This is a genomic window from Lacisediminihabitans sp. FW035, assembly GCF_054880895.1.
Genome location: NZ_CM142187.1, coordinates 1,749,212 through 1,806,882, shown reverse-complemented (window position 1 = coordinate 1,806,882; position 57,671 = coordinate 1,749,212). Strand labels below are relative to the sequence as shown.

Below are 57,671 nucleotides of genomic sequence, written 5' to 3'. Positions count from 1 at the left end.
GGATCGCTCGCGGTGCCCACCAGTACGCGCCCCGCCCGCAACTCGAGGAGACCGGCGGTCAGCGGGGGTTCGTCACGAAGGATCACCGCGTCGAGGATTTTGATCCGCACGTCGTCGACCTGTGTGAAGGCCCCGGGTTCCGGGGTGACTCCCCGCAAACGGTTGATGACGGTGGACGCGTGTTCCGAGAAGTCCAGGCGCGCATCCGCGAGCTCGAGCTTCGGGGCGAGGGTCACGTCTCCCTGCTGAGGTTCGGCGCGCGCGATGCCATCCGCGATCGCGTCCACCACCCGCACCAGCAGTTCGGCGCCGCTCAGGGCGAGCGAGTCGAGGAGGTGCCCCGCGGTCTCGTGCGCCCCGATCGCCTGCGTGAACTGGCCGAAGACATCACCGGCGTCGAGCTCGGGCACCAGCTGGAAGACCGACGCGCCGGTCACTTCGTCGCCGGCGATGATGGCGCGCTGCACGGGCGCGGCTCCCCGCCAGCGCGGAAGCAGCGAGAAGTGGAGGTTGATCCAGCCGAGTCTCGGAAGGCTGAGGAGCGGCTGACGCACAAGACCCCCGTAGGCCACGATCACCCCGAGGTCGGGGCGGAGCACTGTGACCGCCTCGGTCGCCGGCCCGGCAAGGCGATTGGCCCGGATGATCGGAAGCCCGAGTTCCATCGCGGAGGTGGCGACCGCCGTCGGGGTGAGCTCTCGCCGACGACCCTGGGCAGAGTCCTCGCGGGTCAACACCGCGGCGATCTCGTGACGACTCGCCGTGAGCGCCTGAAGGCTCGGCACAGCGGCCGCCGGACTTCCGGCGAAGACGATCACAAGGTCGGACATGGAACTACTCGATCATTGGGGGGTGGAAGCGTCACTCGGGGGTGTCGAAGGACAGCGCGTCGTCGAAACGTACTCTCAGTGTAGGCAGCGGCACCCGACCGTTCGCGCCGCCGGCCCGCTTGCGCCGGCTCGTCGCCGCCCGGATCACCTCTGCCCGCAGCCCGGATGCCACTGCAGCGCCCTCGCCGTAGTCGAATCGCACAATCGCCCGAACGCCGCCCTCCGCAGTCTCCACCGGGCCGAGGACGTCGACCCGGTCGACGCCACTGACCGCGTCCACCGCAGCCTGCACCGTCTCCGGTGTGCCGGTGACGGTCGCCACGCGCACCGCGGGCGGAAAACGCAGGGTGCGCCTGTCGGCGAGCTCCGAGCGGAGGTAGTCCGAACGTCGCCAAGTTGCGAGTGCCGAGGCCAGGGCGCCCCCGACGCCCACGAGTACGGTGGTCGCGCCCGGGGCGGCTAGCGCGATCGCGTTCGACCACCAGCGGAGGCAGTCCTCGCCGACGCGCAGGCTCTCCCGGGCGATCATCCGTTCGCCGTCCAGAAGGAGTACCGCACGGTATCCGCCCGCTGCGATAGGTTCGGCGCCGCGGGTGGCGATGACGAGTGCCGGTTCGGCGTCGACGGAGAGGATGGGCCGGTCACCGTCCGCGATGATGATGCGTACGCCCGGAAAGGCCCGCCCCAGGTCCTCTGCGGTGCGCCCGGTGCCCTGGCCGACCAGACGGAAGGTGATGCCCGCGCAGTTCGAGCAGCTCCAGTCGGTCGCGAGCTTGCCGCACCAGGAGCAGGAGGGAGTGGATCGCGCGGTCTTCAGCCGGAGTGGGCCCTCGCACCGCTGGCACCGGGCAGTGTTGCCACAGCTCGCACAGGCGATTCGCGGCGCGTATCCCGGCCGGGCCACCTGTACGAGCACCGGCCCGTGTTCGAGACCGGCCCGGGCTTCCCGCCAGGCGGAGGAGGGGATGCGGGCCTGGGCGGCGAGACGATCCTGAGACTGCTGCTGGGCGGTGGGAAGCACCTTCGGAGCGACGGGGCGCTCGCCGGCGAGCTCATCGAGCCAGCCGACCTCCACGAGTCTCTCCACCTCGGTGCTCCGCGCGTGCGAGACGAAGAAGAGCGCACAGCCCTGCAACTCCTGGCGCACGAGGGCGATGTCGCGAGAATGCACGTAGGGGCTCAGGGGCTCGTTGTGCAGTGGGTCGCCCTCGTCCCATACGGCGATCAGCCCGAGCTTCCCCGCCGGGGCGTAGAGGACAGACCGATTACCGACGATCACGAGGGGGATCCCGCCGAGGCAGGCCAGCAGCGCGCGATAGCGGTCGGGATTGGACTGCCGCGCGTCGAGGTGCACGATCCTTTCCGCCGGCAACACTGCCCGCAGCGCCGCCAACAGCTGCTCCTGGTCGCGATAGTCCGGTACTGCGAGAATCGCGGATCCGCCCGCCGCCAGCGCGCGGGTGGCGCTCGCGGCCATCGTCGTCGCCCAGTGCCCGACCCATTGCCCCGAGTCTGTCGGCCCGCCGGCGACCTCGACGACCCGCGGAACGGCATCCACGGCGAGGCGGCCACCGATAGCGAGGGCGAGATCGATCCGAGCGGTGTCGAATCCGGGCACCGGCACCGGAACAACGGAATTGGCTATCCCCGTGGCCACCTCGAGCAGCCAGGTCTTCTCGACGCGGACCTGTCGCTTGGGCACGGCGAGCCTCACGATGTCGCTCGCCGTTCCGGCGGCCCGGTCGGCGAGGCGCCGAGCGAGAGTCCATACTTCGGGAGCGAGGACCTGTGCGGACGAGACGACCGCCTCGAGCTCGCTCAGGGCTCCCGCGTACTCCCCCGGGCCGGTGACCTCGACGATGAAGCCGTCCGCGACGCGACCGATCGAGCGAAGGGGCACCCGCACCCGCACTCCCGGAAGCGCCTCCGCCGCCATCGCCGCTGGGATGCTGTAGTCGAACAGGCGGTCGAGTTGCGGCAGTGGGGAGTCGATCAGTACCCGCGCGACCGACCGTGTCGCCGGGCCTGGCCCGTCGTTCATGGCGAGGACGGTACCGGCCGTTACAGGCCGGCCAGGCTGCGGAGCGCGTCGACCCGGTCGAGCTTCTCCCAGGTGAACTCCGGCAGCTCTCGCCCGAAGTGTCCGTAGGTCGAGGTCGCCGCATAGATCGGTCGCAGGAGGTCGAGGTCACGGATGATCGCAGCCGGGCGTAGATCGAACACCTGGCGGATGGCGTCGATGATGGACGCCTCGTCGACGTGCGCTGTTCCGAAGGATTCGACGTACAGCCCCACCGGGGCCGCCTTGCCGATGGCGTAGGCGACCTGCACCTCGAGGCGGTCCGCGAGACCCGCTGCGACGGCGTTCTTCGCGACCCAGCGCATCGCGTACGCCGCCGAGCGGTCCACCTTCGACGGGTCCTTGCCGCTGAAGGCTCCGCCCCCGTGGCGGCTCGCTCCGCCGTAGGTGTCGACGATGATCTTGCGCCCGGTGAGTCCGGCATCGCCCTGGGGGCCACCGATCTCGAAGCGACCGGTCGGATTGATGAGGATCCGCGATTCCAGGCTTTCGAGCTCCACCCGCTCAAGCACCGGACGGATCACCAGCTCCTCGATCTCGGCACGGAGCATCTCCGTGCTCACCTGGGGCGAGTGCTGGGTCGAGAGCACGACGGTCTCCACCGTGCGCGGCACGATCCCGTCATACCCGACGGTCACCTGGGTCTTGCCATCCGGGCGGAGGTAATCGACCATTCCGGTCTTGCGTACCTCGGCGAGGCGTTCCGCGAGCCGGTGCGCGAGCCAGATCGGCACCGGCATGTACTCGGGGGTCTCGGTCGTCGCGTAGCCGAACATGATGCCCTGGTCTCCCGCGCCCTGGCGGTCGAGGTCGTCGATGCTCGACTCCTCGCGGCTCTCGAACGCGTCATCGACGCCCTGGGCGATGTCGGGAGATTGGCCACCGATCGAGACCGAGACCCCGCAGGACCGCCCGTCGAACCAGACGTCTGACGAGTTGTAGCCGATGTTCCAGATGCGGTCCCGCACGATCGTAGGGATGTCGACGTAGCCCGAGGTCGTCACCTCGCCCGCGACGTGCACAAGGCCCGTGGTGACCAGCGTCTCCACAGCGACCCGGCTGTGCGGATCGACGGTGAGGAGGGCATCGAGGATACTGTCGGAAATCTGATCGCAGATCTTGTCGGGATGACCCTCGGTCACCGACTCCGACGTGAAAAGGCGGAGGGGGGTGGATGCAGCGCTCATGGTGTTCCCAGCGTCAATGTGGATCGAGGGGCGTGGTGGATCGGGGGCGTGGTGGATCGGATGCGAGGCGGATGAGGACGCGAGCGCCCACGTCCACCGGAGTCAGGCGAGACGCGTGACCACAGCATCGAGGATGCGGTCGGCCACCGAATGCTTGCTCCCGGAAGCCTCCATCACTATAGCTCCGAGCCTATCCACGACTACGACGGTGTTACCGTCTGTGCCGAAACCCTCTGTCCATCCCACCCTGTTGAGGACGAGAAGGTCGCTGCCCTTGCGCGCGATCTTGGCGCGGCCGAGTGCGAGGAGGGCATCCGTATCCGACTCGGTCTCCGCGGCGAACCCGACGATCAACTGGCCCGGTGCGCGGTTCTCTGCAAGACCCGCGAGGATATCCGGATTCTTCACGAGCTCCAGTGTGAGTCGGTCCCCCGCGATCTCCTTCTTGATCTTCGAGTCCGCGACGACCTCTGGACGATAGTCGGCCACCGCCGCGGCCATGATCACCACATCGGCGTCGGGAGCGGCCTGTCGGACAGCCTCGGCCAATTCGAGCGTCGACCCGACGTGCGACACACGGATCACTGCGGGAACGTCGACCTCGAGGTTCGCGCCGATCAGAGTGACCTCTGCACCTCGAGCGGCGGCGGCGAGGGCCAGAGCGGTGCCCTGCTTCCCGCTCGATCGGTTGCCGAGATAGCGCACCGGATCCAGTGCCTCGCGGGTACCCCCAGCAGTGACAAGGATGCGGCGACCGGCCAGATCCTTGGGGTGCAGCACGGCGAGGGCGGCGCGAACGATCTCGTCTGGTTCCTCGAGTCTGCCGGGTCCGGAATCGGCCCCGGTGAGCTGGCCGACGGCGGGTCCCACGATCGTGACACCGCGTGAACGCAGCACGGCGATGTTGTGAACCGTCGCCGGATGCTGCCACATCTCCGTATGCATCGCGGGCGCGATCACCAGCGGGGCGCGACTCGCCAGCACCGTGTTGCCGAGGAGGTCGTCCGCGAGCCCCGTTGCCAGTTTCGCGATCGTGTTCGCCGTCGCCGGCGCGACCACGATGAGGTCGGCCGCCTGGCCGATCGCGACGTGGCGCACTTCTGCGACCCCCTCATACAGGTCGGTGTGCACGATGTTGCGGCTGATCGCCTCGAGAGTCGGCTTGCCGACGAATCTCAGCGCAGCATCCGTCGCGACAACGTGGACGTCGTGGCCGGCGAGTACGAGCCCGCGGATCACGTTCACCGCCTTGTAGGCGGCGATCCCGCCGGTGACGCCGACGACGATGTTCAACTGGCCACTCATACGAGTGAGCCTAAGGGGTTATCGAGGCTACTCGACCGGTTCGGCGAGGGCCTTGACCACGAGCTTGTCTTCGTTGATCTCGTGCATCGCGACGGAGAGCGGCTTGTCGTCGATGGTCGAGTCGACGAGCGGTCCGACGTTGTCGAACAGGCTGCCCTCGTGGAGGTCGGCGTAGTAGTCGTTGATCTGGCGAGCACGCTTGGAAGCGAAGATCACCAGGGCGTACTTCGAGTCGACCTTCGACAGCAGTTCGTCGATGGGCGGATCGATGATGCCTTTGGCGCGTTCAACCATGCGTAAAACTCCTGTTGTTTTTGGGGATTGCCATCAAGTCTACGACCTCGCGCGCGGCCGCGCTCACTTCGGAGTTGACGACGCGATGATCGAACTCGTCCTGAGCGGCCAACTCGACCTTCGCCGTCTCGAGTCGGCGCTGCTGTTCCGCAGTGTCTTCGGTGCCGCGACCGATGAGACGCCGCACCAATTCCTCCCAGGTGGGCGGAAGCAGGAACACCAGCACCGCTTCCGGCATGACCTCCCGCACCGAGCGCGCTCCCTGAAGGTCGATCTCGAGTAGCACACTCTTTCCGGCCGCCAGCGCCTCGTCGATGGGAGCGCGCGGTGTGCCGTAGCGGAAGGCATTGTGCACGGTCGCGGTCTCGAGCATCTGACCGGTCTCGATCAGCCGGTCGAAGTCCGCGTCGCTCACGAAGTAGTAGTTGACGCCGTGCACCTCACCGGGCCGCGGGGCGCGCGTCGTCGCCGAGACGGAGAGATGCACGTCGGGATAGTTCTCGCGGATATAGGTCGAGACCGTGCCCTTGCCGACGGCGGTGGGCCCGGCGAGAACGACGAGCCGCGCCTGTCCGGGGATGTCGCGGTGCTCACGGTGGGCGAGCCACTCCACGAGCTTGCGGCGCTGACGCACTCCGAGTCCGCCGACACGTTTGGACTCCGCGATGCCGAGTTGCTCCATCGCCTTGGCTGCGCGGGTCGGACCGAGGGTCGGGATGCTCGTCAGCAGCTCCCGAACGCGAAGGCTCGCTTCGGCGGCGGCGGGCGGATCGGCCCAGGCAGCTTCGACGACATCGACGGCACTTCGTACCCGGTCGTGAACCGCAAGCTTGACGGTCGCCCGTGCGCGCCGGGCGGCCACGGCCGCGTGGGCGGCGGCGACACGATCGACCTCCGGCGGGGCTACGCGCGGCATGCGAACACCTCGGCTGCCTGCATCCGGATCGCGTCGGAGATGCCGTCGGGGCCGGCTTCGAGAATGCTGCGGGACGCGCTCACCACGGTGACCGGCGCCGCCGAGCCGTAGAGGCGCTCGAGATCGGTGAATTGGGCTCCCTGGTGCCCGAATCCGGGAGCGAGGATGGGTGAGGCCGGAACCGCGGCGATCGCCGCGAGGTCCAGTTCGAACGCACCGAAGTCCACGGTCGCTCCGAGCACCAGGCCGATGGAGCCGACGCCGCGCCCCGCTGCGCCCGATCCCCCAGAACTATTCCACTCACCCACCCCTGTGACGATACTGGACGCGACCGTGCGACCGGCATGCGATCCGGAAGAAATCCGGGCGGTTTGAAGGGAAAACGCCTCGGGGTTCGACGTCGCGGCGAGCACGAAGAGACCCTTTCCGCGCTCCTCGGCGAGCCGTATCGGAGCCTCGATCGAGCCGAGACCCATATAGGCGCTGATGGTGAGCGCGTCCGCCTCGAGCGCCCCGCCCGCGGTGAACCAGGCCTGCGCGTAAGCTTCGACGCTGGTTCCGAGGTCGCCGCGTTTCGCATCCGCGATCACGAGGAGCCCGGCCCGGCGAGCCGATTCGAGCACATCCTCGAGCGCAGCGTACCCCGCCGATCCATGCCGCTCGAAGAACGCGACCTGCGGCTTGACGATGCCGACCCGGCCCGCCGCCGCCTCGACCACCCGCAATCCAAACTCGCGAAGTCCCGGGGCATCATCCGAGAGACCCCACAGTTCGAGCAGGTAGGGGTGCGGATCGATGCCGACGCACAGTTGGCCGTAGGCATCGAAGGCGGCCACGAGCCGATCACCGAACGACGGTGTCGCGGCTGGCCGGCTCGGCTCAGACAAGGGCGGCCAGTCGCTCTGCCCGTTCGCTCGCGTAGTCCTGGAGGGACTTCACTTCGAATCCGTCGCGGATCGACTCGATCGACGCCACGGCGGCACCGAGCTGCGCGATCGTCGTGAAGAGCGGCAGGTCGGCTGCCACGGCGGCCGCCCGGATCTCGTAGCCGTCCACGCGGGCGCTCCGGCCGCTCGGGGTGTTGATCACGATATCGACCTGCGAGAGGTTGATGAGCTCGACGATCGAGGGCTCTCCCTCCACCGACACATCCCCCTGGTCGTATTTGCGCACGACTCGGGCGGAGATGCCGTTTCGTGCCAGGATCTCGGCGGTACCGATCGTGGCGAGGATCGTGAAGCCGAGTTGCTGCAGACGCAGCACCGGGAGGATGATCGCGCGTTTGTCCCGGTCCGCGACCGATACGAAGACGCTTCCGCTGGTCGGCAATCCGCCGTACGCCGCCTCCTGACTCTTGGCGAAGGCCTTGGGGAAGTTGGAATCGATCCCCATCACCTCTCCGGTGGAGCGCATCTCCGGTCCGAGCACGGAGTCGACGATGAGTCCCTCTGTGGTGCGGAAGCGCTTGAATGGAAGCACGGCCTCTTTCACCGCGACCGGCGAGTCCATCGGCACGACCGATCCGTCCGCCGGAGGCAGCATTCCCGATTCGACGAGGGAGCGGATGCTCCGACCCACCATGATGAGCGACGCGGCCTTTGCGATGGGCAGGCCGAGCGCCTTCGCGACGAAGGGCACCGTGCGGCTGGCCCGCGGGTTCGCCTCGAGTACATAGAGCACTCCGGCCCCGATCGCGAATTGCACGTTGATGAGTCCGCGTACCCCGATCCCGCGGGCGATGGCGTGCGTCGCCTCGACGACGCGCTCGATCTGGTCGCGCCCGAGCGTGACCGGCGGAAGGGTGCAGCTCGAGTCGCCGGAATGGATGCCCGCCTCTTCGATGTGCTCCATGACTCCGCCGACGTAGAGTTCCTCCCCGTCGTAGAGAGCGTCGATGTCGATCTCGACCGCATCATCGAGGAACCTGTCGACGAGCAGCGGATGATCTGGCCCGACGATGCCCTGGCCGGCGACCCTCTCGAAGTAGTCCTCGAGCGAGGGGCTGTCGTAGACGATCTCCATTCCGCGGCCGCCGAGCACGTACGACGGGCGGACGAGCACCGGGTAACCGATCTCCTCGGCCACCGCCACCGCGCCACGGTAGTCGTAAGCAGTGCCGTTGCGGGGAGAGACGAGCCCCGCGGCATCCAGGATCCCCTGGAACAGGCCGCGCTCCTCCGCGAGGTCGATCGCCTCGGGCGTTGTGCCGAGGATGGTGACACCGTTGGCCTTCAGGCCCTTGGCGAGCCCGAGGGCGGTCTGGCCGCCGAGTTGGACGACCACTCCGACGAGTTCGCCGCTCTGGCTCTCGGCGTGGATCACCTCGAGCACGTCCTCGAGCGTGAGCGGCTCGAAGTAGAGCCGGTCGCTCGTGTCGTAATCGGTCGAGACAGTCTCCGGGTTGCAGTTGATCATGATGGTCTCGTAGCCCGCATCAGACAGTGCGAAAGAGGCGTGCACACAGGAGTAGTCGAACTCGACACCCTGGCCGATGCGGTTGGGGCCGGATCCGAGGATCACGACCTTGCGGCGTCCGCTCGGGCGCACCTCCGTCTCCTGGTCGTAGCTCGAGTAGTGGTACGGGGTGAGGGCGGGGAATTCCCCGGCGCAGGTATCCACGGTCTTGAAAACCGGTCGCACTCCGAAGGCGTGGCGAATCGAACGCACCTCGTCCTCAGTCATGCCGCGGAGGGCCGCGATCTGGATGTCGCTGAAACCGTGGTCCTTCGCCAGGCGGAAGAGCGACGCATCCAGCGCCCGGAAGGAGCCGATCTCATCGGCGACCTCGTTGATGAGCACGATCTGGTCGATGAACCACGGGTCGATCTTCGTCGACTCGAAGACCTCCTCGATGGTGGCGCCGGCCCGCAGCGCCTGCTGCACGGTGACGATCCGGCCGTCGGTGGGTACCGAGGCGATCGCGAGCAGTGCCTGCTTGTCGCCGGGCTCGTCGTCCCAGTGAAAGCTCGATCCGCGCTTCTCGAGTGAGCGAAGGGCCTTCTGCAGCGCGGTCGAGTAGTTGCGGCCGATCGCCATGGCCTCGCCGACGGACTTCATCGTGGTCGTGAGCGTCGCATCCGCCGCCGGGAACTTCTCGAACGCGAACCTCGGCACCTTGACGACCACGTAGTCGAGAGTCGGCTCGAAGGAGGCCGGGGTGACCTTCGTGATGTCATTGGGGATCTCGTCGAGACGGTAGCCGATCGCGAGCTTCGCCGCGATCTTCGCGATCGGGAAGCCGGTGGCCTTCGAGGCGAGAGCACTCGACCGGGACACCCGCGGGTTCATCTCGATGACGATCACCCGGCCGTTCGATGGGTCGATGGCGAACTGGATGTTGCAGCCACCGGTGTCGACGCCGACGGCACGGATGATGTCGATTCCGATGTCGCGCAGATTCTGGTACTCGCGGTCGGTGAGGGTGAGAGCGGGCGCCACGGTGATCGAGTCTCCGGTGTGCACACCGACCGGGTCGACGTTCTCGATGGAGCAGACGACTACCGTGTTGTCGGCGGTATCGCGCATCAGCTCGAGCTCGTATTCCTTCCAGCCGAGGATGGACTCCTCGAGCAGCACCTCGGTGGTGGGACTCTGGTGCAGGCCGTCGCCGACGATTCGCACTAACTCAGCCTCCGTGTATGCGAATCCGGAGCCGAGTCCCCCCATGGTGAACGACGGGCGCACGACGAGCGGATAACCGAGATCCTTCGCGAACTCGATAGCCTCGCCGACGGTGTGAGCGATGTACGAGCGCGCGACATCGGCACCGCACTCCAACACCAGCTGCTTGAAGATCTGGCGGTCCTCGCCCTTGTTGATGGCCTCGAAGTTCGCACCGATCAACTCGACGTCGTACTTCTCGAGGATGCCGTGGTGGTGCAGGTCGATCGCGGCATTCAGCGCCGTCTGGCCGCCGAGGGTCGGAAGTATCGCATCCGGGCGCTCCTTGGCGATGATCGTCTCGATCACCTGCCAGGTGATGGGCTCGACGTAGGTGGCATCGGCGAAGTCCGGATCGGTCATGATGGTGGCCGGGTTGGAGTTGATGAGGATGACCCGTACCCCCTCCTCGCGCAGCACGCGGCAGGCCTGGGTGCCGGAGTAGTCGAACTCACAGGCCTGGCCGATCACGATCGGGCCGGAGCCGATCACGAGCACCGAATTGATGTCGTCGCGCTTGGGCATTAGTTGCTTTCCGTCTGGTCGGTGGCCGGGTTTGTGGTCTCGTGCAAGTGATCGACGACCAGGTCGCGGAACCTGTCGAAGAGGTAGTTGGCATCGTGCGGCCCGGCCGCGGCCTCGGGGTGGTATTGCACCGAGAAGGCGGGGATGTCGAGGGCGTTGAGTCCCTCGACCACGTTGTCGTTGAGGTTGACGTGACTCACCTCGACCCGGCCGAAGCCGGCGGGTGACTCGAACGGTCCGTCGAGGGGCGCCTCGACGGCGAACCCGTGATTGTGCGAGGTGATCTCGACGCGACCGGTGGCCCGGTCGACGACGGGCTGGTTGATGCCACGATGCCCGAACGGCAGCTTGTAGGTGCCGAGGCCGAGGGCGCGGCCGAGCAGCTGGTTGCCGAAGCAGATGCCGAAGAACGGCAGCCCCGCGCGCAACACAGCCTGGAGCAGGGCGACATGGGTCTCGGATGCCGCCGGGTCGCCGGGTCCGTTTGAGTAGAACACGGCGTTCGGCTCGAGGGCGAGGAGCTCGTCGATGGTCACGTCCTGGGGGAGGACGTGCACCTCGAGACCACGCGCGGAGAGGTATCCGAGGGTCGCATTCTTGACTCCGAGGTCGAGGACGGCGACTGACCCGATCCGCATCCCCTCGGCGGGGATGGTCAGCCGCTCGGTGACCGAGACCTGCGCGGAGAGGTTCTGCCCGGACATTCCGGCTCCCCCGCGCACTATCGCCAGCTGTTCCGCATCGTCGAGCGCGGCATCCGCACCGGAGAAGATGCCGGAGCGCATGGCGCCGGAATCGCGAAGGTGCAGGGTCGCGGCCCGGGTGTCGATGCCGCTGATGCCCACGATCCCCTCGGAGACGAGCTGGTCGTCGAGGCTGCCGTCGGCGCGGTAGTTGGACACGATTCGGGAGGGATCGCGCACGGCGAACCCGGCGACCCAGATGCGGCGCGACTCGGGATCCTCGTCGTTCACACCGGTGTTGCCGATGTGTGGCGCGGTCATCAGCACGATCTGCCCGGCGTAGGAAGGATCGGTGATCGTCTCCTGGTAGCCGGTCATCCCGGTCGCGAAGACAGCCTCGCCGAGGGTGGTTCCGCGGGCGCCGTAGGCGTGTCCCGCATAGCGGGTGCCGTCTTCGAGTACGAGTACGGCGGGGTCGAAACGCTTCACGGGGCGTCGCCTTCCTGGGAATTGAGGGTGGGGAGTAGTGAGTCGACGACCTCGATCAGCTCGAGAGCGTCGGCCGGATCGGTGGGCCGGAGATAGCTGTCGACCGGGGTGTCCCCGAGCGTCCAGCCGAGCCGCACGAGCCCGCCCTTCTCTACGACGCGGTCGATCGTGAAGGTGGCGCGGTCGATGCTGCGCAGCGCGATGCGGGAGATGAAGACCTCCGGCGTTCCGGCGAGCGAGAGAATGATGCCCGCCTCGGTCACCGTGACCGTGGCCCGGGCGCGGAATCCGAGCTCAGCCATTGCGACGCGGTTGAGCTCGTCGTCGGCGAGGGTCGTGGCGACGTAGAACGCCTCGGCGCCGAACAACACTTCACCGGTATCCGCCGGCACGGCATCCGGTCGAGGAAGGTGCGCCTGGCGCTTCCGGCGCGCTCGCCAGCCGAGCACCATTCCGAGAAGGGCGAGAACAATGACGGCGATCACGATCGTCGTCGAGGTGGTCCTATCCACGGTCGACTCCCGCCTGGTCGTAGGCCCGGGCCGCGCTCGCGACCGTATCGGCATCCACCAGTTCGCCGTCGAGCACCGTGGCATAGCCGCGGTGCACGGTGGTGACGACGCGTCCCGGGAGGGTCGTCGACAGGTAAGGCGAGTTCAGCCCCTTGCCGCGCAGTCGAGTCGTCTCGAACACCCGGCTGACACTCGGGTCATAGAGGGTGAAAGATGCCGGGGCGCCGACCGCTATCCCCCGGTCGTAGCCGTCGAGCTGTCCGATCGCGGCTGGGGTCGCGGAGAACACCCTGGCAACATCGGACCAGTCGAGCATCCCGGTGTCGACGACGGATGCCTGCACGACGCTGAGGGCGGACTCGAGTCCGACCATCCCGAAGGCCGCAGCCTCCCACTCGCAGTCCTTCGCCTCGACCGGATGCGGCGCATGATCGGTCGCGATGATGTCGATGGTGCCGTCGGCAAGGCCCTCGCGAACCGCTCGCACATCCTCCTCGCGCCGCAATGGGGGGTTCACCTTGAAGCGCGAATCGTAGCTCGCCGCCAGCTGCTCGGTGAGGAGCAGGTGGTGCGGGGTGACCTCCGCCGTCACATCGATGCCGCGGGCCTTCGCCCAGCGCACGACCTCGACGGAGCCGGCGGTCGACAGGTGGCACACATGCAGCCGCGCCCCGACATGCTGCGCGAGCAGCACATCGCGCGCGATGATCGCCTCCTCGGCCACGGCCGGCCACCCGACGAGACCGAGTTCACCGGAGAGCGTGCCCTCGTTCATCTGGGCGCCCTCGGTGAGGCGCGGCTCCTGGGCGTGCTGGGCGATGACTCCCCCGAAGGTCTTCACGTATTCGAGCGCTCGCCGCATCAGCAGCGGGTCGGAGACGCACTTGCCGTCGTCGGAGAACACCCGCACCCGGGCGCGGCTGTTGGCCATTGCCCCGATCTCGCTGAGGTGCTGGCCCTCCAGCCCGCGCGTGACCGCGCCGATCGGACGCACCGTCACATAGCCGTGGCGGTCACCGAGCGACATCACCTGTTCGACGACTCCCGCAGTGTCGGCGACCGGCGAGGTATTCGCCATGGCGTGCACCGCGGTGAATCCCCCGATCGCGGCGGCGCGGGAGCCGCTCAGCACTGTCTCGCTCTGCTCGAAGCCGGGCTCTCGCAAGTGGGTGTGAAGGTCGACGAGGCCGGGGAGGGCGATCAGTCCGGCGCCGTCGATGAGGCGATCGGCGGAGGCGAAAATCGCCCGGCCCAGCTCGGCGATCCGGCCATCGCGAACCAGGATGTCGGTGCTGGTGCCGTCGGCGAGGGTCGCCGCCCTCACCAGGATGGTCTCGGTCATAGCTTTCCTCCCTCGCCGGACAGCGTGAGGTAGAGCACGGCCATCCGGATCGACACCCCGTTTGCGACCTGTTCGAGCACGGTCGAGCGTGGCGAGTCGGCGGCGGCCGCCGAGATCTCGAGACCGCGATTCATCGGTCCGGGGTGCATCACCATGCTATCGGCGGCGAGCAGCGCCACCCGTTCCTCGTCGAGTCCCCAGATGCGGGAATACTCCCGCGCACTGGGGAAGTAGGCGGCGTGCATCCGCTCCCCCTGGATGCGCAGCATCATCACCACGTCTGGCTGCTCCGCCAGTGCCCGGTCGAGGTCGTACAGCACCGTGACCGGCCAGTTCTCGACGCCGATGGGCAGGAGTGTCGCCGGCGCCACGAACGCGACCCGCGCGCCGAGGGTGGTGAGCAGCCAGGCGTTCGAGCGCGCGACCCGGGAGTGCAGGATGTCGCCGACGATCGTCACCGAGACGCCCTCGAGATCGTGTCCCCGGGATCCGGTGCCATGAAGGCGGCGACGGATCGTGAACGCGTCGAGCAGAGCCTGGGTCGGATGCTCATGGGTGCCGTCGCCGGCGTTGATCACCGGGGCATCGATCCAGCCGGAATCCGCGAGCACTCGCGGCGCCCCGGACGACCCGTGCCTGATGACGACGACGTCGGCACCGATCGCCGCGAGCGTCTGAGCTGTGTCTTTCAGGCTCTCGCCCTTCGACACGCTGGATCCCTTTGCGCTGAAGTTGATGACGTCGGCGGACAGTCGCTTCGCCGCCGCCTCGAACGAGATGCGGGTGCGGGTGGAATCTTCGAAGAAGAGGTTCACGACGGTCTTGCCACGAAGGGCCGGGAGTTTGCGCACCTCGCGGTCGGCGACATCCGCCATGTCTTCCGCGACATCGAGGATGGCGATCGCCTCGTCGCGGGAGAGATCCCGTGTGCTCAGCAGGTGCCTCATGCGGTGGCCTCTTCGATGCTCACGAATTCGTCCCCGTCGATCTCCCGGAGATGCACGTTGATGCGCTCGTTCTGCGCCGATGGCAGGTTCTTGCCTACGAAGTCGGGGCGGATCGGCAGCTCGCGGTGGCCGCGGTCGATGAGCGTCGCGAGGCGCACTATCGCCGGTCGACCGATGCCGCCGATGGCGTCGAGAGCGGCGCGGATGGTTCGGCCGGAGTAGAGCACGTCATCCACGAGAACCACGGTCCTGCCGTCGATCCCGCCAGCGGGCACCTGGGTGGGCGATGGTACCCGGATGGGGTTTCGACCGAGGTCGTCACGGAACATCGTCACGTCGAGGGCGCCGGTCGGCACTTCAGTGCCGGAGATCCCGGCCAGCAGCCCGCCGATCCTGGTCGCGAGCACGACACCGCGGGTCGGGATGCCGAGGATGACGAGGTTGTCCGGACCCCGATTGGACTCGAGGATCTCGTGGGAGATCCGAGTCAACGCGCGGGTGATATCGGCGTGCTGCAGCACGGTGCGTGCGGGCAATCCGACCTCCTTCCCCGCCTCTCTGGACGGAATTTAAGGGTGTCTGTCGGTGACGACTATACCGGGCGCCGAGATGGTCGGCGCCCGGTGCGGCAGCCACTTTCGTTCAGCCTCCCGGGATCTGACCTGACACACCGACCACGCTCCCCGTGCGAAATGCAGGACTGGGTGTTACCTGTGGGGCGGATGAGGCTGTCCAGTAGACATCCGTCACAGGTAGTCCTGCATTTCGAACGGGTTGAGCGGGCAGAAGAGGCAGAGCGGGCGGAAGAGGCAGAGCGGGCGGAGCGGGCGGAGGGCAGTGGCAGCGAAGGGGACGCCCCGCCAGCCTCAGCCGCGAGTTTGGGCGATGCGCCCGAGAAGCCCGTTCACGAATCCGGCCGAGTCCTCGGTACTGAGCGACTTCGCCGCCTCGACGGCTTCGGAGATGGCCACGCTGTCGGGGATCTCGTCGTTGAAGAGCAGCTCCCAGATGCCGATCCGTACGATCGCGCGGTCGGTGACGGGCATCCGGTTGATGGTCCAGCCCTGCGCGTAGGTCTCGATGAGCTCGTCGATCTCGTCGCCGTGCTCGCCGATCCCTTCGACGATGGTGCGGGCATAGACCCAGGAGTTCCAGCGGTCGGGTTCGCTCTTCGCTCGATCGGCTTCGAGGGCGATCGCCGCGTTCAGTGAGATCTCGCGCAGGTCGGCACCGTACAACAGGTCGATCGCGCGCTTACGGGCCTTGGTTCGCGCACCCAATTTATTCGACTCCCACTAGTTGACGCGACCGAGGTAGCTGCCGTCGCGAGTGTCGACCTTGACCTTCGTGCCCTGCTCGAGGAACAGCGGGACCTGGATCTGGTAGCCGGTCTCGACGGTGGCGGGCTTCGTGCCGCCGGTCGAGCGGTCGCCCTGGAGGCCGGGCTCGGTGTAGGTGATCTCGAGGGTGACGGATGCCGGAAGCTCCACATACAGCGGGTCGCCGTTGTGCAGGGCGATGGTCACGTTCTGGTTCTCGAGCATGAAGTTGGCGGCATCCCCGACCTGCGGTGCCGTGAGGGTGATTTGGTCGTAGTTTCCGACGTCCATGAACACATAGTTCTCGCCATCGGCGTACAGGTACTGGAACTCGGAGCGGTCGACGGTCTCGGTCTCGATCTTCGCGCCGGCGTTGAACGTGCGGTCCACGACCTTGCCGCTCATGACGTTCTTGACCTTGGTGCGCACGAACGCGCCGCCCTTGCCCGGCTTCACGTGCTGGAAGTCGATCACGGTCCAGAGCTGGCCGTCCATGTTGAGAACGACGCCGTTCCTGATGTCAGCGGTAGAGGCCATGACTGTAAATCCGTTCTGAGAGAGTCGTCCGTCGAGTAGCGACCGAGGAACGAGGCCGCGTGTCGAGGCGACCGCGTTACGAAACCAGCTAGTCAGTCTATCGTCTACCCGAGTTTGCGGTTGATCGCGTCGAGGGCGAGGAGGTAGGAGTCGAATCCGAACCCGGCGATCACCCCGGTCGCCACGGCCGAGATCACGCTGGTGTGACGGAATTCCTCGCGGGCATGGGGATTCGAGAGGTGGACCTCCACGAGGATCAGGCCAGCCTTCGTGACGAGGGCGGCAGCATCCCGCAAGGCGTAGGAATAGTGCGTGAACGCGGCCGGATTGAGGATGACGGGACTCGCTGTGTCCACCGCCTCATAGAGCCATCCGATCAGCTCGGCTTCGTCGTTCGTCTGGCGCAGGTCGATGGCGTGGCCGGGAGGCGCTTCTCGGTCCAGCGCGGCACGGAGGTCATCGAGGGTGCCGCTGCCGTAGACATCCGGCTCCCGGCTTCCGAGTCGTCCGAGATTCGGACCGTTGAGAACGAGGATGCTGACCATGGCGTCGAGCCTAGCGGTCACCCTTCAGTGCTCGGGCGGCCCCGGCAGTCGCGCCGGCGACGCCTGGTGAGGCCAGAGCGGAGATCCCTCGGCGGATGCAGCGTGTCGGGAGCCTGTAGCGGCGTGTCTTCCCCGGCATCCGCCGTCAGCCGCACGCCCGCAGGACAGAATGAGGCCATGGGATTTGAAGCAGACGGTTTCTCGACTTCTTTCGGAGTCATCTTCGGGATCGTCACGGCGGTGGTGGTCATCGGGATCGTCATCAGCATCGCCGTGGCCATCCGCAATGCAGCGCGTGTGCGCAATTCGGGCCACGATCCCCTGACGCTGCAGAGCGACCTCGCGGTGAAGCTGCTCGACAGTGAGGCGCTCGCCCCGGCGAAGTCACTCGAGAGTCGCCTGCTCGAATTGGATGCGCTGCTCGCGAAAGGCACGATCTCGAAAGAAGAGCATGCCGCGGCCCGCGCGCGCCTGCTGGGCAGCTGACCGCGACGTCGAGCTGGCCGAGGGCCGGTTGCTCTCGCCGGGCCATCGCGGACAATCCGGGCCGGCACGCCTGCCCGGGCAGTCCGCAATCGCCCGTAGTGTGTGCGGCCGCTCGCTGCGACCTACGAGCCGATCTCCTGGTACGCCGCGAAGAGCAGGCTCTCGTCGGGTCCGGTGAGCACGGTCGGCTTGCCGATGTCGTCGAGCACGATGAAGCGCAGCAGTGCTCCCCGGGCCTTCTTGTCGCGCTTCATCACCGAGAGCAGCGTCTGCCAGCGGCCGGCGGGGTACGAGATCGGAAGTTGCAGCGAGGTGAGGATGCTGCGGTGCCGATCGACGACGGCATCCGGCAGTCGCCCGGTGAGCCGAGCAAGCTCCGCGGCGTAGACCATGCCGATCGCGACGGCGGCCCCGTGGCGCCACTGGAATCGCTCCGCGTATTCCACCGCGTGGCCGAGGGTGTGCCCGTAGTTGAGGATCTCCCGCAGGCCGTTCTCCTTGAAGTCCTCTCCCACGACACGCGCCTTGAGGCCGACCGAGAGCTCCACCATCCGACGGAACTCGTCGGAGGAGGAGTTGGTGGCGACATCCACGTCCCGTTCGATGATGTCGAGGATCTCGGGTTCACCGATGAAGCCGCACTTCACCACCTCGCCGAATCCGGCGAGGATCTCCATCTGGCTGAGGCCTTCGAGCGTATCGAGGTCCACAACGACGCCGGCCGGGGCGTGGAACGCGCCGACGAGATTCTTGCCCTCGTTGGTGTTGATGCCGGTCTTGCCGCCGATCGACGCATCCACCATTCCGAGCAGAGTCGTCGGCACATTGATCAGACGGATGCCGCGCAGCCAGGTCGCCGCGACGAAGCCCGCGAGGTCGGTGACCGCTCCCCCGCCGAAGCCGATCACCACGTCGGTACGGGTGAAGTCGGACTGGCCCATCACCTGCCAGCAGAAGGCCGCGACCTCCACGCGCTTGCCGGTCTCCGCATCCGGGATCTCGGCGAGGAGCACCTCGAAGTCGGCGCTCAGCGCCTCGCGCAGGCGTTCAGCGCGCGCGCCGAGAGTGGCAGGGTGCACGATGAGCACCTTCCGCGCATTCTGTCCGATCAATGCCGGCAGGGCGGAGAGGATGTCGCGACCGATGGTGATCTCGTAGGAGTCGACCCCCGGCACGACGATGGTGGTCACACTCATGGTGATTTCTCTTCGCTCTCTTCGGGGCTGTCGCCGGTGATCCAGCTCGCGATCTCGGCCGCGATCTGGTCGATCGGGCGGTGGGAGGTGTCCCAGGTGCGGGTGGCGAGGCGCTCGTAGATCTCCCGGCGGGAGGCGACGAGTTCCGACCAGGTGTCGATGCCGGTGATGAGGGGACGTCCCGTGCCGAGGATGCGGGCGGCGACCGCATCCGGGCTCACCGTGATGAGCGCGACGCGATGGTCGAGCAGATCGCCCTGGGTCACCGGATCGATGATGGCTCCGCCGCCGAGCGCGACGACCGCCCGCTCGCCGAGGGCCTTCGCCACCTCGGCGCGCTCGAGGGCACGGTAGTGCTTCTCCCCGTGTTCGCTGAAGATCTGGGCGATCGGCCCGTGGCCGGCGACGATCCGACGGTCGGTGTCCACGAACGGGGCCCCGAGGATGCGGGCGATCCTCTTGCCGAGACGTGTCTTGCCTGCCGCGGGCGGGCCGATCAATACCAGGTACGGTCGGCCGGGTTCGGGGGTGCGATCGATCACGAGCCGAGCAGGAGGTCGGATTCCGGGGCGGTCGCGAGATTCTGCGGAATCGCGGTGAGGTAACCGTCCAGATTGCGTTTCGTCTCCGTGACCGAGTCTCCGCCGAACTTTTCGAGCACCGCATTCGCGAGCACGAGTGCGACCATGGCTTCCGCGACGACACCGGCGGCGGGCACCGCGCAGACATCCGAACGCTGGTGGTGCGCCTCGCCGGCCGCAGAGGTGGCGATGTCGACGGTGCGGAGGGCATGCGGCACTGTGGAGATCGGCTTCATCGCCGCCCTCACGCGCAGCACCGTTCCCGTGCTCATGCCGCCCTCCGTGCCTCCGGCACGGTCGCTCGAGCGCGTGATGCCGTCGGCTGTCTGAAAGAGTTCGTCGTGAGCCTGGGACCCGCGCCGGGCAGCGGTGAGGAAACCGTCGCCGAGTTCGACCCCCTTGATGGCCTGGATGCCCATGAGCGCGGCCGCGAGCTGCGAGTCGAGCCGCCGGTCCCAGTGAGTGTACGAACCGAGCCCCGGAGGCAAACCGTAGGCGAGCACCTCGACTACTCCCCCCAGCGTGTCCCCATCTTCGTGGGCGGCATCCACCTCGGCCACCATGAGGACGGAGGTCGCCGCGTCGAAGCAGCGAAGCGGGTCGGCATCGAGCGCTGCGACATCCGCGATTCCGGGCAGCGCGGATCCCTCGGGGACCCGCGTCGCTCCGATCGAGAGCGTGTGGGACACGAGCTGGATGCCCAGCTCAGCAAGGAAGGACCGGGCGACGGCGCCCAGCGCGACCCGTGCCGCGGTCTCCCGGGCACTCGCGCGCTCGAGCACGTTACGGGATTCATCGAAACCGTACTTCTGCATGCCGACGAGGTCGGCGTGACCCGGTCGAGGGCGGGTGAGCGGGGCTCCACGACCCTTGGGCAGCGACTCGAGATCCACCGGTTCCGCACTCATCACGTCGACCCAGCGCGGCCACTCCGTGTTGCCGATGCGAAGTGCGACCGGGCTGCCCATCGACAGGCCGAAGCGGACCCCGCCACTGATCGTGAGAGCGTCCTGCTCGAACTTCTGGCGCGCCCCGCGGCCGTAGCCGAGCGTACGACGGTGCAGGTCTTCCTGGATGGCCGCCATCGAGATAGGGACTCCCGCCGGGAGACCCTCGAGGATCGCGATCAGTTCGGGACCGTGCGATTCCCCTGCGGTCAACCATCGAAGCATAAGAGAATTCTCCCACAGCGGCGAAGGCGCCCCGTCGCCCGCGACGGCGAGGTCACAACCCGACGGACTCCCGCATCGCCGCGAGTACGATCTCTTCGCGCGGGAGGATGCGATCCGCCCGGCCGCCCACGAAGATCCGCACCTGCAGAAGCGCCTGGTTCACGAGCATCTCGATGCCCGGGATCACCCGGCCACCGGCCTCGAGCCAGCTCTCCGCGAGGGGGGAGGGCCAGGGATCGTAGGCCACATCGAAGAGCACCGCGGATGCCCGGGTCGAGCTCTCGAAGCGGTAGCTATGGTCCGCGCCCCCCGGCAACGTGCTGATCACGGCCTCGGGAACGATGCCGTCGTCGATGCCGTCCGGTCGCGCCGCGTGCACATCGATACCGAGTTGCTCGCCGAGGTCGAACAGCGCCACCAGTTTTGGCGCGGAGCGGGCGGAGACCACGACCCGCCGTGCCCCGAGCTGGGCGACAGCGACGAGCGCGGATGCCGCGGTCGCGCCCGCTCCCAGCATCCGCACGCTATCGAGGCGATCGACTCCCGCGCCACGGAACGCTTCGACGATGCCGAAGACATCGGTGTTGAAGCCGTGAAGTCCCGGGCCGTCGGCCGCTTCCGGGAACAGGACGGTGTTCGCTCCCCCGGTGAGGGTGGCCAAGGGGTCCGCGACAGCGAGGAGCGGCATCACGTCGCGCTTGAGCGGCATCGTGAGCGACAGTCCGCGCCATTCCGGCCCCCGCGAAGCGATGTACGCGGCGAGGCCCGACGATTTCATCTCGACGGCCTCGTACTGCCAGTCCAGTCCGAGCACGCCGTACGCGGCGCGGTGAAGCGCCGGAGACTGGGAGTGTGCGATCGGGGACCCGAGCACGGCGAGCCTCGTCAATCGCATCCACCGGGGTTGGCCTTCAGCCACGCGCCGAGTTGCGCATTGGCGGCCTGATGCTGCGCGAAGGTATCGGAGAAGGCGGTCTCCCCGGTGGAGCAGTTCACGACCACGAAGTACAACCAGCTGCCGTCGGTGGGATGCAGGGTGGCATCGATCGCCTTGTCGCCGGGGTTGGAGATGGGGCCGACGGGAAGCCCCGGGTTGGCGTAGGTGTTGTACGGGTTGCTCTTGTCGGCGCGCTGGGCCGGTGTGGTCTCGATACTCGTCGATCCGGCACCGTACGCCACCGTGGCATCCGACTGCAGGTTCATGCCCTTCGCGATGCGGTTGTCCCAGACTCTCGCGACCTTCGGGAAGTCGGCGACGGGACCGCCCTCTTTCTGGGTGAGCGCGGCCAGGGTGAGCACCCGGTGTCGATCCGCCGGCGCGACGCCCGCGGCATCCAGTCGCTTGAACATCTCGGTCACGAAGACCTGCAGTATCTGGTGGGCTGTCTGACCGGGCTCCAGAATGTACGTCGCCGGGAACAGGTAGCCCTCGAGGCTCGGGGCCTCGGCGGGAAGCCCGAAGGACTTGTAGTCCGCGGCGGCGGCCTCCAGTTGCGCCTGGGTGACGCCGGTGCTCTCACTGAGATTCGCGAGTCTGGAGATGACGCCCTTGACCGTGATGCCCTCGGGGAACGAGACCCGGGTCGACACCTTGTTTGCCGGATCCGCGAGGGCGGCGAGTGCGGCCTTCGCGCTCATGTGGCTCTTGAGCTGGTAGCTGCCGGGGATGAACGTCACCGGTGGCTGCTGCACGAGCAGCAGTTTGTAGAACGCGGTCGAGGTCTTGGTGACCCCCTTCGCGGCGAGGGTCTTCGCGACGTCCTCGCCGATCTGCCCGTTTTCGATCGTCACTACGACCTTCCCGGTGCCGGCGCCGGTGTAGTCGATGGGCGGCTCGATTCCGAGCACCTTCTGGATCTGGGGCTGGAAGTTGAACCACACGGCCGTCGATACGACGCCAAGCACCACCACTATCGAAAGGAGCACCCAGAGCCAGGCCAGGCTGCGGCGAGGCTTCTTGCGGCGAGGGAGGCCGTTTTCATCGACCCGGTCCGATCGGGCGATCTTCGAGCGCTCCGGGCGCGAAGGGCGCTCGGCTAGCGTCCGCTCACGGCTCGCGCGACGACTCGGTGTCGCCTGCTCACGAGCCTCACGGCGACTGCGCGGCGCGGAGGTGGCGGGGGTCGATTCGGGCGTCTCCGCACCGGTGGGGGGTTGCGACGAAAAGATGTCGTCCCAGCTTGGCTCATCGGCCACGGTTATCGTCCTTCGTGCGGGACGACGACCGCTCCCGGCAGGCGTCCGCCGGTGCGCTCGGCGTCGAGGGCATGTTGCAAAATTATCACGGCCGCCACCTGGTCGATCACGGGCCGGGATTTGCGCGAGTTTCTGCCGGCAGACTGCAGGGCGCGGGTCGCAGACACCGTCGAGAGCCGCTCGTCCACCATCCGCACGGGGATGTCGCCCGCCTCGGCCACCCGCCGGGCGAAGTCCCGAGCGTCCTCGGTCGAGGCCGAATCGCCTCCGGACAGTGCGAGGGGCAGCCCGATCACAATCTCGACCGCAGCCCGATCGACGGCCTCGACCATGATGGCAGCGACGTCACCCTCCCCCCTCGGCACCGTGCTCACGGGAGTCGCGAGCATGCCGTGTGGGTCGCTCGAGGCGAGGCCGATGCGCACTTTGCCCACATCGATGCCGAGGCGCACGCCCGGTCGCACCGCTACCTCGGGAGCCCGGCCGAAATGGCATCGAGGGCGGTCGGGATCGCTGCCAAATTCGAGCCGCCACCCTGCGCGAGATCGTCCTTGCCACCTCCGCCGCCCCCGAGGATGCCCGCCGCGATCTTCGCCAGCGCACCCGCCTTTGCGCCGAGCGCGCGTGACGCCTCGTTGGTCGCGACGATGACCGCGGGCTTGCCAGCGACATCCGCGGCGAGGGCGACAACGGCCGCCTCGCTGCCGAGCCGACCGCGCACGGTGGTGACGAGAAGGCGGAGGTCGTCGGAGGACGACAGAGCGCCGACGTTCGCGACGAGGGCCAGGACTGCTCCGACGCGCGTCGCGTCGGCGACCAGAGAAGGCACACGCTCGGTGAGCGCGGCCTGCTCGAACTCGGCGATCCGCTTCTCCGCGGTCTTGAGGCTGGACAGCAGCTCGGAGATACGAGTGGACACCTGGTCGCGAGGCGTCTTGAGAGTCGATGTCAGCTCGTTGACGATTGCACGCTCCGTCGCGAGATCGCGGAACGCCTCGCGCCCGACCAGGGACTCTATACGGCGGTTGCTCGACCCGACAGAGGCCTCGCTGATCACGTTGATGAGCCCGATCTCTGCGCTGCGACCGACGTGGGTACCGGCACACAGTTCGAGGGACCACGGTCCACCGATTTCCACGACGCGCACCTCCTCGCCGTACTTCTCGCCGAAGAGGGCCATGGCCCCGAGTGCACGAGCTTCGTCGAGAGGCAGGATACGCGTCGTCACCTCGAGATTCTGGCGCACGGCATCATTCGCGATGTCCTCGATCTCGCTGCGCGTCTCGAGTGAGAGCGGTTTACTCCAGTTGAAGTCGAGGCGCATGTAGCCCGCGCGGTTGTCCGACCCGGCCTGGTGGGCATCCGGGCCGAGAACCTCGCGGAGGGCAGCGTGGATCAGATGAGTGGCGGAATGCGCCTGGGTCGCGCCGCGGCGGTAGTCGCGGTCGACGACGCTGGTGGCCGCCGCTCCGACGCCGACCTCCCCGCTGCGCACCTGCACCCGGTGGCTCACGAGCCCCTTCACGGGGCGCTGGACATCGAGTACCTCGAGGTCGAAACCGTTGCCGACGATGCTGCCGGCATCCGCTTCCTGGCCGCCGGACTCCGGGTAGAGGGAGGTCTCGGCGAGGATCACCTCTGCGATGTCCCCGGCCACAGCCTTGGTCACCGAGATGCCGTCGACGATGAGACCGAGGATGCTCGTCTCGGTGTCGAGGTGGTCATAGCCGGTGAAGACGGTCTCGCCCTGCGCGCGGAAGGCGCTGTAGACGGAGAGGTCTGCGAGCAGGGTCTTCTTGGCCTTGGCATCCGCCTTCGCCATCGTGCGCTGCTCGAGCATGAGCGCGTCGAAGGCATCGCGGTCCACGCTGAGGCCGGCCTCCTCCGCCATCTCCAGCGTGAGGTCGATCGGGAATCCGAAGGTGTCGTGGAGGAGGAATGCGGTGTCGCCGGCGAGCTGCTTCGATCCGGAGCCCTGCGTCTTCGTGACCGCGAGATCGAGGATGCTCGTGCCGCTGGCCAGGGTGCGCAGGAAGGTCTCTTCCTCAGCGGTCGCGAGGTTGCGGATGCGGTCGTAGTCGGTCTCGACCTCCGGGTACGCCGCTTTCATCGCATCCCGCGACGCCGAGAAGAGCTCCGTGAAGGTGGGGGCATCGACGCCGAGCAGTCGCATCGACCGCACCGTACGGCGAAGCAGGCGTCGCAGGATGTAGCCGCGACCCTCGTTCGACGGCGTGATGCCGTCGGACATCAGCATGAGAGCCGAACGCACGTGATCCGCAACGATTCGCATGCGCACATCGTCGTCGTGCACCGCGCCGTAGCGCCGACCCGAAAGCGCCGATGCGAGGTCGAGCACCGGGCGCACCTGGTCGATCTCGTACATGTTCTCGACGCCCTGCTTGAGGAAGGCGACGCGCTCGAGGCCCATACCGGTGTCGATGTTCTTCTTGGGGAGGTCGCCGAGGATCTCGAAGTTCTTTCCCGATCCCGGCCCGCGCAGGTACTGCATGAAGACGAGATTCCAGATCTCCACATAGCGGTCGTCGTCCGTGGCCGGACCGCCGTCGGCGCCATAGGCGGGACCGCGGTCGAAGAAGATCTCCGAGCAGGGTCCTGCCGGCCCCGGTTGGCCGGTCGACCAGTAGTTCGTATCCATGTCGAGGCGCTGGATGCGCTCCTCGGGTAGACCGGCGATCTTCCGCCAGAGGTCGAACGCCTCGTCGTCGTCTTTGTAGACCGTGACCCAGAGGTCCTTCTCCTGGAAGCCGTAGCCGCCGTCCGATTCAGAACTGGTCAGGAGGTCCCAGGCGTAGGTGATCGCCTGTTCCTTGAAGTAGTCGCCGAAGGAGAAGTTGCCGTTCATCTGGAAGAAGGTGCCGTGACGGGGGGTCTTGCCCACCTCTTCTATGTCGAGGGTTCGGATGCACTTCTGCACGCTCGTCGCCCGCGGATACGGCGCCGGAACTAGGCCGGTGAGATAGGGCACGAAGGGCACCATGCCCGCGACCGTGAACAGCAGGGTGGGGTCGTCGCTCACGAGGGAGGCGGAGGGAACTACGGTGTGGCCGCGCTCGGCGAAGAAGTCGAGCCAGCGGCCACGGATGTCAGCGGTCTGCATGGTGTCCTGAGGTCATGGCGCACCGATCCGGCCCGCCGAGGGTGGTAAGAGGAGGTGGTCAGCGCGTGGTCAGGTCGGAGAGCGCGTCTCCGGCTTCGCCGACCGCGGCACGGAGCTCTGCTTCGCGTTCCTTGTACCCGTCGACGACCGCACTCGAGAACTCGTGGGCCCGGCTGTCGACGTCTTCGAAGAACCGCTTGCCCTCGGGGGTCTTATTGATCTGGTGGGCGGCGACGAATCCGAGTCCGACGCCGACGATGAGCCAGAGGATGTTCTTCATGGGTGCTCCCTAAGGTGATGTCGGATGGTGCGGCGCTGCAACTGGGTCAAGTTTACTTCGCGCGGGATTTGGGCTTCAGTGCACCGAGCGCGACCTTCACGGCAGCCGAGAAACCGGCGAGCTTGATCAGTGGTCCGCCGACCGTCGCTGCCGTCAGTGCGATCAGGGAACTCACGTTGCCGGTCGCCTCCGCGACACCCTTGGTGATGGTGTCCACGCGGGCGAGTTGCTTGTTGGTCTCGGAAATGGTCGTGGTCGCCTCCTCGAGCAGGGGCGTGACGTTGTTTCCGAGCTCGCGGATGGCGGTTCCGGCCTCGTCGAATACCCGTCCGAGTTTGATCAAAGGAAGAGCAAGGAAGCCGACGAGTACCGCGAAGACTCCTGCGGCGATCAGTCCGGCGATGTCACCACCAGTCATGAATTGCACCAATCGATCGGGGTTAAGCAGAAGGAGCGGACCATCCGAAGATGATCCGCTCCCACAATACCGGTGGTCGAGTAGGGCGCTCAGCGCCCGTATCGAGACTAGCGAGCCGCGTAGTACTCCACGACGAGCTGGACTTCACAGGTCACGGGGACCTCGGCGCGCTTCGGGCGACGCACGAGGCGGGCCTGCAGCTTGTCGATTTCGACCTCGAGGTACGGCGGCGTCTTCGGAAGCACATCGACGTGTCCGCCGGCAGCGGCGACCTGGAACGGCTCCATGCCCTCGCTCTTGGCGTGCACGTGGATGAGCTGTCCCGGCTTGACGCGGAACGACGGGCGGTCGACACGCTGGCCGTCGACCAGGATGTGACGGTGCACGATCATCTGGCGGGCCTGGGCCGTCGTGCGAGCGATGGCCGCACGCACGATGAGCGCGTCGAGACGCATCTCGAGCTGCTCGACCAGGTTCTCACCGGTCAGGCCGGCTGCACGACGTGCCTCTTCGAACTGGATCTTGAGCTGGGCCTCGCGGATGCCGTACTGGGCACGCAGGCGCTGCTTCTCGCGGAGACGGACGGCGTAGTCGCTGTCGGTCTTGCGCTTGGTGCGACCGTGCTCCCCCGGAGGGTACGGGCGCTTCTCGAGGTACTTGGCGGCCTTCGGCGTGAGCGGGATGCCCAACGCACGCGACAGGCGCGTCTTGCTGCGGGTACGTGACTGGGTAGACACGGATTCCTTTCGATTCTCTTCGCCCCCACGAGGCGGACATGCGCCGTGAAGGCCCGTGCGTGAGCGCGGACAGATTGGGAAGAGGGGTTCGGCCCGGGATTACTCCCCAGGGCCACAGAGCATCCTAACAGAAGGCCGGATGCTGGTCGAGTAGGGCGCGCAGCCCCCGTGTCGAGACCCCGGCCGTCACTCCCCGCGGATGATGCGGCGCAACTTCTCGAGGCGCGCCTTCACATCCCGCTCGTTGCCGTGGTCCGTCGGCCGGTAGTACTGCGTCGAGAGCAGTTCGTCGGGCAGGTACTGCTGCTCGACCACCCCGAGATCGGAGTCGTGCGAGTACTTGTAGCCCTTGCCGTGACCGAGCTTCTTGGCGCCGGCGTAGTGCGCGTCCCGCAGGTGCTTGGGTACCCGGCCGATCTTGCCGGCGCGCACGTCGGCGATCGCGGCATCCAGGGCCATGTACGCGGCGTTGGACTTGGGCGCGGTCGCGAGGTAGACCACGGCTTCGGCCAGTGGGATGCGCCCCTCGGGCATTCCGACGTACTGCACCGCATCGGCTGCCGCCACTGCGATGAGCAGGGCCTGCGGGTCGGCGATACCGATGTCCTCCGCGGCGCTGATCATCACCCGCCGGGAGATGAATCGCGGATCTTCCCCCGCCTCGATCATGCGGGCGAGATAGTGCAGGGCGGCATCGACATCAGAGCCACGGATCGACTTGATGAAGGCACTGATCACGTCGTAGTGCTCGTCGCCATTGCGGTCGTATCGAAGAAGAGCCCGGTCGACGGCCATGGCCACGATGTCGGCTGTCACGACCGGCTTCTCGTCGTCCTCCGCCGTCGACGATGCCGAGAGGGCTGCTGCCTCGAGGGCGGTGAGGGCGCGACGGGCGTCTCCCGACGCAAGGCGGATGATCAGTGCCCGCGCTTCGTCCTCCAGCACGACCTTGTCGGCGAGACCGCGTGGATCGACCACTGCCCGGTCGACAAGAGTCGCGAGGTCCTCGTCGCTGAGCACCTCGAGGGTCAGCAACAGCGAACGGGACAGCAATGGGGAGATCACCGAGAAGGAGGGATTCTCTGTGGTGGCCGCGACGAGGATCACCCACCCGTTCTCGACGCCGGGCAGAAGGGCATCCTGCTGGGCCTTCGTGAATCGATGGATCTCGTCGAGGAACAGCACCGTTGAGACCCCGTACAGGTCCCGCGAAGACATGGCCTGCTCCATGACCTCGCGTACGTCCTTCACTCCAGCGTTGACGGCGGAGAGCTCGACGAACTTGCGCCCCGAGGAGTGGGCGATGGCCTGGGCAAGGGTGGTCTTGCCCGTGCCGGGCGGCCCCCAGAGGATCACGGAGGTCGCGCCCTGCTCCCCCGTCTTGTCGGACGCGAGGCTCACGAGCGGCGAGCCGGGGGTGAGCAGATGGCGCTGGCCGGCGACCTCGTCGAGGCTGCGCGGTCGCATTCGCACGGCGAGGGGGGTCGCGCCCGCGCGCAGTCCGATCCGAGCATCCACCATGAACGCAATGGTAGTTCGCCCGACCGACCGCGATCGCTGGTGATGCTTCCCGGGCGCGAGGCACTCGTCATATACAGTGCAGGAGGACATTCCCTGCCGTCATCGCGGCACCGACCCCGAAGGACCAGCCGTGGCAGCCAGCAAGAACGCCGAGCGAGACGCGCGGGAGGCCCGCGACCGACTCCGCCGGTACAACGCCCGGCAGTCGGTTCACAGCCTTCAGGTGAAAAGGCGGCGGCGAGACAACATCATCGCGATCGCGGGCGTCGTCGTGATCGCCGCGCTCGCCACTGTCACGCAGGTCTTCTATTTCACCGCCGGTCCCGGGATGCCCGCGCCGTCGGCATCCCCGTCCCCGTCGAGCAGCGCGGCGGCGGGCACGAATGTGGGCGATGTTCCGGCCAAGACCATCGCGGAGGGGCGCACCTGGACCGGCGACCTCACCCTCAACTCGGTGAAGATGGGGATCTCCCTCGACGGCGCGAAGGCCCCTCAGGCTACATCGGTCTTCATCGATCTCGCGAAGAAGAATTTCTACACGACGACGGGCGCCACCTGTCATCGCCTCACGAACAGCGACAGCGCGAAGCTCATCCAGTGCGGATCGGTCGACGGCAAGGGCGCAGGCGATGTCGGATTCAGCTTCGGACCGCTCGAGAACGTGCCGGCCGACGGTGTCTATCCCGCGGGCACGATAGCCATGGCGCGAGGAACGGGTGCCTACACGCAGAGCAGCCAGTTCTTCATCACCTATGCAGCGACGACACTCGACTCCTCGACCGGCGGATACACGGTCTTCGGCTCCGTCACCAGTGGCCTCGCTGACTTCGTGAGCCAGATCGCCGACGCCGGCGTCACCCCCTCCGCCTCGAGTACGACTGACGGTACTCCGGTCGTCCCGACGAAGATCACACAACTGACCGTGCAATAGGCTGGTGTCCGGCCATTCCACAGCATGGCCGACAAGCAAAGGTGAGACTTTTGGCGACAGACGAACAGGCTCCATGGGGCCGCGTTGACGAGACCGGCACCGTCTTCGTGCGCGACGGCGAAGGCGAGCGCGCCGTCGGACAGTACCCCGACGGCACTCCCGAAGAGGCGATGGGCTACTTCCAGCGCAAGTACGTCGAACTCGCCGGCCAGGTGACGCTCCTCGAGCAGCGCATCAAGCGCGGAACTGCCGCAGCGGATGTCGCGAAGACCATCGCCGCCCTCAAGGTCACCGTCGCCTCGGCGAACGCCGTCGGCGACCTGCCCTCGCTGACCAAACGTCTCGATGCCCTCGACGGAGCGGTCGGGGAGCTCACCGAGAAGCAGACCGCAGAGACGAAAGCGGCAACGGAAGCGGCCCTCGCGGAGCGTGAGGCACTGGTGGTCGAGGCCGAGACGCTCGCGGCGCAGGATCCGGCGAAGGCCCAGTGGAAGCAGGTCAGCGCTACCCTCGACGACATCTTCGCGCGCTGGCAGAAGCACCAGGCCGACGGTCCTCGCCTGCCCAAGAACGAGAGCAACGAGCTCTGGAAGCGATTCCGGGCCGCTCGCACCATCATCGAGACGCACCGCAAGGCTTTCTTCGCAGAACTCGACTCGGTGCACAAGGACGCTCGCAACAAGAAGCAGGAACTCGCCGAGAAGGCCGAGGCGCTCATCCCGAAGGGGCTCGACGGAATCCCGGTGTATCGCACCCTCCTCGACGACTGGAAGGCAGCGGGCCGCGCGGGTAAGAAGTTCGACGACGCACTCTGGCTTCGTTTCAAGGCCGCGGGAGACGCGCTGTATTCTGCGAAGTCCGAGGTGGACGCCAAGGACAACGAGGAGTTCAGCGCCAATCTCGTGCTGAAGCTCGCCCTGCTCGACGAGGCCGAGCCGCTGATCACTGAGACGGATCGAGTGAAGGCCAAGGACGGCCTCCTCTCGATCCAGCGTCGCTGGGACGCCATCGGCAAGGTGCCGCGAGACAAGGTCAAGCCCATCGAGGACCGCCTGCGCAAGGTCGAGACGGCCGTGCGCAAGCTCGACGAGGACCACTGGCAGAAGAGCAACCCGGAGCGCATCGCGCGGGCCGAGGGGCTCGCCGGCCAGCTGCAGGATGCGATCGCCAAGCTCGAAGCAGAACTCGCCGAGGCGAAGGCCGGCGGCAACGCGAAGAAGGTCGCCGACGCCGAAGAGGCCCTCGAGGCGCGAAAGGCCTGGCTGAAAGCGATCGGCTGACACCACCCGTCTCCGGGCACCGTTCGCCGGGGTTCTCCACAGATCGCTGTCGACAGCCGGTGGCATCCGATGACGTCCGGAACCATGGACGCATGTCTCGACTTCCCCCCGTGCTCTATCACGCCGATCTTCCGGAAGCCGAATTGCACGCCGCGAAGCTCGACGGCGAGGTCTACCCGGTCGGCCAGTGCTTCAGCCCCATCGACGAGATCGAAGGCCGTGTCAGCCGAGCCCGGTCCCTCGCGCTCAGTGTGCCGGGGAGCCTCATCGCCGAACAGCGCACTGCCGCCTGGATCCATGGCGCGCTCAGTCGCCCGCCCCGCCGGCATCAGTTCTGTGCCGATATCGCCGCCAGGACCCGTCCGTCCGCGCTCATCGCCATCTCCGTCCGCGAGGTCGTCATCGAGGAACGGGACCTTCTCACACTCGCCGGCCTGAGGCTCACGACCCCACTCCGGACGGTCGTGGACCTTGCGCGCAACGTCTCGGACTTCGACGACGACGAGCTGAGCGTGATCGGCGATCTGATGCGGATCGGGCGGTTCGACGCTGTCGAGTGTCGCGCCAACCTCGATCGCCGACGGAACCTGCCGAACAAACGCCTCGCCCTCGAACGGATCGACGAAGCGGCGCGCCGCATTCACACCGTCAGTACCGGTCAGCCCCCGTTGACCCGATACACGTCGTAGACCGCGTCGATGCGCCGCACCGCGTTCAGCACGGCATCCAGGTGCGTCGTATCCCCCATCTCGAAGACGAACCGGCTGAGCGCCAGCCGATCACTCGAGGTCGACACCGACGCCGACAGGATGTTGACGTGGCTCTCCGAGAGCACCCGGGTCACGTCTGACAACAGTCCGGCGCGGTCGAGCGCCTCCACCTGGATCTGCACGAGGAAGATGCTCGACGAAGTGGGTGCCCACTCGACATCCACCATGCGCTCTGGCTCGTTCAGCAGCGACGCGACATTGTGGCAGTCGTTCTTGTGCACGGAGACACCCGAACCACGGGTGACAAATCCGACGATGTCATCGCCGGGCACCGGTGTGCAGCATTTCGCGAGCTTCACCAGGATGTCGGGGGCACCGCGCACGAGCACTCCGGAATCGCTGTTGCGCAACTGCTTGCTGCGCCCCTTGGTCGGGAACGGGATCTCGGAGTCTTCGGTCTCGGCCTCGGTATGCAGGGTGCCGAGCACCTTCTCGATCACCGACTGGGTGGAGACGTGTCCCTCACCGACGGCGGCATAGAGCGCCGAGATGTCCTCGTAGCGCATCTGGGCGGCGACCTCGTTGAACGAGTCCTGGTTCATCAGTTTCTGGAGGGGAAGATTCTGCTTGCGCATGGCACGGGCGATGGCGTCCTTGCCCTGCTCGATCGCCTCATCTCGCCGTTCCTTCGTGAACCACTGCTTGATCTTGTTGCGGGCGCGCGGGCTCTTGACGAAGTTGAGCCAGCCCTGGCTCGGCCCGGCATCCGGATTCTTCGAGGTGAAGATCTCGACGACGTCGCCGGAGTTCAGCGTGCTCTCGAGCGGGACGAGGCGACCGTTGACCTTCGAGCCCATGGTGCGGTGACCCACCTCGGTGTGGACCGCGTACGCGAAGTCGACGGGAGTCGCTCCCGCAGGAAGACCGATGACCTTGCCCTGGGGTGTGAAGACGTAGACCTCTTTCGCACCGATTTCGAATCGCAGAGAGTCGAGGAACTCATTCGGATCGGCGGTCTCGGCCTGCCAGTCGGTGATGTGCGCAAGCCACGCCATATCGCCATCGTCGCTCGTCTCGCTCGAGCCGCCCTTGCCGTTGACACGCTCCTTGTATTTCCAGTGGGCCGCGACACCGAATTCTGCACGCTGGTGCATCTCATCGGTGCGGATCTGGATCTCGACCGCTCGGCCCTTCGGCCCGATCACGGTCGTGTGGAGGGACTGGTAGAGGTTGAACTTGGGGGTCGCGATGTAATCCTTGAACCGACCGGGGATCGGATTCCAGCGCGCGTGGATCGATCCGAGCACCGCATAACAGTCGCGCACCGATCCGACCAGCACCCTGATGCCGACCAGATCGTAGATCTCATCGAACTCGCGGCCGCGCACGATCATCTTCTGGTAGATCGAGTAATACTGCTTCGGCCTGCCGACGACCTTGCCCTTGATCTTCGAGGACTTGAGGTCGTCCTTCACCGAATCGATGACCTGCTGCACGAATTCCTCGCGCTGCGGGGTGCGCTGCTTGACGAGGTTCTCGATCTCCACGTAGAGCTTGGGATAGAGCACGGCGAACGAGAGGTCCTCGAGCTCCCACTTGATGGTCTGGATTCCCAGGCGGTGCGCCAGCGGGGCGTAGATCTCCAGGGTCTCCTGGGCCTTGCGTGTGGCGGATTCGGCCGGAACGAAACCCCAGGTGCGGGCATTGTGCAGGCGATCGGCGAGCTTGATCACGAGCACCCGGATGTCCTTGGACATCGCGACGACCATCTTGCGCACGGTCTCGGCTTGGGCGCTGTCGCCGTACTTGAGCTTGTCGAGTTTCGTCACGCCGTCGACGAGCATCGCGATCTCGTCGCCGAAGTCTCGCCGGAGCAGGTCGAGGGAGTAGTCCGTGTCTTCGACGGTGTCGTGCAGGAGGGCGGCGGCCAACGTCTTCGGCCCGATACCGAGGTCGGCGAGGATCTGGGCGACGGCCACCGGATGGGTGATGTACGGTTCGCCGCTGCGGCGCTTCTGTCCGCGGTGAGCACGTTCGGCGGTCACATATGCGCGCTCGATGATGCTCACGTCGGCCTTGGGATGGTGCATCCGCGCCGTCTTGATCAGGCGGTCGACCGCCCCGGTCGGCTGCGCCTTCGAGAAGATCCGCGGAAGGAGGGTGCGAAGCGAACCTGTGGCGGGACCGTTCGATCCCGGTGCGGGAGGCGCGGAGGTGTCGGATGTCGTCGTATCAACCATCAGCGTTCCTCCTGCTGCAAAACTATCACCGCGGCGGAGGTGGTCTCGGCCCGTTCGCTCACGGCACCCGCGATTGCAGGCACGCCGGCGACGGTCCGGTCATTCGATCCGGGCCGCATCCGCTCCGTCGGAGACCAGCGGCCCGTCGGCGGACGACCACGCCTGCATTCCGCCCGCAACGTTCACCGCGTCGACTCCCGCCGCTCCGAGGGCGGAGGCCGCTCTCAGAGATCGGCCACCCGCGAGACATACGACCAACACCGGCTGGCCCGTGGGGATCTCCGCGATCCGTGCTCCGAGTTCGGAGAGCGGGACGAGGTGGGCCGTCGGAGCGTGGCCGCGATCCCACTCGTCCTGCTCACGAACGTCGAGCAGCCAGGTGCCGCTCTCGGCGCGGGCGATCGCTTCGAGAGCGCTGACCTCGCGTGGGAGGCTCATACGGGAACGCTCCGGCTCTTCTCCCGTGCCGCGATAGTGCGGCGATTGCCGGCCTGGATCTCCTTCTCACCTTCACGGAGCTGGGCATACAGTGGCGCAGCGATGAAGATCGTGGAGTAGGTTCCCACGACGATTCCGACGAGTAGGGCGAGCGAGATGTCCTGGAGTGTGTTCGCGCCGAGCACGAAGGCTCCGATGAAAAGGATCGAGGCGACCGGCAATGCCGCGACGACCCCGGTGTTGATGGACCGCACGAGGGTCTGGTTGACCGCCAGGTTCACAGACTCGCCAAACGTGTATCGCGACTCGGCCCCGAGTTGTGAGGTGTTCTCCCGAATCTTGTCGAAGACAACGACGGTGTCGTAGAGCGAGAAGCCCAGGATCGTGAGGAAGCCGATCACGGCAGCAGGGGTGACTTCGAAACCGGTGGCCGCATAGACCCCGGCGACGATGACGAGGTCGTGCAGCAGGGAGACGATGGCCGCGAGTGCCATCTTCCAGGTGCGGAAATAGAACGCCATCGCGATTGCCGCGAGCAGTACGAACACGATGAGCGCCCGCAGGGCCTGGGAGGTGATGTCCGCACCCCAGCTCGGGCCGATGAAGGAGGTGGTCACGTCCTTCGCCGGAACTCCGTAAGCCGTCGCCAGCGCGTCGGTGAGTTCGGACGTCTCTTTGTCGGTGAGTTGCGCCGTCTGAATCCGGATGCCGTCCGCACCGACAGAAGTCACATTCGGCACCTCGGTGGGCAACACCTGCTTGATGGCATCGATTGCCGGCTGCTGCTTGATCGTGTCGGCCTTGGTGATCTGGAATTGCGATCCGCCACGGAACTCGATGCCGAAGTTGAACCCGCCGTTTACCAGGGGCACCACCGCGGAGGCGATGATCAGGATGATGGCGATGCCGTACCAGATCTTGCGACGGCCGATGAAGTCGACCGAGCGCTTCCCGGTATAAAGGTCGTTTCCGAAGTTCACGAGACTGGCCATCAGGACTTCTTCTCCTTCGCAGGTCCACTCTTCGGAGTGGGCTTGCTCGCTAGTTCAGCAGCTTTTCGCTCGGCGATGGTCTGGCGTCGCGCGGCCTCGCGGGACGCACCGCCCTTGGCCGCTACACCCTTGCCTGCGCCGACCGGGGCGCGGAACTGCGCCCTCCCCCGATAGACCGCACCAAGCGCAGTCGGATCGAGACCGGACAGCGGATGCCCGCTCGAGAAGAATCGAGTGGTGGCGAGTACCTGCAACACGGGGTGGGTGAACAGCACGACCACCAGCACGTCGATGATCGTTGTCACCCCGAGCGTCAACGCGAATCCCTTCACGTTGCCGATGGCGAGAATGAACAGGACGACCGCGGAGAGCAGGTTGACACCCTTGGCTGCAAAAACTGTGCGCAGGGCCCGTTTCCAGCCCGCTTCGACCGCACTTTCGAGGGCTCGCCCCTCCCGCAACTCGTCTCGTATTCGCTCGAAGTAGACGATGAAGGAGTCTGCTGTGAAGCCGATCGCCACGATCAGTCCGGCGACGCCGGCCAGCGACAATCGGAAGCCCTCCCGCCAGGACAGCAGGGCGATCACCAGGTAGGTGAGCACCGCCGCCACGACGAGGGATGCGACCGTCACGAGGCCGAGGAGACGGTATTGGAAGAGCGAGTAGACGAAGACGAGGAGCAGGCCGATGATTCCGGCGATGAGCCCGCTCGCCAGTTGGCTTTCACCGAGGGTTGCCGCGATCACGTCGCGACTCTGCACCTTGAACCCGATCGGAAGCGCGCCGAACTTGAGCTGGTCGGCCAGTGCCTTCGATGTCTCCTGGGTGAAGTTGCCGGTGATCTGGGGCTTCCCATTGCTGATGACCGTGTTGGTCGTGGGGGCAGAGATGACACGGCCGTCGAGCACGATCGCGAACTGGTTGCGCACACCGGTGAGGGCATTCAGCCGGGCGGTGACCTTGCCGAACTCGGAGGTGCCCTTGGCGTTGAAGACGATGTTGACCGCCCACTGGCCGGTGCTGATGCCCTGGCTGTTGGCGTTCAGCCCGTTGGTCGCGTCGGTGATCGTCTCACCGGCGACTTCGACCGGGCCGAGGATGTACTTGGCCTGCTGGCGTCCCTGTTCCGCGACGTCGCAGGTGATGAGGGGTTTGTCGGCGGGAGCGACATTCGTCTTGGCGGCCTCCGTCTGGTCGCAGGTGAAGTCGGTGAACTGCTTCTGCAATGCGGGCGTCACCCATGCTTCATCACTGCCGTCGGTCGGCTTGGTGGTCGGGGTCGACTGCAGGGGCGCTTCGGAGACACTCGGGGTGGGGGTGGGGGTCGGCGTACCGACGGCGCTGGTTGCGGCAGCATCCGCCGCGAGCACGGCACGGAACTCGAGTTTGGCCGAGGACTCGATTCGGCTGACGGTCGCCTTGTCGGGGACTCCGGGAAGATCGACGACGATGTTCTGGTTTCCCTGGGTGTTGATCTCGGCCTCGGACGTGCCGCTCGCGTCGATACGCTGCCGGATGATGGACACCGCTTGTTGAAGCTGTTCCGCAGTGGGAGCCGCCGCGCCGTTCGCCACCTGGGGGGTGAGGATGATCTCGGTGCCACCCTGCAGGTCGAGGGCGAGCTTCGGAGCCCAGGATCCGGTGCTGAACAGCACCGACCCACCGTTGAGGGCGGTGAGCCCGGCGACGATGATGAGCAACCAGGTGAGCGAGCGCCAGGCCTTCCTGACAGGAGTAGTTCGTGCCACCGGAGAAACTCAGCTTTCTACGCGCGCGACCCGGGCCAACGACCGGGCACACTTGAGGCTCGCGCACAGGTCATGCGCGAGCACACATCAGGTTAGTGGTTAGTCGTCGCTCTTCTTGGGCGCTGCCTTGCGCGCCGGCTTGGTCGCCTCGGGCTCGACGCGCTCTCCGAATTCGGGGTCTCCGACGATGATCGAGTTGTCCTCGTTGAGCTGGGGCGTCGAGGTGGTGTCGTCGTCGACCTCGGTCTCGGAGGCCTCGGGGGTCTCGTCTTCCACCGCCTTGAGGATGGTCTGGCGGTGGATCTTGAGCACCGTACCCGGGGTGGACTCGATGAGCGCCATGTTGGTGTCGTCGTCGATGGAGAGGATCGTGCCGTAGAGACCGTAGTTGGTCATGATCTCCACGCCGACGCCGATCGATGCCTGGCGGGCCGCGGTCTCCTTCGCGCGCTTGCGCGAGGAACGGAACTGGAAGAAGACGAACACCGCGAGCGCGACAGCGATGAGGATGAGTGTGGGATCCATGGGGAAAGAGCCTTTCAGGGGCGTGTGAAGAACACCGGGAGTCTAACCCTGCGCACTGTGACCAGCCCCAATTATAGGTCATCTCCGAAGAGCGCCGACTCGGCGCGAGGGATGCCGAAGTGCGCCCAGGCCTGCTTCGTCGCGACCCGTCCTCGGGGTGTGCGCGTGACGAGCCCGATGCGTACGAGGAACGGCTCGACCACCGATTCGATGGTCTCGGCTTCTTCCCCCACCGACACGGCGAGGGTGTTGAGCCCCACCGGACCCCCATCGAACCGGGTCAGGATGATCTCCATCACCGCCCGGTCGAGGCGGTCGAGCCCGAGGGCGTCGACGTCGTAGAGCTCGAGCGCGGCATGCACAGCATCCAGACCCGCTATGCCATGGACGAGCGAATAGTCCCGCACGCGGCGCAACAGCCGGTTGGCGATCCGGGGGGTGCCCCGGCAGCGGCCGGCGATCTCGGCGAGGGCCTCCCGGTCCATCCGCAGGTCGAGAAGGGATGCCGCGCGAGTGAGCACCTGCTCCAGCTCCGGCTCCGAGTAGAACTCGAGGTGCGCGGTGAATCCGAACCGGTCTCGCAGCGGGTTGGGCAGCATCCCCGAGCGGGTCGTGGCCCCGACCAGCGTGAACGGGGCGAGATCGAGCGGGATGGAGGTCGCACCGGCGCCCTTGCCCACCATGATGTCGATACGGAAGTCCTCCATCGCGAGATAGAGCATCTCTTCAGCGGAACGCGCCATCCGATGGATCTCGTCGATGAAGAGGATCTCGCCCGGCACGAGCGAGGAGAGCACGGCGGCGAGGTCACCGGCGTGCTGGATCGCCGGTCCGCTCGACATGCGCAGGGGTCGCCCGCTTTCCTCGGCGACGATCATCGCGAGTGTGGTCTTGCCAAGCCCCGGAGGACCGGCGAGCAGAATGTGGTCGGGGGTGCGATTCTGCAGGTTCGCCGCCTGGAGCAACAGCTGCAATTGGGCGCGCACCTTCGCCTGACCGACGAACTCCGCGAGCGTGCGCGGACGCAGCGCGCCCTCGAAGGCGAGCTCCGCGTCGGATTCCGGAGTGGGGCGCACGATGGCGAGGGAGGGGTCGTCCATCATCGCGTGCTCATCTGCTGCGGGCCGAGCTGGGTGAGCGCGAGGCGTAGCAACGACGCGACAGTTGTGGCCTCTGCGGCGGAGGCCGTCGAGAGCGCATCGTCCAGCGCCTGGGCCGCGATCCGCTCGGACCAGCCGAGGCCGACGAGCGCGACGAGCACGCTGTCCCGCACCGGCGCGAAACCGACTGCGGGCCGTGCGGCGGCGGCCGGGGCTACCTGCATCTTTCCCGCAAGCGACAAGACGATGAGCTTGGCGGTCTTCGGTCCGATGCCCGAGACCTTGCGGAAGGCCGCGTCGTCCTCGGTCGCGACTGCGGATGCCACCTGGCCCGGGCTCAGCGCCGCGAGCACTCCCATGGCGGACTTCGGGCCCACACCGGTGACGCCGCGGAGCAGGTCGAAGACTGCGAGCTCGTCCGCATCGACGAAGCCGAAGAGCGAGAGGTCGTCTTCACGCACGATGAGCGCCGTGCGCACCATCGCCTCTGCTCCGACGCGCAGGGAGAGGGCGTGCTGCGGGGTGACCGTGATCGTGAGGCCCACGCCCCCGACCTCGATCACCGCGGTCGTCCCTGCCACCCCAAGTACCGTTCCACGCACCGAGGAGATCATCGTCCCAGCCTACGTTTGGCCGACGACTTCGAGGCGGAGCGCTCCGCGGCGAGCCATGTCTCCTGGGCCTTGGTGAGGGCACCGGCGGGGGCGGCGAGGGTGGCTCCGCGCTTCCAGGCGTGGCAGATAGCGATGGCGAGGGCATCCGAGGCATCCGCGGGTTTCGGCAGCTCGGCCAGTCCGAGCACCTTCGCGACCATCGTCGCGACCTGCTTCTTGTCGGCGGAGCCGTATCCCGTTATCGCGGATTTCACCTCGGACGGCGTGTGTAGCCCGACTGCGAGTCCCCGCTTGGCGGCGAGGTGGAGAGCCACACCGCTGATCTGGGCCACACCCATGACAGTGCTGAGGTTCTGCTGCGCGAAGACGCGCTCGATGGCCACGGCGTGGGGCTGGTGAAGATCGAGCAGGCGTTCGATCTCGTCGCCGACCATCATCAGACGCTGCTCGAGAGGCAGCTCCGCCCCGCTCCGGATGACGACGACGTCGACGAGGCTCGCCGTGCGGGTGGCGGTGACGTCGACGATTCCCACCCCGCAGCGGGTGAGGCCGGGGTCGATGCCGAGTACCCGGATGGTGGCGCCCTGCGGTGCTGCCACCGGAGGGCTACTCCTCGTCGTCGAGCTCGGCCTGCACGTCGGCCGGCACATCGAAGTTGCCGTAGACGTTCTGCACGTCGTCGTTGTCATCGAGCGCGTCGATCAGGCGGTAGATCTTTCGTGCGGTCTCGGCGTCGACCTCGATGGTGACCCCGGGCACGAACTCGACGTCGGCCGAGTCGTACTCGATGCCGGCATCCTGCAGCGCGGTGCGCGCGGCGACCATGTCGTGGGGCTCGGTGATGATTTCGAATCCGGCACCGCGGTCGTTCACTTCTTCGGCGCCGGCGTCGAGCACGGCGGCGAGGATGTCGTCCTCGGTGACGCCGTCGGTCTTGGTCACGGAGACCACGCCCTTGCGGCTGAAGTTGTAGGCGACGCTGCCCGGGTCACCCATGGTGCCGCCGTTGCGGGTCATCACGGTGCGCACATCTGCCGCGGCGCGGTTCTTGTTGTCGGTGAGGCACTCGATCAGCAGCGCGACACCGCCGGCCGCGTAGCCCTCGTACATGATCGTCTGGTAGTCGACAGCTTCGCCGAGCTGGCCGGATCCACGCTTGACCGCCGAGTCGATGTTCGAGTTCGGCACCGAGGTCTTCTTGGCCTTTTGGATGGCATCGACGAGCGTCGGGTTACCGGCGAGATCTGCACCCCCGAGCTTGGCGGCGACTTCGATGTTCTTGATGAGTTTGGCGAACGACTTGGCACGGCGAGAGTCTTTGATCGCCTTCTGGTGCTTGGTGGTTGCCCATTTGGAGTGGCCTGACATGCTCAACATTCTAGCCAGCGCCGGGATGTCGGCCCCGACATCCTCCGGTCGACACCCTTGATCGGATGCCCGGCCCGCTCTAGCCTCGCTGCATGTGCCGAAACATCCACACCCTCCACAATTTCGAGCCCGCCGCCAATGACGACGAGGTTCAGGCCGCCGCGCTCCAGTACGTGAGGAAGATCAGCGGATCGACTAAGCCGGCGAAGGTCAACGCGGAGGCGTTCGACCGCGCGGTGCATGAGATCGCCCACATCACGCAACACCTCCTCGAGGACCTCGTGGCAACGACGCCGCCGAAGGACCGCGAGATCGAGGCGGCGAAGGCACGAGAACGGAGCGCGAAGCGCTTCGCTACGGCGTAAACCGCGATTGCCGCGGGCGATCCCGGGCCGAGCTCGTGACATCGGGTTTCGCCGATCACCCAGATTCTTCGCGGCGGGAGATAAGCGGCCCGGCGGCGGGGAGAAACGCTCGCGGAGGGAGGCGTATCCCCCGCCGCCATGCGGTTGCTCCGCCGCGAAGGGGAAGTGCCGCGAGGGGATACTCCGAGAGCGGCACGCGCCGCAATCACGCGCCCGGCGACTCGCGAGCCGCGGGGGCCGCTCAGCCGGCCGCGCGCACCCGATCGAGGAAGTACTGGTGGAAGCGGGTGTCCCCCGTCATCTCCGGATGGAAGGAGGTGCCGAGCAGGTTGCCCTGTTCGACGGCGACCACGCGGCCATCCGGAAGCGTTGCGAGCGCGGTCACGCCCTCGCCGACATCCTCGACCACCGGCGCGCGGATGAAGACGGCGTGCACGGGAGGATCACCGAGAACCGGGATCTCCAGATCAGTCTCGAATGAATCGAGTTGCGAACCGAAGGCATTGCGCCGCACCGAAATGTCGAAGCCGCTGAGACTCTGCTGGCCGACGATCGCGTCGAGCACCCGGTCGGCGAGCATGATGAGCCCGGCGCAGGTGCCGTAGACCGGCAACCCCGCCGCGATCGCCTGCTTCAGCGGATCCGCGAGGCCGAACATGCGGGACAGCTTGTCCATCACGCTCGACTCGCCGCCCGGGATGACGAGACCGCCCACGTGGGCGAGTTCCTCCGGGCGGCGGACGGCGCGAGCATCCGCTCCGAGGGACTCGAGCACCGCGATGTGTTCGCGGAAGTCGCCCTGGAGCGCGAGGACTCCGACTATCGGTGCCGGACTACCAGCCACGTTCGGCGAGGCGGTGCGGAGCGGGAAGGTCGGACACGTTGATGCCCACCATCGCCTCTCCGAGTCCGCGAGACGCGTCGGCGATGACCGAGGGGTCGTCGAAGAAGGTTGTCGCCTTCACGATGGCGGCAGCGCGCGCCTCGGGGTTGCCGGACTTGAAGACTCCCGACCCCACAAAGACGCCGTCGGCGCCGAGCTGCATCATCATCGCGGCATCGGCCGGAGTGGCGACACCGCCGGCCGTGAACAGCACGACCGGAAGCTTGCCGGTGCGGGCGATCTCGAGCACGAGCTCGTAGGGAGCCTGCAGCTCTTTCGCCGCGACATACAGCTCGTCGTGGGTCTTAGCCGCGAGGGCACGGATCTCGGCCGTGATGGTGCGGATGTGCTTGGTCGCCTCGGAGACATCCCCTGTGCCGGCTTCGCCCTTGGAGCGGATCATCGCCGCCCCCTCGTTGATGCGACGCAGCGCCTCACCGAGGTTGGTCGCCCCGCAGACGAAGGGCACGGTGAAAGGCCACTTGTCGATGTGGTTCACGTAGTCGGCCGGGGACAGCACCTCCGACTCGTCGATGTAGTCCACCTTGAGGGTCTGCAGGATCTGCGCCTCGACGAAGTGGCCGATGCGCGCCTTCGCCATGACGGGGATGGAGACCTCCGCGATGATCGACTCGATCAGGTCGGGGTCGCTCATGCGCGCGACGCCGCCCTGGGAACGGATGTCTGCGGGTACGCGCTCGAGGGCCATGACCGCGACGGCCCCGGCATCCTCGGCGATTCGTGCCTGCTCAGCGGTGACGACATCCATGATGACGCCTCCCTTGAGCATCTCGGCGAGCCCGCGCTTCACGCGGCTCGAGCCAAGGTTTTCGGTGCTGCTGCTGGTGGTGATGTCGGTCACTTCTCGCCTCTCTGGTGCTTCGCAGGTGCCGCGGAGCGACCCCATTCTAAGCCGGGGATTCTGAGCGTTGCGGTGGGTTACAGGCGCGGCCAGGCGCCGGCGACCTCGGCCCGCACCTCGCCGAGGAGGCGCGGCATGGCCTTGGTGCCGGCGATGATCGGGAAGAAGTTCGAATCCTGGGCCCAGCGCGGAACGATGTGCTGGTGCAGGTGCTCGGCGATGCCCGCGCCGGCGATTCCGCCCTGGTTCATGCCGATGTTGAAGCCGTCGCACTTCGCGGTGGCGCGCAGCACCCGCATCGCGGTCTGGGAGAGGGCCGCCATCTCGGTGACCTCTTCCTCCGTGGCGTCGTCGTATCCGGCGACGTGCCGGTAGGGGCACACCAGCAGGTGACCGGCGTTGTACGGGAACAGGTTGAGAAGCACATAACAGGTCTTCCCGCGCGCGACGATCAGGGCCTTCTCGTCGCTCATCGATGGGGCGACGCAGAACGGGCATTCATCCTTGTGGGGTTGTGGTCCGGCCTTGATGTAGACGAGGCGGTGGGGGGTCCACAGGCGCTGGAACGCGTCGGGCACCGCCGCGAAATCCTCCGACGATTCGATTTCGATGCCCTCGAATTCCTCGGGGCCGTAGGTGCCGGGCACCTCAGACCTGCGCCCGCGTCGCGATCGCCGTCGTGATCCTCTCGATCGCCTCGGCGATCGGCACGCCGTTGTCCTGGCTGCCATCGCGATAACGGAAGCTGACAGCCCCGGCCGCGCGATCCTCCTCACCGGCGATGAGCTGGAACGGCACCTTGAGCTTGGTGTGATTGCGGATCTTCTTCGGCATGCGGTCGTTGGAGTCGTCCAGCTCTGCGCGCACCCCGACCTCGCGCAGCTGGCGGATGACGTCGCCGAGGTACTCCTCGTACTGCTCAGCAACGGGGATGCCGACGACCTGCACCGGTGAAAGCCAGACCGGGAACGCCCCGGCATAGTGCTCAAGCAGGATCGCGAAGAACCGTTCGATCGACCCGAGGAGCGCACGATGGATCATGACCGGCTGCTGGCGCGAGCCGTCGGCCGCGGTGTACTCGAGACCGAACCTCTCAGGCTGCACGAAGTCGAGCTGCACGGTGGAGAGCTGCCAGGTGCGTCCGATCGCATCACGGGCCTGCACCGAGATCTTCGGACCGTAGAACGCCGCTCCCCCGGGATCGGAGACGAGCTCGAGGCCGGATTCCGTGGCGACCTGGCGGAGGGTCTCGGTCGCGTCATCCCAAGCCTCGTCAGAACCGACGTACTTGTCCGGGTTCTTGGTGGAGAGCTCGAGGTAGAAGTCGTCGAGTCCGTAGCCGCGCAGCGTCTCGAAGACGAAGTCGAGCTGGCTCGCGATCTCCGCCTTGACCTGCTCCGGAGTCACGTAGATGTGGGCGTCGTCCTGGGTGAGTCCGCGCACCCGGGTGAGGCCCGACAGGGTCCCGCTCTTCTCGTAGCGATAGACGGTGCCGAACTCCGCGAGGCGAAGCGGAAGCTCGCGATAGCTGCGTCCCCGGGCACGGAAGATCAGGTTGTGGAATGGGCAGTTCATCGGCTTGAGGTAGTAGTCCTGGCCTTGGCGGGTGACATGGCCCTCGTCATCCACTTCCTCGTCGAGGTGCATCGCCGGGAACATGCCGTCCTTGTACCACTGGAGGTGGCCGCTGGTCTCGAAGAGGGTGCCCTTGGTGATGTGCGGGGAGTAGACCTGTTCGTAGCCGTTGGCCACGAGGCGCTCGCGCATGTAGTTCTCGATCTCGGCGCGGATGATGCCGCCCTTCGGGTGGAACACCGCGAGGCCGGATCCGATCTCGTCGGGGAATGAGAACAGGTCGAGTTCGGCTCCGAGCTTGCGATGATCGCGCTTGGCCGCCTCTTCCTGGCGCGTGATGTAGGCGCGGAGGTCGTCCTTGGTGGCCCAGGCCGTGCCGTAGACGCGCTGGAGCTGCTTGTTCTTCTCCGAGCCGCGCCAGTAGGCCGCCGCGCTGCGGGTGAGCGCATAGCCGTTGCCGATCAATCTGGTGGTCGGAAGGTGCGGACCGCGGCAGAGGTCCTTCCAGACCGTCTCGCCGGTGCGCGGGTCGACGTTGTCGTAGATGGTGAGTTCGGCTCCCCCGACCTCCACCGACTCGTTGTCGTCGGTGCTGCCGGCTCCCTCGGTGGGATGCCCCTTCAGGCCGATGAGCTCGAGCTTGTAGGGCTCGTTCGCCAGCTCCGCACGGGCCTCCTCCTCGGTGACCACTCGGCGAACGAACCGCTGGCCGGCCTTGATGATGCGCTCCATGCCCTTGTCGATGGCTTTGAGATCCTCCGGGGTGAGTGGGGTCTCGACATCGAAGTCGTAGTAGAAGCCGTCGGTGATCGGCGGGCCGATTCCGAGCTTCGCGTCCGGGTTGATCGACTGCAGCGCCTGCGCGGCTACGTGGGCCGCAGAGTGACGCAGGATGCTGAGGCCGTCGGGAGACGAGATCAAGACGGGTTCGACGGTCTCCCCCGCGGCCACCGTCGCCGCAAGATCCCTCAACTCTCCGCCGACCCGCATCGCGACGACGGCGCGGTCGGTGAAGAGCTCGAATCCGGTGGTCGTCTGCGCCGCCGTGATCGACTCGAGAATGGACTCGTTGCCGGCGGGCGAATCTGACACGACGGATGTGCTCCTTGGATTGCGACGGAGCCTGCGAACAGGCGGTGTAACAACTTTAGCGTCGCGCAGGCGCAGCCCCGGCGTCGCTGCCGTGGGGCTCTTGCGCGGTCAGCCGAGGAACGGGCGTCGGCCCCGTGTGCGCCGCTTCACTGCGCGAGCGACGGCCGCCGAGATATCGACGGATGCGACGACGGCGAACTCGACCGGCGACTCGATCACCGCCGCGATGCGCTCGGCTCGCGACGCATCCGGGATCCGGGAAGTCGCGACCAGCACCGTTCCGTTGGCCTGGTCCCGCACGGGAAACCAGTTCTCCGCGAGATAGACCTCATCGGGCCACTGGTCGACGAGCTCGTGATCCACGTGGGTCCGCGCGAGATTGATGGCCGGGAGATTCCACGCGTGGGCGAGCACCGATCGGAGGGTGACGGGTTCCACGACCCCCTGGGAGACGAGCACTGCGTCGATCGCTTCTCCGGAACGCGCGCGCTCGACGAAGGCGCTGGCCAATTGCTCGGCGGACACGAGGCCCGATTCGACGAGCAGGTCGGCGAAAGCGGTGCACTCGGCAGAAGTGTCATCGCTTTCCGGGTTCATGTACCCCATTTTTGCGAATCCTGTACCCGGGGGCCATTCCCCAGTAGGTGGGACAGAACGACCAGTCGGGCGTCGCTGAGCCGGAAATGCGTAAGGCCCCGAATCGAAATTCAGGGCCTTACCGGTGTGAGCCTCGAGCAGTTCAGTGCGACCACCATCTGCCCCGGTTTTGCCGGATTCCTCGGTCGGATCTTGAACTTACCAAATGGATCCTGCCCCGATGGATACAGACAGGAGGCTAACGCTTCCGAGGACGAGCCCCACAATTGCTTTGGCTTTCCCGGCGCCGTTGAACTTAGACAAATTCGACAGAGCTACGATCCCGAAAATGACGGCGAGGATGTCTGGGATCCCGCCCAAGAACCATCCGACAAAGAGCGGAATGCCCATCAACACGAATCCCACAATTCCGAGGACCAGCGATGCCGTTGCTGCGGAATTGGTCAGCGCAACCGGCGCGGCTGGCCCGGGATTATGGAAGTTCTCGGTCCAGAGAACGCCGTCCCAATAGCGGAGGCGACCCGACGCCGGGTCGGGATACCATCCGGGAGCGACTGACGTCCGGGCGGGAACTATAGGCATTGTTGAGTCGAAGTCAGTCATGGCGAGAGTGTATCCACGGTTGGTGGGGCCGTCCAACGGTGACGCCTGGGGAATGCCCACCTGCGCTGGCACATGCACCCTCAGAGTCCGCTGGTCGAATGACTCGGTCTCTGCGGGCCTCGCGTCATGCGTGTGCGCTGGCGAGTCGTCCGGGCAAGGAAAAACCCCCGGAGTCTCACTGATTCCGGGGGTTTTACTGTGAGCGATACTGGGATCGAACCAGTGAGAGCGACACTGGATGATCTGCCGCAAATCCGGGCTTTCGTCCCATGTTTCAGGGCCGTCTGACCCAAACGAAGCGCAATACCGAGCGACACTGGACGCGTTAGGTGGACATGAGTGGGCACTAGATATTGCGTAGTTATTGCGTTCGTGGCCCGATATTGAGTCCGACTTGGGTAAGGTCGGCATCATGGCCAGTGACCTACCGACCCCGAAGCAGGCGAAGAAGCGGAAGAAGCGAGAGCCGTTTGGCGCGATTCGAAAGCTTGGATCCCGGCAGCAGGCAAGTTACCCCGGACCTGACGGGGTGCGGTACAACGCGAAGCATACGTTCGACAATCTCACGGACGCTCGCGCTTGGCTCACGCGTGTTCGCGCGAGCATCAACGAAGGCACCTGGACCGTGGGTGAGGCCCAGGGAGAGATCTCGGCAGCAAGGTCGCGGGGTGTCACTCTCGGAGAGTACGCAGTCCCGTGGATCGCCACCCGTACTGGGCGAAACGGGAGAAAGCTGGCGGTTCGCACGCTTAGGGAGTACGAGCGCCTTCTGCGCACCGAACTTGCCCCGATTGCCACTACCCGAATCTCCGTTTTGACTTCGGCGGAAATTCGGAAGTGGTACAGCGACATGCTCGCTACGGGGAAGCTGACACAAGCGGCGCGTTCGTACGGTCTTGCGACGTCCATTCTGGCGACGGCCGTTACCGACGGCCTGATAAGACAGAACCCGTGCAACATACGCGGCGCACAAAACGCCTCCACTGGCGTCGATGTCACTCCCCCGGTTGCCGAGCAACTTGGAATCCTCCTCGACACGATTGCCCCGAATTACCATGCCGCAATCATGCTCGGTACCTGGGCTGCATGCAGATACGGCGAAGTTACGGAGCTGCGGCGCAAGGATATTCGGATTCTGAGGAACGCAGATGGATCGGTGAAGACTGTTTTCGTCTTCGTCTCTCGCGGCGTAACTCATACCACTGAGGACGGCTATGTCATCGGAACGACAAAATCCGAGGCAGGCATTCGAGAGATCGCGATGCCTCCATTCGCGAACGACGTAATCGTCAACCACTTGCGCGACAACGTCGCGAGTGACCCGGAGGCGCTCTTGTACACAAATTCGACCGGAACCGGGCACCTCCCGCGATCAAGCTTCGTGGACCATTGGGATCCGGCACGGATTGCGGCCGGGAGACCTGACCTCCACTTCCACGCCCTAAGGCACTATGGGGCAACCAAGTTCGCACAAACCGGTGCAACGCTCAAGGAGATCCAAGACCGTCTTGGGCACTCAACGGTTGGCGCAGCGATGCGATACCAACACAGCACTGGCCGTGATGAGGAATTGGCAGCGCGGATGAGTGAACTTGCTGGCGGGTAGCACGTGCGACCTTCCAAATCGGGGTTCCCTGAGAACTGGTCTGTGGCGCACGCGCACATTGTGCGACTGATAGCGCAGAAGCGCCCCAGCCTGCGTGTAGCAGGCTAGAAAGACCTCGGCCGCGCACACCCGCCGCCTCCTGGCCTCTGTGCGCGCCGACCAGCATCTGGACGCCAACCGGCCTCGACCGCGCACGCGGCCGTTTACGACCGCAGGGCGCGCGACGCACCAATCTTCGCCACGACGTTTTTTGCCCTAAATGAGACAGACTTGTGACTATCCGAGGCTGCGCGATGTCGCGAGACTCACCTACGGCGAACCTGTCTGGAGACATACGTGACGCGAGAAGTGTATCCACGCGAGGTAATCCAAATAGCCTTGGCGGCTGCGGAGGGATTTCCCTTTGAGCGGTTTGCCCAAGAAATGCATTCGCACGCAGTCGGCGCTAACTTCGTACCGACGGGAGGAGTTGGCGACGGCGGAGCTGACGGTGTTGTCGAAGGGCTCTACGAAAACTCGGCACGCTCGACTTCATTCTTCCAAGCGAGCATCCGGCCAGACGTTGAGCAGAAGATTCGCTCGACAGTGAAACGACTTAGGGACTTCGGCCGAGAGGTGACAACTCTCGTCTACTTTACATCTCGGCAGGTCTCGACATTTGACGCGCTCGAAGCGAGATTGAGCGACGACCTTGACGCGACGATTCGCATTCGCGATGCGACATTCTTAGTTGGACACATAAACGATAACGCCGTCACGGCTCTCGCGTTCAGACAGCACTTATCGCACTACGCCGCGTACCTTCAGCAAGTCGGATCAAGCAAGTTGATCCCAGTTTCGGCCCATGTCAAATCTCCAGCCGTGTTTACGTTTCTTTCCCAAGAAGTGCAGAGACGCCGTGGCGACACAACCTCTCTACACGCCATGATCGATGCCCTCATACTCTGGGCATTGGAGGGGACAGATCCGGATAAGGCACTTTTCATGTCGCGTGATCAGGTCTTAGGAAAAATCCTGGAAGAACTGCCATCGGTGGAGCAGCTCGTCCAAAATGAGGTGGGCCCGCGGCTTGAAGAACTTTCACGCAAAGGAAATCGAATCGTGCGCTGGCATCAGAAGGAGGATCACTTCTGCCTCCCGTTCGAGACGCGCTTGGGAATCGAAGACGAGAATGCGACTGATGTCCTACTTCGTGACTCAGTTGAGGAGGGCCTAAGGCGGAGAATCCGATCTGGTGGAACAGTCCTTGAAACAGACGTAGAAGACGCATCTAAGGTTGCCATGCGCACCCTTCAGCTGACATTCGAGCGTCAAGGCCTCGAATTTGCCGCCTTCTTGCATGACCCGCAGTTAATTAGGGACTCGCCTGAGGTCGCTTCGTCAATCACCGACGCGCTATCGATCTGTGGTGTGCACGGTAGGGCAGCGATTCGGATCGGCCCGGAGGTCTTCCGCGCCCTTCGAGACGTTTTGTACAAGTCCACTGATGAGGAACGGCTCTACCTGCACAAACTCTCCGCTACCTATGCCCTTTTGTTCATTCTGAACACGGAGCCACGGCTCATGGAATTCTTCCAAGATATGACCGGCGACTTCTATTTGTACGTCGGTGCAGATCAACTCCTGAAGGCGTTGAGTGAACAGTACCTGGAAGAGCCAGATCAAATGGCGCGAAATGCACTTCGGATGGCGAGCAGCCTTGGTGCCACACTCGTTCTCACCCAGCCGGTGCTTGAGGAGGTAGTGGGGCACTTTCGCGCTGCCGACTTTGAATTCAGGAATCACATCGCTGCGGCCGAGCAGTACATGACCTACGAGGTAGCGCGGAATGTCTCTCCGATCATGGTGCGCGCCTATCTGTACTCGCGAATCAACTCCGACCTTCAAACGAAACCAAAGAGTTGGCAGGCTTTCGTACAACAGTTCTGCTCGTATGAGGAACTTCATAGAGGCGGCGGCGAAGACGATTTCCTCAAGTATCTAGTCCGCAAATTTCAAATGGAGTTCGCTTCGCTTGACGAGCTTGAGGACCTCGTTCACGGTGACGATGTGGCCGAGCTTTCGCGAAATCTAGCTCCCTTGAAATCGCGAAAAGAACTCGCCGACAACGATGCTCTAATGGCGCACGCTGTGTTCGGTCGGCGGACTGCCCATAAGGAAGCCGCCTCTACGAATGAATTTGGGTTCAGCACGTGGTGGCTCACAGGCGAGACTTCGATCCTGAAACACACGAAGGCTCTAGTTGCGGCGAACCGGGGGGCAAGATACATCATGCGGCCCGAATTTCTCCTGAATTTCATTTCGCTCGCTCCTTCGGCCGACACGGCGCGTAAGGCTTTTGAACATATTTTCCCGACACTGTTGGGGATCAGACTTGCGCGTCGCATGGACGAGAGCGCATTTGCAAAAGTTATGCAGAAGGTGGACGAAGCGTCGTCGCTGGACGAGGACCGACGGGGTGCTGCGATCGCGTCCATCGTCGACAAACTCAAAGGCGATTTCTCCCGCGAATATATGTCTGATTATGCCCAAGGCAGCAACAACTCGATCGACGTGGCGGCCGCACGACGAGACGAGGAATGACGGCTTCGATGAGCGCGGAGGCCGCTCATCGACTAGATCCGGCCGTGTTCGTCTGTCAGCGACGGGCCGATTGGGGACGGTGACCGGCGCATCGCAGCAAAGCGTGGGTACCCGTATCCGATCGGTGAGCCCTCGCCGCGCCTCGCTCCGTCTTCCACACCGCGCTCGCCGCGTCCCGCAACGCCGGCGGGGTGCTGGCGCCGCCGCGCCCCCGTCGCGGACCACCGCGCCCCCGTTACGCGATCGTCGATCGCGCCGCGCCGTCACGTCGGCAGGCAGAAGTCGGCCGGAACCGGCTGGCCGTGATCGTCGTGATGGCGGGGAGAAGACGAAGGGCGGGACGATGCTTCACGGGCGGCGTGGCGGCGGCTGTGAGAGGCGCCCGCGGAGCAGGGCGGTGGCCGCGCACATGGATTGAACCATGACATCGCTACTACTCGACCGGCTAGAACTCGAACCCGACTACGCGCTCCAGGAAGCGGTACCTGACTTGTTGGTTTGGGAATCACTGACGTCTGGCGGAAGGTGCACCTGGTTTGAAGCCGACCGAAAGGTCACACTGATCGGGGTCGACCCCGCATTCACCTTTCTTACCCTCAACTTGGACCAGCCCGCCGAGACCAGCACGCGGTTCTGCCAGATGACGGGCGGGATGCACGGAGGTTTGCTGATCGAAATCGGTGGAGGCGCGGGCGTTGGGATCGTCGCTCCCTGTGACGCCGGCCGTGGGCGACGAGTTACCGTCACCGAGAGTTCCCCTTGGGAGTACTCCACCGCGGATGAGCTCGTTCTCTTGCCGCGCGACGCGGTGATGCCGATCGCCTGCGACTGGCTGATACACGGAGACCTCAGCCCGAAGTATCGTCTTCGGCCCGTGGAGGGCTACCCGATGCCGGCCGTGAGTCGGTAACCGCGGCGCTCACCGGCGAGGCATCAACTCCGAGGCACGCGTATCCCGCGAACCCAGGGCTAGAGCCGAGTATCGATCGTGTCGTCTGCCCACAAAACCAGCGCGCTGCGTGGCATGCGGCGGGCCGATTGACCCACGTTTGGTCACGGTGTCGGAGTGCCTCACGATGTGCGACCCGAACTTCATGGTCCAGCAACGAACCTGATTGGCCTTTCGCCGGGCTAAAGCTCGTGCCACGATGATCCGATGAACACCAAGGTGACCCCGCTGCACCCGGAAGACGACGAGAAATCGGAAGAGCTCGAAGGGGATGAAGAGTGGCTGGGGACAGGGGCGCCGGATCTCGACCCCCAGTGAGAGGGAAGTCCGAGGCGGACGGCGGCGCCAGCTGATTTGGACATGCAGAGCGCTGAACAGTTCGCTGACTCGGGCCGCCGCGTTCAGCTGCTTCCCGAACGGTACGAACAGGGCGCCTCTCCCCTGACCGGTCGTTCTCAGCCGAGTAGATCGCCCACCTTGCTTCGATCTCGGTGATCCTCCGGGCGACGAATGCTTCCGCCTCGGACTGGAACACTATCTCGTCGCGGCAATTCGGCAGCTGCTAGATCTTGAAGTAGATCACACCCAGTTTCGCGGCGCCTTTGGTGATCACCGGCAAGCTCTGGCCGAAGAACAACATCTCCCTTCACACGCCGAACCCATCTGGAGTCCACGGCGCTCGCCGGCATGCATGAGGGTCCGAGTCACATCTGAGCCACACAGGCGGGGCGCGGGTACCGCTCCTCAACGCGAGCACGCCGGATAGCAGGAAGAAGACGGCGGTCAGCCGTTGGCATGAACGCGACGGGGTGACGGCGCGGGAGTAGAGGGCGCCGCGGAGGCATGGTGGGAGCGTCCCGGGGACGCGCGGCTGTGGAACTCCGCCGCATACATATAAGGGAGTGAAGGAGTGAACCCGATGACACGTAACATGCTGACCCGGCTGTGGTCTCGGTTGAGCTCCGAACGTGGTGACGCAGACCCTGTACTGACGATCGTGTCGATGTTCGTCTCGGCGCTCATTGCAACCGTCGTCCTCGGGGTCATGGTGATCATCATTCAGTTCGGCGGGAACTTCGTCACCGACCAGGTTCGCTCGATCACCCTCGCAACCGCCCAGAAGGCCTGGTCGCAGGACTCGAGCAACGCCTCCGAGGTGAAAGTCCGCGACACCCAGCAAGCCACCTTCTATGAAGAGCCCGGCTACCGACCCGGCGTGTATGTCGCTCGCGGCGACGACAAAGCGAACCAATGCCGCAAGTCAGTCTGGACACTCGACTCCGGAATCCTGACCAACACCGTCTCGAAGTTCTCCCAGCCGAAGTGTGACCTGGTCACGAACGCTGCCGGAGTCCAATCAGTGGACCCGAACATCACCCCACTGTCATCGGTGAAGTCGTTGACACTCGCCGGGCTTTCGACTTCCACGAAGATCGTTGCGACGAACGCCGCCGACCGGGACCTGCACTACGTCGCCGGGCAGGAAATCGGTCTTGCAACCGGGTCCGCGGTGCCGTCCACCAACGCTCGTGCGACCTGGTGGAGAAACTACGAATGGGCTTTCACCCAGCCGGAGCGCATCAACCTGGTCGGCAAGCTCACCCTCCCCGTTTCCGGCCCTCGCCCCTCAACCCTCCGCGGAGACACGAGCATCACCCCAGTCAGCCAAGGCATCGCTGGCGCGCCCGAAACCCCTCCAACGCAAACGGTGTACGACCCCAGCATCGTCACCAACCTGAAAGTCACCCGTTCCTCTACCATCGGCACTGTCATGGGTGGTGTCCGTGAGGGTATCAACGTCCAGTTCGGCGGGGTGTCCTGCGGCCCGTACTCCACCCGATACGACATCGTCTGGGCGACTGGCACGGTCGGCGCGACGAAGACCCGAACCGCGTCCGCGGAAACGTTCGACGCACCGTTGCCCACTGACCTCGACAAAGTCCAGAACGGTGCTGTCGGTGAAGTCACCGTCACCGCGTCCTGCCCGACCTCCACGAAGCCGTCCGTAGCGACCTTCCCGTACACGCAGCCGCTTCCGACACCGGTGCTCACCGCGACCGCCGGCACCCCGCCGAACGTACACACCCTCACCTGGGCGCCAGTCACCTCCCTCGCCGCTCAGTACACAACAGAACTCAGCCGGAACGGCGGCCCGTACGCTGTCAACGCGACCGCCTCCCCGAACCCGACTACCGCTACCACGGAGACCATCACCTACCCGCTCGGTTCCACCTACGGGGTGGACATGGCCAACCGGGTAACCGCAGCTGTCGGCCCCACCGTGAGCTCCCCGTCAGCGCCACGAACCGTTCTGACACCATGGCCGTTCATCCTGCCGCCGGGACTCACACCAACCTCCACCGGTCTGCTCCTCACCGTCACCTCAGACGACGCGGTCTGCCCCGCCGGCACCCACCCGGAGTACACCCAGACCCGGAACTTGAACGAAGCCGGCACCGAGCCGCCCTCCGTCTGGTCGGCGAACCCTGCCGTGCAATACACGCTCGGTGAAGGTGACCAGGCGGTCATCACCGGGCAGGCCCGGTGTGTTTACAGCCCGGCGCAGGTTTCACCCGGCAGCGCCCCGGTGACCGTCACGTTCGTGCAGCCGATTACCACTAAGCCGGCGCCGCCGACGGTAACGACTCCGAATCCTGCCAACGATTCCGACCCGATCCCCGTCACCTACCCGACGACCGGCTGCCCGGTAAACACCACCCCCGAGTACCAGATCCGCTACAGCGTCAACGACGGAGCGATGAGCTCCTGGACTGCATGGTCAGCCGCGACCACACAGCCGGTCGTCGGCGTCCAGCAGGGCGACAAGCTGATCCTCGACGTGCACGCCCGATGCGTCTCCCCCTACACACAGGGGCCTCCCGGAACGACGACCACCACCACCTGGGTTCGTCCGATCCCCGCACCGGCGGCAGCCATCGCCGGACACGACGCGGGCGGGCCGTCCGGCATCGACGACGACCGGTTCACCTACACCGCGGTCGTCTGCCCGAACACCACCGTCCCTGCCTACCTCCGTGACTGGTTCGTGGCCGGAATCGGCGCCGGCAACGACCCGACCTGGGTACGTACCCTCAACATGGACGTCGCCACCAACTGGGGCTTCAACTACAACTACGCCGTCTACGCCCGCTGCGAATCCCCGTACACGGTCTCCGGACCAAGCGCCGGCGCGACCACCGGGTGGCCCACATCGATTCCTACCCCCAACGGCACTCCTACCCTGAGTCTCTCGGCCTCCTCTGCCCAGGTGAACACGACCTTCGGCGTAAGTCTGGGCGGAGTCTCCTGCCCCACCGCTCTCCAGCTCGTTTGGACCGTTGCCCCGAACGGAGGGCAGGTTTCCGGGTCCTTCACCACACGTCATAGCACCACCGGTCCCAGGACGTACACCGCGTCGGCGCTCTGCCACTCTTCATACTCGGGGCGAGACGGGCCAGCGAAAGCAGCACGCCCGGCCACAATCACAATCACCGCAGCGCCAGTGCCGGGTGCGCCGGGCGGGGTTAGCGCGCGATGGGCGCAGGGAAGGGCTGGCGGTGCCGCCTCAGACATCACTTTCGGGGCTGTTGCAGATGCGACAAAATACGAATATGGCGGGCACTACAACGGCGCGTGGGGGTCCACCGCGGATACCGCAACGGTAGTCGCCTCATCGGGCAACTATCAACTCGATTCGCTCTGCACTAACCAACTCGTGACATCAGCAGGGGCGAGAGCTAGGGCGGGGAACTCGACCGGATGGTCCGGCTTCACCAGCGTCCCGGCGTCGCCACTCGGACCGGTCAACTCCTGCAGCTAACAAAAAACAAATGCTCCCGCGGTTTGTGACCGCGGGAGCATTTGTTTTTGTTAAGAGATGACTGCCCAAACTGACGGGTCGGCCTGGTGAGCGACGAAATCTGTGGCGTAGGCAAGTGCGGCTGACTGGCTGCCGAAGTAGTGCGCACCGGCACCACGGGTCCCGGCAATCCAACGCCAAGCGAGTGGTGCACCAGATCCATCAGATGAGTACACCGAAGTTACTACAATCAGGTTCTTCGAGGTCATCGAACCGAGTGAGTCCACCTGGCTTTGAACCGCTCCGTTGAGAGAATCCCCGGCGGATGCTGAGACCTGAGCTGCAGCTGCCGTCTTCGCGGCCGCATCTGCAACAACAACCGCAGGAAGCGGCTGGGTCCGAGCCACAACGATGTTCACACCAGCACTCGTCGTGTAGATGACCTTTCCAGCGGCCGAAAGGTCCGAGTAGTTCCTCTTCAGAGCGAGCGTCTCGTCAGCGGTGAGCTCCTGTCCGACCGTGATCGTCTCAGCGGTAGGTGCCTTGACGACCGGTGCCGTGGTCGGCTTCGGCGTGGCAACAGCGGTGGAGCTGTGCGTGGGCTTCGGCGCGGCCGTGTGAGCCTGCGGGGTGCAACCGGCGAGGGTGCCGATGACGGTCGCGGCGATGATAGCGGCGAGTGCCAGATTGGTAGTCAGTGTCTTCATGTTGAGCTCCGTTTGTTTCGGCGCCCCTGAAGACACCTCCTTTCCGTTTTGACGGTGGACGCCTTATCCACTTGATCACCAGCATTATGCGCGGCGATGTCAACCCGAGCGCGACTCCAGTCGTATACGTGGATTCCGTAGGCCGCTCTACCTCCCTAATATGCGGCCAAACGGCTTTCGCCGCGCATAGCCCGATACTGCACAAACTCATCTCGGAATCACTGTTCCTTCTCGCTGGAACCGTAAAGCTGACAATGCTCACTCCGGATTGTCAAGGTTTGCGAGTCCCCACGCTCTTGGTCCGGGCTCATGGAGATGGGAACCCGAACTCTGCATCTGGCTCCACCTCGATGGTGTTCGTCTGGCCGTTCTGAACGAACACAACCTTTGCTCCCACAAACGCCTTTTCCGCCTCGGCAACAGAGGCCCAACGAGGGGAGAAGGCACCGAATCCTGACACGGACATATTCATCCGCACTCGGCGAAGGTGGGAACCGTCGACGCCGAAGTCACCTTGCAACGTGCTGTGATCCATCAGAGGGAAAGCGGATCCGTCGGACAAGACGATGGTCCCGTTGGTAGTCGACATGTTGAGCAACGGGTCAGTTCCCCAGATTCCGGTGAAGTCGGGGGCCGAGAGGAGCGGCAGCTTCGGCGGAGTTAGAGCTGCGTTGTATGGACTGTCTGAAGCGAGGATCGACGTGACAGAGATCATCCACACGGGGAGACTTCCATCGGCCAATGAGACTCGCGATATCTGCACCGTTTGCGAAGCTGATGTGTAAACCGGAGTTTCTCCTTCGGCAGCGCCCGTCAGGGCAGTCGGGTCGAGTCCGTCCGGCAGTACCGCTGGCACAGCTGTCGAAACGGTGATATCTCCTGACGATGCGTAGTAGATCACACCAGCTGCTGAGGTTGCAGCGGCCGCCCAACCGTTCGAGTTTGCAATCACGGTCAGCGGCTGATCGGACGCCGGCAACAGTGGGGCACCTGCAGCGGTGACCGACGCAGCTGGCTGACGGGGTGCACCCGAGCCCACAGAGAAGAAGAGCGGCGCCTGGAGCTCCGACAAGTCCCCATAGGAGGCAGAGCCGTTCGCGGCAAAGAAGGCCGCCTCCGCAGTGCGCACTGAACCTAGCGTTGCCTTCGCCGCCTCATCCTGCGACCAGGGTAGAACAGCGAACACTGTCGCAGCGATGACCCCGCCGATGATGCCGATGACGAG

General features: G+C 65.7%; 53 protein-coding genes (2 of these 53 running past the window's edge). 9 read left to right on the top strand and 44 right to left on the bottom strand.

Going from position 1 to position 57,671, the window contains the following annotated elements; genetic code table 11:
* The 16 genes from fmt to ACVXZ4_RS08615 all read right to left on the bottom strand — a co-directional run.
* Window positions 1-830, bottom strand: the 5' portion of a protein-coding gene (gene fmt / locus ACVXZ4_RS08690) for a methionyl-tRNA formyltransferase (RefSeq protein ID WP_461797817.1). The gene continues 100 nt to the left of window position 1, outside the view; only the first 830 of its 930 coding nucleotides appear in the window; the start codon lies at window positions 828-830; its stop codon lies off the left edge, out of view.
* 31 nt (window positions 831-861) lie between these two features.
* Entirely contained in the window at window positions 862-2,871 is a 2,010-nt protein-coding gene (locus ACVXZ4_RS08685) for a primosomal protein N' family DNA-binding protein (RefSeq protein ID WP_461797816.1), read from the bottom strand.
* A 20-nt stretch (window positions 2,872-2,891) separates the two neighbouring features.
* Window positions 2,892-4,097 (bottom strand): methionine adenosyltransferase, encoded by a 1,206-nt coding sequence (metK, locus tag ACVXZ4_RS08680; protein ID WP_461797815.1) that lies wholly within the window; start codon window positions 4,095-4,097, stop codon window positions 2,892-2,894.
* A gap of 102 nt (window positions 4,098-4,199) precedes the next feature.
* Entirely contained in the window at window positions 4,200-5,402 is a 1,203-nt protein-coding gene (coaBC, locus tag ACVXZ4_RS08675) for a bifunctional phosphopantothenoylcysteine decarboxylase/phosphopantothenate--cysteine ligase CoaBC (protein WP_461797814.1), read from the bottom strand.
* A 27-nt stretch (window positions 5,403-5,429) separates the two neighbouring features.
* Window positions 5,430-5,696, bottom strand: a complete 267-nt coding sequence (rpoZ, locus tag ACVXZ4_RS08670; protein ID WP_185200659.1) for a DNA-directed RNA polymerase subunit omega — start codon at window positions 5,694-5,696, stop codon at window positions 5,430-5,432.
* Window positions 5,689-6,612 (bottom strand): guanylate kinase, encoded by a 924-nt coding sequence (gene gmk, locus ACVXZ4_RS08665; protein ID WP_461797813.1) that lies wholly within the window; start codon window positions 6,610-6,612, stop codon window positions 5,689-5,691. Before gmk ends, rpoZ begins: the two co-directional genes overlap by 8 nt.
* Window positions 6,600-7,448, bottom strand: coding sequence for an orotidine-5'-phosphate decarboxylase (gene pyrF, locus ACVXZ4_RS08660; protein ID WP_461797812.1), 849 nt, complete (start codon window positions 7,446-7,448; stop codon window positions 6,600-6,602). The genes gmk and pyrF overlap by 13 nt, the downstream gene beginning before the upstream one ends.
* A gap of 43 nt (window positions 7,449-7,491) precedes the next feature.
* Window positions 7,492-10,797: a carbamoyl-phosphate synthase large subunit gene (gene carB / locus ACVXZ4_RS08655; RefSeq protein WP_461797811.1), complete on the bottom strand. Its 3,306-nt coding sequence runs from the start codon at window positions 10,795-10,797 to the stop codon at window positions 7,492-7,494.
* Entirely contained in the window at window positions 10,797-11,969 is a 1,173-nt protein-coding gene (carA, locus tag ACVXZ4_RS08650; RefSeq protein ID WP_461797810.1) for a glutamine-hydrolyzing carbamoyl-phosphate synthase small subunit, read from the bottom strand. The genes carB and carA overlap by 1 nt, the downstream gene beginning before the upstream one ends.
* Window positions 11,966-12,481: a PH-like domain-containing protein gene (locus ACVXZ4_RS08645; protein ID WP_461797809.1), complete on the bottom strand. Its 516-nt coding sequence runs from the start codon at window positions 12,479-12,481 to the stop codon at window positions 11,966-11,968. Before ACVXZ4_RS08645 ends, carA begins: the two co-directional genes overlap by 4 nt.
* Complete coding sequence (locus ACVXZ4_RS08640) at window positions 12,474-13,823, bottom strand: dihydroorotase (RefSeq protein WP_461797808.1); 1,350 nt, start codon at window positions 13,821-13,823, stop codon at window positions 12,474-12,476. The genes ACVXZ4_RS08645 and ACVXZ4_RS08640 overlap by 8 nt, the downstream gene beginning before the upstream one ends.
* Entirely contained in the window at window positions 13,820-14,770 is a 951-nt protein-coding gene (locus ACVXZ4_RS08635; RefSeq protein WP_461797807.1) for an aspartate carbamoyltransferase catalytic subunit, read from the bottom strand. Before ACVXZ4_RS08635 ends, ACVXZ4_RS08640 begins: the two co-directional genes overlap by 4 nt.
* Window positions 14,767-15,306, bottom strand: a complete 540-nt coding sequence (gene pyrR / locus ACVXZ4_RS08630; RefSeq protein ID WP_461797806.1) for a bifunctional pyr operon transcriptional regulator/uracil phosphoribosyltransferase PyrR — start codon at window positions 15,304-15,306, stop codon at window positions 14,767-14,769. The genes ACVXZ4_RS08635 and pyrR overlap by 4 nt, the downstream gene beginning before the upstream one ends.
* A 330-nt stretch (window positions 15,307-15,636) precedes the next feature.
* Window positions 15,637-16,050 (bottom strand): transcription antitermination factor NusB, encoded by a 414-nt coding sequence (gene nusB / locus ACVXZ4_RS08625; RefSeq protein WP_461797805.1) that lies wholly within the window; start codon window positions 16,048-16,050, stop codon window positions 15,637-15,639.
* 15 nt (window positions 16,051-16,065) lie between these two features.
* Entirely contained in the window at window positions 16,066-16,626 is a 561-nt protein-coding gene (gene efp / locus ACVXZ4_RS08620) for an elongation factor P (RefSeq protein WP_185200668.1), read from the bottom strand.
* Window positions 16,627-16,730: 104 nt separating this feature from the next.
* A complete protein-coding gene (locus ACVXZ4_RS08615) occupies window positions 16,731-17,171 on the bottom strand; it encodes a type II 3-dehydroquinate dehydratase (protein ID WP_461797804.1) in 441 nt (146 codons plus the stop codon).
* A gap of 177 nt (window positions 17,172-17,348) precedes the next feature.
* Between ACVXZ4_RS08615 and ACVXZ4_RS08610 the strand changes: the two genes are divergently transcribed.
* The gene (locus ACVXZ4_RS08610) at window positions 17,349-17,657 is read left to right on the top strand and encodes an SHOCT domain-containing protein (RefSeq protein WP_461797803.1); all 309 of its coding nucleotides are present in this window, start codon (window positions 17,349-17,351) and stop codon (window positions 17,655-17,657) included.
* Between the two features lie 122 nt (window positions 17,658-17,779).
* Here ACVXZ4_RS08610 and aroB read toward each other — a convergent pair whose 3' ends face one another.
* The 11 genes from aroB to ACVXZ4_RS08555 all read right to left on the bottom strand — a co-directional run bounded on the left by aroB (window position 17,780) and on the right by ACVXZ4_RS08555 (window position 28,879).
* Window positions 17,780-18,853, bottom strand: coding sequence for a 3-dehydroquinate synthase (gene aroB / locus ACVXZ4_RS08605; protein WP_461797802.1), 1,074 nt, complete (start codon window positions 18,851-18,853; stop codon window positions 17,780-17,782).
* Window positions 18,850-19,395 carry a shikimate kinase gene (locus ACVXZ4_RS08600; RefSeq protein WP_461797801.1) on the bottom strand — a complete coding sequence of 182 codons (546 nt, stop codon included), beginning with the start codon at window positions 19,393-19,395 and terminating at the stop codon, window positions 18,850-18,852. The genes aroB and ACVXZ4_RS08600 overlap by 4 nt, the downstream gene beginning before the upstream one ends.
* The gene (aroC, locus tag ACVXZ4_RS08595) at window positions 19,392-20,606 is read right to left on the bottom strand and encodes a chorismate synthase (protein WP_461797800.1); all 1,215 of its coding nucleotides are present in this window, start codon (window positions 20,604-20,606) and stop codon (window positions 19,392-19,394) included. Before aroC ends, ACVXZ4_RS08600 begins: the two co-directional genes overlap by 4 nt.
* A 52-nt stretch (window positions 20,607-20,658) precedes the next feature.
* Window positions 20,659-21,501, bottom strand: a complete 843-nt coding sequence (locus tag ACVXZ4_RS08590) for a shikimate dehydrogenase family protein (protein WP_461797799.1) — start codon at window positions 21,499-21,501, stop codon at window positions 20,659-20,661.
* Window positions 21,492-22,802, bottom strand: coding sequence for an endolytic transglycosylase MltG (gene mltG / locus ACVXZ4_RS08585; RefSeq protein WP_461797798.1), 1,311 nt, complete (start codon window positions 22,800-22,802; stop codon window positions 21,492-21,494). Before mltG ends, ACVXZ4_RS08590 begins: the two co-directional genes overlap by 10 nt.
* 2 nt (window positions 22,803-22,804) lie before the next feature.
* Window positions 22,805-23,266, bottom strand: a complete 462-nt coding sequence (ruvX, locus tag ACVXZ4_RS08580) for a Holliday junction resolvase RuvX (RefSeq protein ID WP_461797797.1) — start codon at window positions 23,264-23,266, stop codon at window positions 22,805-22,807.
* Between the two features lie 2 nt (window positions 23,267-23,268).
* Window positions 23,269-25,923, bottom strand: coding sequence for an alanine--tRNA ligase (gene alaS, locus ACVXZ4_RS08575; protein WP_461797796.1), 2,655 nt, complete (start codon window positions 25,921-25,923; stop codon window positions 23,269-23,271).
* A 58-nt stretch (window positions 25,924-25,981) separates the two neighbouring features.
* Window positions 25,982-26,203, bottom strand: a complete 222-nt coding sequence (locus ACVXZ4_RS08570; protein WP_461797795.1) for a hypothetical protein — start codon at window positions 26,201-26,203, stop codon at window positions 25,982-25,984.
* A gap of 52 nt (window positions 26,204-26,255) precedes the next feature.
* Complete coding sequence (locus ACVXZ4_RS08565; protein WP_461797794.1) at window positions 26,256-26,621, bottom strand: DUF948 domain-containing protein; 366 nt, start codon at window positions 26,619-26,621, stop codon at window positions 26,256-26,258.
* Between the two features lie 107 nt (window positions 26,622-26,728).
* Complete coding sequence (gene rpsD / locus ACVXZ4_RS08560) at window positions 26,729-27,358, bottom strand: 30S ribosomal protein S4 (protein WP_185200678.1); 630 nt, start codon at window positions 27,356-27,358, stop codon at window positions 26,729-26,731.
* A gap of 186 nt (window positions 27,359-27,544) precedes the next feature.
* On the bottom strand, window positions 27,545-28,879 hold the full coding sequence (locus ACVXZ4_RS08555) for a replication-associated recombination protein A (protein ID WP_461797793.1): 1,335 nt from the start codon (window positions 28,877-28,879) through the stop codon (window positions 27,545-27,547).
* A 130-nt stretch (window positions 28,880-29,009) separates the two neighbouring features.
* Between ACVXZ4_RS08555 and ACVXZ4_RS08550 the strand changes: the two genes are divergently transcribed.
* From ACVXZ4_RS08550 to ACVXZ4_RS08540, 3 genes are all read left to right on the top strand, one after another.
* Complete coding sequence (locus ACVXZ4_RS08550) at window positions 29,010-29,810, top strand: peptidylprolyl isomerase (protein ID WP_461797792.1); 801 nt, start codon at window positions 29,010-29,012, stop codon at window positions 29,808-29,810.
* 50 nt (window positions 29,811-29,860) lie between these two features.
* On the top strand, window positions 29,861-31,090 hold the full coding sequence (locus tag ACVXZ4_RS08545; RefSeq protein ID WP_461797791.1) for a DUF349 domain-containing protein: 1,230 nt from the start codon (window positions 29,861-29,863) through the stop codon (window positions 31,088-31,090).
* A 92-nt stretch (window positions 31,091-31,182) separates the two neighbouring features.
* Window positions 31,183-31,779 (top strand): type IV toxin-antitoxin system AbiEi family antitoxin, encoded by a 597-nt coding sequence (locus ACVXZ4_RS08540; protein WP_461797790.1) that lies wholly within the window; start codon window positions 31,183-31,185, stop codon window positions 31,777-31,779.
* Here ACVXZ4_RS08540 and ACVXZ4_RS08535 read toward each other — a convergent pair.
* The 9 genes from ACVXZ4_RS08535 to ACVXZ4_RS08495 all read right to left on the bottom strand — a co-directional run bounded on the left by ACVXZ4_RS08535 (window position 31,749) and on the right by ACVXZ4_RS08495 (window position 40,825).
* Complete coding sequence (locus ACVXZ4_RS08535; protein WP_461797789.1) at window positions 31,749-34,040, bottom strand: RelA/SpoT family protein; 2,292 nt, start codon at window positions 34,038-34,040, stop codon at window positions 31,749-31,751. The two genes, ACVXZ4_RS08540 and ACVXZ4_RS08535, sit on opposite strands and share 31 nt — an antisense overlap.
* Window positions 34,041-34,139: 99 nt before the next feature.
* A complete protein-coding gene (locus tag ACVXZ4_RS08530; RefSeq protein WP_461797788.1) occupies window positions 34,140-34,478 on the bottom strand; it encodes a rhodanese-like domain-containing protein in 339 nt (112 codons plus the stop codon).
* Window positions 34,475-35,470, bottom strand: a complete 996-nt coding sequence (secF, locus tag ACVXZ4_RS08525; RefSeq protein WP_461797787.1) for a protein translocase subunit SecF — start codon at window positions 35,468-35,470, stop codon at window positions 34,475-34,477. The genes ACVXZ4_RS08530 and secF overlap by 4 nt, the downstream gene beginning before the upstream one ends.
* Window positions 35,470-37,218 (bottom strand): protein translocase subunit SecD, encoded by a 1,749-nt coding sequence (gene secD / locus ACVXZ4_RS08520; RefSeq protein WP_461797786.1) that lies wholly within the window; start codon window positions 37,216-37,218, stop codon window positions 35,470-35,472. Before secD ends, secF begins: the two co-directional genes overlap by 1 nt.
* 99 nt (window positions 37,219-37,317) lie before the next feature.
* Complete coding sequence (gene yajC / locus ACVXZ4_RS08515) at window positions 37,318-37,743, bottom strand: preprotein translocase subunit YajC (protein ID WP_461797785.1); 426 nt, start codon at window positions 37,741-37,743, stop codon at window positions 37,318-37,320.
* 71 nt (window positions 37,744-37,814) lie between these two features.
* Window positions 37,815-38,846, bottom strand: a complete 1,032-nt coding sequence (gene ruvB / locus ACVXZ4_RS08510) for a Holliday junction branch migration DNA helicase RuvB (RefSeq protein ID WP_461797784.1) — start codon at window positions 38,844-38,846, stop codon at window positions 37,815-37,817.
* Entirely contained in the window at window positions 38,843-39,457 is a 615-nt protein-coding gene (gene ruvA, locus ACVXZ4_RS08505; protein WP_461797783.1) for a Holliday junction branch migration protein RuvA, read from the bottom strand. The genes ruvB and ruvA overlap by 4 nt, the downstream gene beginning before the upstream one ends.
* The gene (gene ruvC / locus ACVXZ4_RS08500; protein ID WP_461797946.1) at window positions 39,454-40,032 is read right to left on the bottom strand and encodes a crossover junction endodeoxyribonuclease RuvC; all 579 of its coding nucleotides are present in this window, start codon (window positions 40,030-40,032) and stop codon (window positions 39,454-39,456) included. Before ruvC ends, ruvA begins: the two co-directional genes overlap by 4 nt.
* A gap of 31 nt (window positions 40,033-40,063) precedes the next feature.
* Window positions 40,064-40,825, bottom strand: coding sequence for a YebC/PmpR family DNA-binding transcriptional regulator (locus ACVXZ4_RS08495; RefSeq protein WP_461797782.1), 762 nt, complete (start codon window positions 40,823-40,825; stop codon window positions 40,064-40,066).
* 92 nt (window positions 40,826-40,917) lie between these two features.
* On the opposite strand from ACVXZ4_RS08495, the gene ACVXZ4_RS08490 reads away from it, so the two are divergent.
* Complete coding sequence (locus tag ACVXZ4_RS08490) at window positions 40,918-41,190, top strand: DUF2277 domain-containing protein (protein WP_461797781.1); 273 nt, start codon at window positions 40,918-40,920, stop codon at window positions 41,188-41,190.
* A gap of 241 nt (window positions 41,191-41,431) precedes the next feature.
* Here ACVXZ4_RS08490 and pdxT read toward each other — a convergent pair whose 3' ends face one another.
* From pdxT to ACVXZ4_RS08460, 6 genes are all read right to left on the bottom strand, one after another.
* Window positions 41,432-42,034, bottom strand: coding sequence for a pyridoxal 5'-phosphate synthase glutaminase subunit PdxT (pdxT, locus tag ACVXZ4_RS08485; RefSeq protein WP_461797780.1), 603 nt, complete (start codon window positions 42,032-42,034; stop codon window positions 41,432-41,434).
* The gene (gene pdxS, locus ACVXZ4_RS08480; RefSeq protein WP_461797945.1) at window positions 42,024-42,863 is read right to left on the bottom strand and encodes a pyridoxal 5'-phosphate synthase lyase subunit PdxS; all 840 of its coding nucleotides are present in this window, start codon (window positions 42,861-42,863) and stop codon (window positions 42,024-42,026) included. The genes pdxT and pdxS overlap by 11 nt, the downstream gene beginning before the upstream one ends.
* Window positions 42,864-43,012: 149 nt before the next feature.
* The gene (locus ACVXZ4_RS08475) at window positions 43,013-43,582 is read right to left on the bottom strand and encodes an HIT family protein (RefSeq protein WP_461797779.1); all 570 of its coding nucleotides are present in this window, start codon (window positions 43,580-43,582) and stop codon (window positions 43,013-43,015) included.
* A gap of 1 nt (window position 43,583) precedes the next feature.
* Entirely contained in the window at window positions 43,584-45,500 is a 1,917-nt protein-coding gene (thrS, locus tag ACVXZ4_RS08470; RefSeq protein WP_461797944.1) for a threonine--tRNA ligase, read from the bottom strand.
* A 210-nt stretch (window positions 45,501-45,710) separates the two neighbouring features.
* Entirely contained in the window at window positions 45,711-46,199 is a 489-nt protein-coding gene (locus ACVXZ4_RS08465; protein ID WP_461797778.1) for a GspE/PulE/PilB domain-containing protein, read from the bottom strand.
* A 198-nt stretch (window positions 46,200-46,397) separates the two neighbouring features.
* Window positions 46,398-46,802, bottom strand: coding sequence for a DUF2510 domain-containing protein (locus ACVXZ4_RS08460; RefSeq protein WP_461797777.1), 405 nt, complete (start codon window positions 46,800-46,802; stop codon window positions 46,398-46,400).
* A 412-nt stretch (window positions 46,803-47,214) separates the two neighbouring features.
* On the opposite strand from ACVXZ4_RS08460, the gene ACVXZ4_RS08455 reads away from it, so the two are divergent.
* The 4 genes from ACVXZ4_RS08455 (at window position 47,215) to ACVXZ4_RS08440 (ending at window position 55,760) form a co-directional block, all read left to right on the top strand.
* The gene (locus ACVXZ4_RS08455; protein WP_461797776.1) at window positions 47,215-48,408 is read left to right on the top strand and encodes a tyrosine-type recombinase/integrase; all 1,194 of its coding nucleotides are present in this window, start codon (window positions 47,215-47,217) and stop codon (window positions 48,406-48,408) included.
* Window positions 48,409-48,744: 336 nt separating this feature from the next.
* Window positions 48,745-50,991: a hypothetical protein gene (locus ACVXZ4_RS08450; RefSeq protein WP_461797775.1), complete on the top strand. Its 2,247-nt coding sequence runs from the start codon at window positions 48,745-48,747 to the stop codon at window positions 50,989-50,991.
* Between the two features lie 421 nt (window positions 50,992-51,412).
* Complete coding sequence (locus ACVXZ4_RS08445; RefSeq protein WP_461797774.1) at window positions 51,413-51,901, top strand: hypothetical protein; 489 nt, start codon at window positions 51,413-51,415, stop codon at window positions 51,899-51,901.
* Between the two features lie 958 nt (window positions 51,902-52,859).
* Entirely contained in the window at window positions 52,860-55,760 is a 2,901-nt protein-coding gene (locus ACVXZ4_RS08440) for an RHS repeat domain-containing protein (RefSeq protein WP_461797773.1), read from the top strand.
* Window positions 55,761-55,810: 50 nt separating this feature from the next.
* Here the strand turns inward: ACVXZ4_RS08440 and ACVXZ4_RS08435 are convergent, their stop codons facing one another.
* Complete coding sequence (locus ACVXZ4_RS08435; protein ID WP_461797772.1) at window positions 55,811-56,446, bottom strand: hypothetical protein; 636 nt, start codon at window positions 56,444-56,446, stop codon at window positions 55,811-55,813.
* Window positions 56,447-56,753: 307 nt separating this feature from the next.
* On the bottom strand, window positions 56,754-57,671 hold the 3' portion of the coding sequence (locus ACVXZ4_RS08430; protein ID WP_461797771.1) for a hypothetical protein. Its footprint extends 132 nt past the window's final position; only the last 918 of its 1,050 coding nucleotides appear in the window; the start codon falls outside the window, past its right edge — the gene reads right to left on this strand; it ends in the stop codon at window positions 56,754-56,756.

Coding starts and splice junctions, on each gene's coding strand:
- ACVXZ4_RS08640 (WP_461797808.1), bottom strand. CDS start 13,823: ATGACCGAGACCATCCTGGTGAGGGCGGCGACCCTCGCCGACGGCACC.
- ACVXZ4_RS08530 (WP_461797788.1), bottom strand. CDS start 34,478: ATGAGCCTCCCACGCGAGGTCAGCGCTCTCGAAGCGATCGCCCGCGCC.
- coaBC (WP_461797814.1), bottom strand. CDS start 5,402: ATGAGTGGCCAGTTGAACATCGTCGTCGGCGTCACCGGCGGGATCGCC.
- aroC (WP_461797800.1), bottom strand. CDS start 20,606: ATGCTTCGATGGTTGACCGCAGGGGAATCGCACGGTCCCGAACTGATC.
- ACVXZ4_RS08465 (WP_461797778.1), bottom strand. CDS start 46,199: ATGAACCCGGAAAGCGATGACACTTCTGCCGAGTGCACCGCTTTCGCC.
- ACVXZ4_RS08455 (WP_461797776.1), top strand. CDS start 47,215: ATGGCCAGTGACCTACCGACCCCGAAGCAGGCGAAGAAGCGGAAGAAG.
- ACVXZ4_RS08565 (WP_461797794.1), bottom strand. CDS start 26,621: ATGACTGGTGGTGACATCGCCGGACTGATCGCCGCAGGAGTCTTCGCG.
- secF (WP_461797787.1), bottom strand. CDS start 35,470: ATGGCCAGTCTCGTGAACTTCGGAAACGACCTTTATACCGGGAAGCGC.
- gmk (WP_461797813.1), bottom strand. CDS start 6,612: ATGCCGCGCGTAGCCCCGCCGGAGGTCGATCGTGTCGCCGCCGCCCAC.
- ruvB (WP_461797784.1), bottom strand. CDS start 38,846: ATGATGGACGACCCCTCCCTCGCCATCGTGCGCCCCACTCCGGAATCC.
- ACVXZ4_RS08435 (WP_461797772.1), bottom strand. CDS start 56,446: ATGAAGACACTGACTACCAATCTGGCACTCGCCGCTATCATCGCCGCG.
- ACVXZ4_RS08440 (WP_461797773.1), top strand. CDS start 52,860: ATGACACGTAACATGCTGACCCGGCTGTGGTCTCGGTTGAGCTCCGAA.
- ruvA (WP_461797783.1), bottom strand. CDS start 39,457: ATGATCTCCTCGGTGCGTGGAACGGTACTTGGGGTGGCAGGGACGACC.
- ACVXZ4_RS08590 (WP_461797799.1), bottom strand. CDS start 21,501: ATGCGATTGACGAGGCTCGCCGTGCTCGGGTCCCCGATCGCACACTCC.
- ACVXZ4_RS08685 (WP_461797816.1), bottom strand. CDS start 2,871: ATGAACGACGGGCCAGGCCCGGCGACACGGTCGGTCGCGCGGGTACTG.
- pdxS (WP_461797945.1), bottom strand. CDS start 42,863: ATGCTCAAGGGAGGCGTCATCATGGATGTCGTCACCGCTGAGCAGGCA.
- rpoZ (WP_185200659.1), bottom strand. CDS start 5,696: ATGGTTGAACGCGCCAAAGGCATCATCGATCCGCCCATCGACGAACTG.
- aroB (WP_461797802.1), bottom strand. CDS start 18,853: ATGAGTGTGACCACCATCGTCGTGCCGGGGGTCGACTCCTACGAGATC.
- thrS (WP_461797944.1), bottom strand. CDS start 45,500: ATGCGGGTCGGCGGAGAGTTGAGGGATCTTGCGGCGACGGTGGCCGCG.
- ACVXZ4_RS08570 (WP_461797795.1), bottom strand. CDS start 26,203: ATGAAGAACATCCTCTGGCTCATCGTCGGCGTCGGACTCGGATTCGTC.
- ACVXZ4_RS08460 (WP_461797777.1), bottom strand. CDS start 46,802: ATGACTGACTTCGACTCAACAATGCCTATAGTTCCCGCCCGGACGTCA.
- ACVXZ4_RS08610 (WP_461797803.1), top strand. CDS start 17,349: ATGGGATTTGAAGCAGACGGTTTCTCGACTTCTTTCGGAGTCATCTTC.
- ACVXZ4_RS08635 (WP_461797807.1), bottom strand. CDS start 14,770: ATGAGGCACCTGCTGAGCACACGGGATCTCTCCCGCGACGAGGCGATC.
- ACVXZ4_RS08615 (WP_461797804.1), bottom strand. CDS start 17,171: ATGGTCAGCATCCTCGTTCTCAACGGTCCGAATCTCGGACGACTCGGA.
- ACVXZ4_RS08535 (WP_461797789.1), bottom strand. CDS start 34,040: ATGGTTGATACGACGACATCCGACACCTCCGCGCCTCCCGCACCGGGA.
- efp (WP_185200668.1), bottom strand. CDS start 16,626: ATGGCCTCTACCGCTGACATCAGGAACGGCGTCGTTCTCAACATGGAC.
- yajC (WP_461797785.1), bottom strand. CDS start 37,743: ATGGATCCCACACTCATCCTCATCGCTGTCGCGCTCGCGGTGTTCGTC.
- ACVXZ4_RS08540 (WP_461797790.1), top strand. CDS start 31,183: ATGTCTCGACTTCCCCCCGTGCTCTATCACGCCGATCTTCCGGAAGCC.
- metK (WP_461797815.1), bottom strand. CDS start 4,097: ATGAGCGCTGCATCCACCCCCCTCCGCCTTTTCACGTCGGAGTCGGTG.
- ACVXZ4_RS08445 (WP_461797774.1), top strand. CDS start 51,413: ATGACATCGCTACTACTCGACCGGCTAGAACTCGAACCCGACTACGCG.
- ACVXZ4_RS08555 (WP_461797793.1), bottom strand. CDS start 28,879: ATGGTGGATGCTCGGATCGGACTGCGCGCGGGCGCGACCCCCCTCGCC.
- alaS (WP_461797796.1), bottom strand. CDS start 25,923: ATGCAGACCGCTGACATCCGTGGCCGCTGGCTCGACTTCTTCGCCGAG.
- ACVXZ4_RS08490 (WP_461797781.1), top strand. CDS start 40,918: ATGTGCCGAAACATCCACACCCTCCACAATTTCGAGCCCGCCGCCAAT.
- carB (WP_461797811.1), bottom strand. CDS start 10,797: ATGCCCAAGCGCGACGACATCAATTCGGTGCTCGTGATCGGCTCCGGC.
- ACVXZ4_RS08495 (WP_461797782.1), bottom strand. CDS start 40,825: ATGTCAGGCCACTCCAAATGGGCAACCACCAAGCACCAGAAGGCGATC.